Genomic DNA, 56385 nt, shown 5'->3' with positions numbered 1-56385 from the left:
TACCATCTCCACTCTCCCCATGGGGTAAGAAGACTGTTGGTAAGAAGACTCGTTCACACAAGGCTCGTTCCAACAAGTTCATTGTTCGTGGGCGTAAGCGTGGTCCACACACGCGTTAATCACTCATAAATCGTCAAATACCCGAGAGGAGGTACAAAAATGGGTCGTAGTTTAAAGAAGGGACCTTTTGCAGATGCTTCTTTATTAAAGAAGGTTGAAGCTCAAGCAGATAGCGACAAGAAGACCGTCATTAAGACCTGGTCACGTCGGTCCACGATCTTCCCGAGCTTTATCGGATACACGTTCGCAGTATATGATGGTCGGAAGCACGTGCCAGTTTACGTACAAGAAGACATGGTAGGTCACAAGCTTGGTGAATTCGTACCAACGCGGACTTTCCGTGGTCACGCTGCCGATGACAAGAAGACTGGTCGTAAGTAAAGGAGGGAATTGATTAATGGCTGAAAACGTTACTTCAGCTAAGGCAACTGCTAAGATGGTCCGTGTATCATCTCGCAAGGTACGCCTGGTGCTTGACACCATCCGTAACAAGTCCGTTGCCGAAGCATTTGCTATTCTGAAGTTCACTCCAAACGGGGCTGCTTCAGACGTCGAAAAAGTTTTGAAATCTGCTGTTGCAAACGCTGAAAACAACTTTGACCTGGACCAAGCATCCTTGGTTGTAAGCGAAGCCTTTGCTAACGAAGGACCAACCTTAAAGCGGTTCCGTCCACGCGCCAAGGGTTCTGCTTCTCCAATTAACAAGCGGACCAGTCACATCACAGTGGTTGTTGCAGAAAAGTAGGAGGAATGAATAGTGGGTCAAAAGATTAATCCTAATGGTTTCCGTGTTGGGGTCATTCGCGACTGGACTGCTAAGTGGTACGCAGATAAGAACTACGCCGCTTACCTGAACGAAGACCTTCGGATCCGTAAATACATCGAAAAGCGACTTGCTGACGCCTCTGTATCAACCGTGGAAATTGAACGTGCTGCTAACCGCGTAAACGTATCAATTCACACTGCCAAGCCAGGGATGGTTATTGGTAAGGGTGGTTCAGAAGTTGAAGCACTTCGCAAGGAACTTAACAACCTGACCAACAAGCGGGTTCACATCAACGTGGTTGAAATTAAGAAGCCAGACCTTGATGCACACCTGGTTGGTGAAAGTGTTGCTGAACAACTTGAAAACCGGATTGCATTCCGTCGTGCGATGCGTGGTGCTATGCAACGTACTATGCGTGCCGGTGCCAAGGGGATCAAGATTCAAGTTGCCGGCCGTTTGAACGGTGCCGACATGTCTCGGATCGAATCCTACTCTGATGGGACTGTTCCTTTGCACACGCTTCGCGCAGATATCGACTACTCCTGGGACGAAGCTCACACTACCTACGGGGTTCTGGGGATCAAGACCTGGATCTACCGTGGTGAAGTTCTCCCAGCTAAGAAGAACAACGAAGCTAAGGGAGGGAACTAAAACATGCTAGTACCAAAGCGAGTAAAGCACCGTAAGGTTCAACGCGGTAAGATGCGTGGGGAAGCCAAGGGTGGTAAGACCGTTACTTTTGGTGAATTCGGTCTGCAAGCTCTCGATTCTCACTGGATTTCTAACCGGCAGATCGAAGCCGCTCGTATTGCCATGACGCGTTACATGAAGCGTGGTGGTAAGGTTTGGATCAAGATCTTCCCACACCTTTCTTACACTAGTAAGGGTGTTGGTACCCGGATGGGTAACGGTAAGGGTGCTCCTGAAGGTTGGGTAGCCCCTGTTAAGCGTATGAAGGTGATGTTCGAAGTTGCTGGGGTTCCTGAAGAAGTTGCCCGTGAAGCCCTTCGTCTTGCCGGAAACAAGTTGCCAGTTCGCACTAAGATCGTTAAGCGTGAGGAAGTAGGTGGACAATCTAATGAAGACTAAAGATTACGTACAAGAACTGAATGGATTAACCACTGAGCAATTGCTGAACCGTGAGAAGGAATTGAAGGAACAATTGTTTAACTTACGTTTCCAATTAGCAACCGGCCAGTTGGAAAACACTGCAAGCCTTAAGACTGTTCGCAAGAACATCGCACGGGTTAAGACGGTTCTTCGCCAACAAGAATTAAACAACTAGAATACGAAAAGGAGGATTACGCATGAGTGACGAACGTAATGCACGTAAGGTGTACCAAGGTCGCGTTGTTTCTGACAAGATGGACAAGACGATCACGGTCGTAATTGACACCTACAAGAGCGCGCCGATCTACGGCAAGCGGGTTAAGTACTCCAAGAAGTACTACGCTCACGACGCTAACAACGAAGCCCACGTTGGTGATACTGTTCAAATCATGGAAACGCGGCCGCTGTCTGCTAAGAAGCGTTTCCGGCTTGTTAAGGTCGTAGAAAAGGCCGTTATCTTATAATCAACAAACCTTAAATTCGTATTCTAATTCTTACTTATAGACGGAAGGAGGACACTAACCGTGATTCAACAAGAAAGTCGGTTGAAGGTCGCAGATAACTCCGGTGCCCGCGAAATCCTGGTCATCAAGATTTTGGGTGGTTCCCGTGTTAAGACCGGTAATATTGGTGACATTATTGTTGCTACTGTAAAACAAGCAACACCAGGTGGCGTTGTCAAAAAGGGTGACGTTGTGAAGGCCGTTGTCGTACGGACTAAGCATGGTCTGCACCGTAAGGATGGTTCCTACATCAAGTTTGATGAAAACGCAGCCGTTCTGATCAACAACGACAAGAGCCCAAAGGGTACCCGTATTTTTGGCCCAATCGCTCGTGAGTTACGTGACGATGACTACATGAAGATCATCTCACTGGCCCCAGAAGTTCTGTAAAGATTACCCAAAAATAAGGAGGTGCACTACCACATGTTTTTAAAGACAGGTGACAAAGTTCGCGTCATCACCGGTAAGGACAAGGGTCAAGAAGGTACGATCAAGAAGACCTTCGCCAAGGAAAACCGGGTGATCGTTGAAGGTGTTAACAAGATCAAGAAACACCAAAAGCCAAGTAACATGAACCCTAACGGCGGGATCATCGACACTGAAGCACCGATTAACGCTTCAAACGTGATGCTGCTTGACCCATCAACGAACGAACCAACTCGGGTTGGCTTTGAAGTCGTTGACGGCAAGAAGGTTCGGGTTGCCAAGAAGTCTGGCAAGCAAATCGACTAATCATTAGCGAAAGGAGGAACAATCTTCTTATGGAAAACCGTTTAAAAGCTAAGTACGAAAACGAAGTTCGCCCATCTTTGATTGAAAAGTTTGATTACTCTTCAGTTATGGCTGCTCCCAAGCTCGAAAAGATCGTCTTGAACATGGGGGTTGGGGACGCAACGCAAAACTCCAAGAACCTTGACGAAGCCGTTGAAGAACTTGGGCTTATCTCCGGTCAAAAGCCACTGATCACTAAGGCCAAGAAGTCCATCGCCGGCTTCCGTCTTCGTGAAGGGATGGCTATCGGTGCCAAGGTTACTCTGCGGGGCACGCGGATGTACGACTTCTTGGACAAGTTAGTTAACGTTTCCTTGCCACGGGTTCGTGACTTCCGTGGGGTTTCCAACAAGGCCTTTGATGGTCGTGGTAACTACACGTTGGGTGTTCGGGAACAACTGATCTTCCCAGAAATCGATTACGATAACGTTAACCGTGTTCGTGGTTTGGACATCGTCATCGTTACGACTGCTAACAGCGACGAAGAAGCTCACGAATTACTGGCCCAATTAGGGATGCCATTTGCTAAGTAATTAGGAGGTTACAAAATTGGCTAAAAAATCAATGATCGCTAAGAGCGAACGTCCGGCCAAGTTCTCAACGCAAGAATACACGCGTTGCGAACGTTGTGGCCGCCCACACTCCGTTTACCGTAAGTTCCACCTCTGCCGGATTTGCTTACGTGACCTTGCCCACAAGGGACAGATTCCTGGTATGAAGAAGGCTAGTTGGTAAACAAATCACCGACAAAAGGAGGAAAAACATCGATGTCTATGAGTGATCCAATCGCAGATTTCTTAACTCGGATCCGCAATGCCAACATGGCACACCACGATTCAGTTGAAGTACCTGCATCCAAGATGAAGAAGGACATCGCCGAAATCTTGAAGCAAGAAGGTTTCATCCGCGATGTTGAATACGTTGAAGACAACAAGCAAGGCATCATCCGCGTATTCTTGAAGTACGGCCAAGACGGCGAACGCGTTATTTCCGGTTTAAAGCGGATTTCCAAGCCGGGTCTTCGCTCCTACGTTAAGGCAGACGCTGTGCCGAAGGTCTTAAACGGCTTAGGGATTGCCATCATTTCTACGTCCAACGGCGTGGTTACTGATAAGGTTGCCCGTGCTAAGAAGGTCGGCGGCGAAGTCGTTGCCTACATTTGGTAATAAATAAACTAACAAAGGAGGTGTACGCATGAGTCGTATTGGTTACAAGGAAATTGATTTGCCAGCAGGCGTTGAAGTTTCTCAAGAAGGTAACGTGGTTACTGTTAAGGGACCAAAGGGGACCCTTTCTCGTGAAATTTCTCCGCTGATCACGATGTCCGTTGAAGGCAACGTGGTTAAGTTCGAACGTTCTGGCGAAGATAACAAGGTCCGTGCCCTGCACGGGACTACCCGCGCCAACGTTAACAACATGGTTGAAGGGGTCGTTAATGGATTCAAGAAGACCTTGAAGCTCGTCGGGGTTGGGTACCGTGCCCAATTCAAGGGTGACAAGTTGATCTTGACTGTTGGTTACTCTAACCCAGTTGAAATGACGAAGCCTGCTGAAGTGGAAGTTGCTGTTCCAGACAACACCACGATTGAAATCAGTGGGATTGACAAGCAAGAAGTTGGTGACTTCGCTGCTGAAGTTCGTGCCGTTCGTTCACCTGAACCATACAAGGGTAAGGGTATTCGTTACGAAAACGAACACATCGTCCGCAAGGAAGGTAAGACTGGTAAGTAATCATAGGTTACAACCAGCAAGTTAAACTAATCTAAAAATAAGAGGTGACAGTTGTGATTTCTAAACCAGACAAGAACAAGATCCGTCAACGCCGTCACATGCGCGTTCGCGGTAAGATCTCTGGTACTGCAGAGCGCCCACGTTTAAGTGTTTACCGTTCTAACAAAAACATTTACGCTCAATTAATTGATGACGTAAAGGGTGTGACGCTCGCAAGTGCCTCAACCCAAGATACTGAAGTAAGTGGTAAGACTAAGACCGAACAAGCTGCCGGTGTTGGTGCCCTGATCGCTAAGCGTGGGGTTGAAAAGAACGTTACCACTGTTGTGTTTGACCGTGGGGGTTACCTTTACCATGGTCGGGTACAAGCTTTAGCAGAAGCCGCTCGTGAAAACGGGCTTCAATTCTAAGGAAAGGGAGGAATTACCCGTAATGGCATCATCATCATACATTGATCCAGCTAAGTTGGATCTTGACGATCAAGTTGTTTCCATCAACCGGATTACCAAGGTTGTTAAGGGTGGTCGTCGTCTCCGCTTTGCAGCCCTCGTGGTTGTCGGTGACCACAATGGCCACGTCGGCTTCGGTACTGGGAAGGCCCAAGAAGTTCCGGAAGCAATCCGCAAGGCTTCTGCAGCCGCTCAAAAGAATCTGATCAAGGTTCCAACCGTTGGAACGACCATTCCGCACGAAGTTATCGGTACTTACGGCGGTGGGAAGATCATGTTAAAGCCAGCCGTTGAAGGTTCCGGGGTTACCGCCGGTGGGGCCGTTCGTAACGTGATGGAACTTGCAGGGGTTAACGACGTTACCTCAAAGCGGTTAGGTTCCAACACGCCGATCAACGTTGTTCGTGCTACTTTTGAAGGTCTCAAGGCCTTGAAGAGTGCCGAAGAAGTTTCCAAGCTGCGCGGCACATCCGTTGACCACCTGGCAGAATAGGAGGACACCAAACATGGCTAAAGTTAAAGTTACTTTAATCCGCAGTGTTGCCCACCGTCAGCCGACTCAACGCCGGACCGTTAAGGCTCTGGGGCTGGGCAAGCTTCACAGCTCCGTTATCCTCCCAGATAACGCGGCTACTCGTGGTGCAATCTTTAAGGTTGCGCACTTAGTTTCCATCGAGGAAGTTAAGTAAAAAACAAAATCAAATAAGGAGGTGCCAACTAATGCAATTAAACGAATTAAAGCCTGTTGCTGGCTCACGTTTCAAGCGGCTTCGTAAGGGTCGTGGCCTTTCTTCCGGTCACGGTTTCACTTCTGGTCGTGGGACGAAGGGTCAAAAGGCGCACGGTAAGACCCGTCTTGGGTTTGAAGGGGGCCAAATGCCTCTCTACCGGCAAAAGCCAAAGCGTGGTTTCACCAGCATGAACCACAAAGACTTCGCCCTTGTTTCCCTGACGACGCTTAACCAATTCGAAGACGGCGCTGAAGTTACGCCAGAAGTTCTGGTTGCAAACGGCGTGATCAAGAACGTTAAGAGTGGCGTTAAGGTTTTGGCAACTGGGAAGCTTGAAAAGAAGCTGACCGTTAAGGCTAACAAGTTCTCTGCTTCAGCCGTTAAGGCAATTGAAGCTGCCGGTGGTACGACTGAGGTGATCTAAATGTTCACAACCGTCAAAAACGCGTTCCGGGTCAAAGAAATTCGACACCGGATCTTCTTTACCCTGTTCGTGTTGATTGTTTACCGGTTGGGAGCTTCGATCACCGTTCCGGGAGTTAACGCTGCGGCCTTGCAGCAACTCTCGTCATCGGGATTAGCATCTATTCTTAATACCTTTAGTGGTGGGGGTTTGGAAAACTACTCCCTCTTTGCGATGGGGGTTTCGCCGTATATTACGGCCCAAATTGTCGTTCAACTGCTACAAATGGACATCGTGCCGAAGTTCGTTGAATGGTCAAAACAGGGTGAAGTTGGACGGCGGAAATTAAACCAGGCGACTAGGTGGTTAACGATTGTGTTGGGCTTTGTCCAGTCGATCGGGATCACCGCCGGGTTCAACGCCCTCTCCACCATTAAACTGGTGAATAATCCGGGGATGAAGGCCTACCTCACGATTGGTCTCATCCTGACGGCTGGAACAATGTTTGCGACCTGGATGGGGGACATGATTACCGAGCGGGGACTTGGGAACGGGGTTTCCATGTTGATCTTTGCCGGGATCATCGCCCAGATGCCAAGCGCAATCCAGCAGTTGTGGACGGATCAAATCACTGGCGAATCCGGGAGTGCCCTTTGGATGGGCATCGGGTTCATTGCGCTGGTTGTGGTGGCTTTGCTGATCATCGTTGCCTTTGTAACGTGGGTTCAGCAAGCTGAACGGCGTTTGCCGATTCAGTACACCCGGCGGACGACCGTCTCGCCGGCCAATAGCTACCTGCCATTAAAGATTAACGTTTCCGGGGTGATCCCGGTTATCTTTGCCGGTTCGGTTATTTCGACGCCGCAAACGATCTTAATGGCCTTTCAGCAAAATCATTCCGGGGATACTTGGTACCAAGTTATGACCAGTATCTTTAACCTTCAATCGGGTCCCGGGATAACCCTGTACATCTTCTTGATCGTTGTGTTTACCTTCTTCTACGCCTTCGTTCAGGTTAACCCGGAAAAATTAGCCGAAAACTTGCAAAAGCAAGGCTCCTACATTTCGGGGGTTTGGCCGGGGAAGGGGACCCAAGACTTTGTCTCGGGGCTCCTGATGCGGCTATCGACCGTTGGGTCCCTTTTCTTGGGCCTGATTTCTCTGATTCCATTGATTGCTTCCAACGTTTGGAACTTAAGCCAATCAATCGGGCTTGGGGGAACGAGTTTACTGATCGTCGTCCAAATCGCCTTGGACGTCGTCCGGCAACTAAACGGGTTGACGATGAAGCGTGAATACATTGGGTTTATCCATGAATAGTAGCCATAAGGAGGCACAACAATGAGCACAATGAACCTTGTGTTAATGGGGCTGCCGGGTGCCGGTAAGGGAACCCAGGCCCAATTAATCGTTAAGGACTTTGATATCCCGCACATTTCAACCGGGGATATCTTCCGGGCTGCCATCAAGAACCAAACGCCGATGGGTGTTGAAGCAAAGAAGTTCATCGATAAGGGTGAACTGGTTCCTGATGAGGTTACCAACGGGATCGTTCAAGAGCGCCTAGCGCAAGACGATACCAAGGATGGATTTATGTTGGACGGGTTCCCCCGGAACCTCGCCCAAGCTGATGCACTAAACGCAATGCTTGTGGACAGTGATCGCCAACTGGACGCCGTGATCAACATTCACGTTCGTCCGGAAGTTTTAGTTGAACGACTTAGTGGTCGGTTTATCTGCCGGAACTGTGGGACAACATACCACCGTCTCTACAACCCGACGAAGGTTGAAGGCACTTGCGATGTCTGCGGGGGCCACGACTTCTACCAGCGGGACGACGATAAGCCGGAAACTGTCAAGAACCGGTTAGACGTCAACATTAAACTGAATACGCCACTGATTGACTTCTACAAGAAGCAAGGTGTGTTATACACCATCGATGGCGAACAAGATATCGATAAGGTTTACCAAGCCGTTAAGGAAGTTCTGACGAACCTGTAAGCGAGGTTTACCTTGCGCATTCACCCTTACCGTGGTAGAATACACAAGGTTTATCTAGTTTTCGTGGGAGACGGTTGTCTTCCACCCTTTTTACGTAAGTAATAGTAATATTAAATCGAGACGGCGAGGAGGAACCATTCAGTGGCAAAGGCCGATGTTATCGAAGTCGAGGGTAAGGTTACTGAAACCTTACCGAACGCAATGTTTAAAGTTGAATTGGAAAATGGGGTTGAAATTCTGGCCCACGTTTCCGGTAAGATTCGGATGCACTACATCAAGATTTTACCTGGGGACCGGGTTCGGGTGGAAATGTCTCCATATGATCTGACCAAGGGCCGGATTACTTTCCGCTTCAAATAAGACTTAGTCTAAAGATCTTTTAGGAGGATTATTTACAATGAAAGTACGACCATCAGTAAAACGGATGTGCGATAGCTGCAAGATTGTTAAGCGTCGCGGCCGGGTTATGGTTATCTGCATTAACCCAAAGCACAAGCAACGCCAAGGCAAGTAATTTAGAATAGGACGGAGGTGTCAAAATGGCTCGTATCGCAGGTGTCGATTTACCTCGTGACAAGCGAATCGTAATCGGCTTAACTTACATTTTTGGGATTGGGAACACGACTGCACAAAAGATCCTGGCTAACGCTGGGGTTTCCGAAGACATTCGGGTTCGCGACTTAACGCCGGATCAAGAAGAAAAGATCCGTGCAGAAGTTGACCAAATCAAGGTTGAAGGTGACCTTCGCCGTGAAGTATCCCTCAACATCAAGCGTCTTCAAGAAATCGGCTCTTACCGTGGCATGCGTCACCGTCATGGGTTACCAGTTCGTGGTCAACACACGAAGAACAACGCCCGGACTCGTAAGGGGAAGGCCGTTGCCATTGCCGGCAAGAAGAAGTAATCATTATTTAGAAAAGGAGGTTAGTTAATCTATGGCAACCAAAAAGGGTACGCGTAAGCGTCGGGTAAAGAAGAACATTGAAACTGGTGTTGCCCACATCCACTCAACGTTCAACAACACTCTGATTATGATTACCGATGTTCAAGGGAACGCAGTTGCTTGGTCCTCTGCCGGGGTCCTTGGCTTCAAGGGTAGTCGTAAGTCAACTCCATTTGCTGCACAAATGGCTTCTGAAGCCGCTGCTAAGCAAGCAATGGAACACGGTATGAAGACCGTCGAAGTTGAAGTTAAGGGGCCAGGTTCCGGTCGTGAATCTGCCATCCGGGCACTTCAAACAACTGGTCTTGAAGTTACTGCCATTCGGGACGTAACTCCAGTACCACACAACGGTTCTCGTCCTCCAAAGCGTCGTCGTGTTTAATGTGCATCTACGGCGATGTTTTAATCGGCCAGGTGCCTTTTACAGAATACGATTCACGTTTTGAAAGGGGTAACAGAGTAGAATGATCGAATTTGAAAAACCAAACATCCACAAAGTTGAAGAAACAGACAACTACGGTAAGTTTGTCGTAGAACCGTTGGAACGCGGTTACGGGACGACTCTGGGTAACTCTCTTCGGCGTGTTATGCTGGCATCCCTGCCAGGGGCAGCCATCACCAGCATTCAAATTGATGGTGTTCTGCATGAATTCAGCACGGTTCAAGGGGTTACGGAAGACGTTACGCAGATTATCTTGAACTTAAAGCAAGTTGCTTTAAAGATTGATTCTGAGGACGCTAAGGACCTTGAAATTGACGTTAAGGGTCCGGCCGAAGTAACGGCTGCCGACATCCAAGGTGACGGCGATGTTACTATCCTGAACTCTGACCTTCACATTGCGACGGTTTCCGACGGTGCCGAATTGCACGTTAAGATGACCGCTGATAAGGGTCGTGGTTACTCATCTGCTGATGATAACAAGACTCGTATGGAGGGCTTGGCAATTGGTGTCTTACCAATTGATTCCATCTACACCCCGATCGAACGTGTTAACTACACGGTGGAAAACACCCGGGTGGGGCAAAGCAACGACTACGATAAGCTGACCCTTGACGTTTGGACTAATGGTTCCTTAACGCCAACCGAAGCAATCAGTCTTGCTGCTAAGATCCTCACTGAACACCTGACGATGTTCGTCAACCTCACCGAAGAAGCACAAGTAACTCAAGTGATGGTTGAACGGGAAGAAACCCACCAAGAAAAGGTGCTTGACAAGACCATCGAAGAACTTGACCTGTCTGTACGTTCATACAACTGTTTGAAGCGTGCTGACATCCAAACCGTAAAGGACTTAACTGAACGGACCGAAGCCGACATGATGAAGGTTCGGAACCTTGGGACGAAGTCATTGGATGAAATCAAGCTCAAGTTGGCTGAACTTGGCGTTGGTTTTCGCCAAGAAGATTAATTAATTATTTAAATTAAAGGAGGGAACACTTCATGAGTTACCGTAAATTGGGACGGACCAGTTCACAACGGAAGGCTTTATTACGTGATTTGACGACGAGCCTCATCGTTAATGGTTCTATCACCACCACTGAACCACGCGCGAAGGAAGTTCGCAAGACCATGGATCAAATGATCACCCTGGCCAAGAAGGGCGACCTTGCTTCCCGCCGGAAGGCTGCTGCCTTTGTCCGGAACGTCGTTGCTGACGTTAAGGAAGATGGCGATGACATCAAGATCCAATCCGCTTTGCAAAACCTGTTTGAGGACATTGCACCGAAGTACGCTGACCGTAACGGTGGTTACACTCGGATCCTCAAGACCATGCCGCGGCGTGGGGACGGTGCCAAGATGGTTATCTTGGAACTTGTCTAAGCGAGATTAAGTTAAATACGTAATAAAGAATCACTACGTTTGGTGGTATAGAGCGCTACGATGGTGAAGCATTGCTTCTAGTCTAGCTTGAAGGTCGGAAACGGCGCGCCCCATTCGTAAGTGATTTTTTATTTACGCGAAAATTTGCTAGAATGGTTAAGATACTGAAAGCCAGAGGAGGAAAATACGCTTGGCGATGATTGAAGTAAAAAACGCCACCTTTACCTACCCCGGTAGTGAGGCGCCGGCGCTAGAGGGGGTTAGCTTCTCGGTTCCGGCTGGGCGGTGGTTAGCGATCGTGGGGCACAACGGCTCCGGCAAGTCCACCTTGGCCCGCTTAATTGATGGCTTGTTGCCGTTGGCGGCCGGGGAGATTACCGTCGATGGGCTACCGGTAACGGTGGATAACTTAACTGCCGTTCACCAACGGGTGGCTTTTGTCTTTCAAAACCCAGATAATCAATTTGTTGGGACCACCGTAGCCGATGACGTTGCCTTTGGACTTGAAAACCAGCGTCTTCCCCGGGCTGAAATGCAAGAACGGGTTGATCAGGCCCTAGCGCAAGTCGAGATGACAGCCTTTGCTGACCGGGAGCCCGCCCAGTTATCGGGGGGACAAAAGCAGCGGGTGGCCCTGGCCGGCGCCTTGGCCCTGCACCCGAAGGTCTTAATCGTTGATGAAGTAACAGCAATGCTTGATCCGGAAGGAAAAGAGCAGATCATGACCCTGCTAAAACGACTGCACCAAACCGGAAACCTAACCATTCTTTCAATTACTCACGACACCGAAGAGGCCCGCTTGGCTGACCAGATGATTATGATCGACGGGGGACGGTTAGTGGTCGATGGCGACCCCAAAGAATTGATGCAGGATCGTCAGTTGATGGAAACCCATCAACTGGCCCCCACCTTTTTAGTGACCCTCAAGGAGGCGTTGGCGACCCGGGGGATCGCCATTCCAAGGGAGATTAGTACGGAAGACGAAATGGTGAAGTGGATATGGCAGAAGTTAAGTTCAATCAAGTAGGCTACCGGTACCAGGGGGCTGATGAGCAGGGAACTCAGGCGGTGGTTGATCTGAGTGCCACCATCCCCAGCGGGACAACGGCCGCCATTATTGGTCACACCGGGAGCGGTAAGTCGACGCTGATGCAGATGGTGGACGCCCTGATCTTACCCACCAGCGGGTCGATCCAGGTTGGTGACTTGACCATTGATTCCCAGACCGCTAAAAAGGATCTGATTAACGTCCACCGCCGGGTAGGGTATGTTTTTCAATTTCCGGAAAAACAGCTCTTCGCCCCGACCGTAATCGAAGACGTCGCCTTTGGCCCCCAGAACCTGGGGAAGGATGCCGAGGAGGCCAAGCAAGCGGCTAACCGTGCCTTAACCGCCCTTAACTTCCCCGCAGACCGTTTGCAACACAGCCCCTTGGAGCTTTCGGGGGGGCAGATGCGGCGGGTCGCCTTAGCGGGGGTCTTAGCGATGGAACCCGACGTCTTGATCCTCGATGAGCCGACCGCGGGGCTTGATCCGGCTGGTCAAGAGGAGCTCTTAACCCTAGTGGAAAAGCTGCACCAACAGGGGGTGACGGTTCTGATGATCACCCACCAAATGGACCAGGTAGCTCGTTTGGCTCAACAGGTGTTGGTGTTAAACCAAGGGAGTCTAGTCTTTGATGGACGCCCGGCTGACCTGTTTGCCGACCCTGACTTGCTTCAAAAAAACCACCTTCAGGCTCCCCAGTCGGTTCGGTTTGCCCATCGGCTGAAGCAAGCGGGGGTTGAAGTAGGGGCGCCGCTCTCGTTAAACCAACTAGCCGATCGACTGGCCACGCAGTTAGGGGGTGCTGACAACGATGAATAGCCGCGTCTTGTTTGGGAGCTTTGTCCCCGTCGACTCCGTCTTGCACCGCTTGGATCCGCGCTTAAAGTTAGTGACCTGTTTTTGGTACGTGGTCATTATTTTCTTTGCGAAGGGCCCGTTAACCTACCTACTCTTGGTGGCGATGCTAGGCGCCATGATTGGGCTTTCAAAGGTTCCACTGAAAATGTATTGGGCGGGGCTTAAACCGCTGCTGTGGGTAATCGGGCTGACAATTGCTATCCAGGTCCTCTTTTCATCGGGGGGCCACGTTTACTGGCACTGGGGCTTGATGGCGATCACTAGTGGGGGGATCAACCAGGCCCTCGTGATTCTCGCCCGGTTTATTTTGATTGTCTTAGCCTCAACGGTTCTAACCGCGACCACGCCACCGTTACGGCTAGCCGATGCCATTGAGTCGTTAATGAAGCCGCTTAAGAAAATCAAAGTGCCGGTCAATCAGATTGCAATGATGATTTCAATTGCCCTGCGCTTTATTCCGACGATCATGGATGAAGTTAACACGATTGTTAAGGCCCAGCAGGCCCGGGGGGTGGATTTCACCTCCGGGAGTGTCTACACCCGGGTCAAGCGCATGGTGCCAATCATGGTGCCCCTGTTTGTCGGGGCCTTCCGGCGAGCCGAGGATCTGGCGGTGGCCATGGAGGCCCGTGGCTACGATCCAGATCAGGAGCGGACCCGCTACCGTCAATTAACCTGGCGGCGCCCCGACAGCATTGCGCTGGCGGTGGTGGTGATAGTGTCAGTGCTCTTCTTTGTTGCCCGGATTTTGCTTTAAGAAAGGACGTTTCTTGTGCACCGTTATAAGATAACCTTTGCCTACGACGGCAGTAACTTTGCTGGCTTTCAGGTCCAGCCCGGCGAACGAACCGTTCAGCAGGTCCTCGAACGGGCCGTTAATAAGATCGCTAAAAAACCACAACCGCCGCTAATGGTCTTCGGTTCCGGACGTACCGACGCTGGCGTTCACGCCCTCGGTCAGGTCGCCCACTTTGACTTACCATACCAAATTCCGGGGCCGTCCTTGGTGCGGGCCCTGAATTCAAGCCTCCCCCTCGACGTCTTGGTGAAGGAGGCAACAGAAGTGGCGCCGGACTTTCACGCCCGCTTTGATGCCCACCATAAGCGCTACCGCTACCGGGTGGTGGGGGGGGAGTTCACCAACCCCTTTAAGCGCAATTACACCGGCCATTACAAGTACCCGGTCGACGTTGAACGGATGCAAACAGCGGCCCAGGACTTCGTTGGTGAACACGACTTCACCTCCTTTGTTGCCTCTGGGTCGCAAGCGACCAGCAACGTTCGCCGCATCGATGAGGTAACCGTGGTTCGGGATGAAGAAAACGACGAGGTGGTCTTTGACTTCGTTGGTAATGGTTTTTTGTATAACCAGGTCCGGATTATGGTGGCCTTCTTACTGGAGATTGGTAACGGCCGCCGCCCCGTCGATGACGTTATGCGGGTAATGAAGGCCAAGAACCGCGATCTCGCCCGGGGAACGGCGCCGGCCAGTGGCTTATACCTGGTGGAAGTGACCTATGATTCCCCGGCGAATTCACAAAATGATTGACGCCAACGGGTTTAACGAGTAAACTACTAAATGGTATTTCTTTTCCATAAATTACTCGGTACACAATTTATTGTAAAAGAAAGACAAATATTGGAGGAACTTAATCGTGAGAACGACATACATGGCAAAACCTGGTCAAGTTGACCGTAAGTGGTACGTTGTTGATGCTAAGGGCATTTCCCTTGGTCGTTTGGCTTCTACTGTCGCATCTATTTTACGCGGTAAGAACAAGCCAACCTTCACTCCGCACGTTGACACCGGTGACTACGTGATCGTTATCAACGCCGCAGAAGTTAAGTTAACTGGTAAGAAGGCAACTGGGAAGATCTACTACCGTCACTCCAACCACCCGGGTGGTTTGAAGCAACGCACGGCCGGTGACTTCTTAGCTAAGGATCCTGAAAAGATGGTTGAACAAACTATCAAGGGGATGCTTCCTCACACCTCGCTTGGTCGGAAGATGGGGATGAAGCTGCACGTTTACGCTGGTGAAAGCCACAACCAAGCAGCTCAAAAGCCTGAAGTACTCGACATTACTAACTTAATCTAAGGAGGGAACGGAATTGGCTCAACAAGTACAATACAGTGGTACTGGACGTCGTAAGGATGCAACCGCACGCGTTCGCTTGGTACCTGGTTCTGGTAACATTACTATGAACGGCAAGGCAATCGAAGACTACATTCCGTTTGCCAACTTACGCGCCATCGTGAACCAACCATTTGCCGCTACTAAGACGGAAGGTCAATACGACGTCTTGGTAAACGTAAACGGTGGGGGCTTCTCTGGTCAAGCCGGTGCAACCCGTCACGGGATCGCCCGCGCTCTTTTGACCGTTGACCCTGACTTCCGCGATGCCCTGAAGAAGGCTGGTCTCTTAACCCGGGACCCACGGATGAAGGAACGTCGCAAGCCAGGTCTCAAGAAGGCCCGTAAGGCTTCTCAATTCAGCAAGCGTTAATCTACGGGTTACGCTTATCAAAACACCGGCTTGCCGGTGTTTTTTCATGCTTACTTGAGGATAAAAGTTAACTTGACCGGGTTGTGGTCGGCGTAGTCAAAGTCGGTGTTGATGTTAGTGGCGGTTGCCGTGACGTTGTTAGAAACCAAGAAGCCGTCACAAACGGTCAGGTAGTTGACGCCGGAGCGATAGGCAAGGTCGGTGGAACGAACGGTCGGCACCGTTTCGCGGTTTTGGGCCTTGACCATGGTGAAGCCCTTGGCGACCATGCTTTGGTCCAAGACGGAGACCCAGTCGGGCACTTTTTCTTGGCTGGCGAAGTGGGTTAGCATGTCCTTGCCCAGGGCGTGATTGTAGTTACCGCCGACGATCACGTAGTTGCTGGCTAAGTATGCCCGTTCAATGACGGCGTTTAAAAGTTTCATCTGGGCCTTACGCATCTTACCGCCCTTGTCGTAGGCGGACATGTGGCTGTTGATTAAAAGTAGTTGCTTGCCGTTAGTGACCGGGATGGTGGTGACGGCAAAACAGCGATCCAGGTCGGTAAACTTGGAGATAAAGCTGTTGGTGACTGGGTACTGGCGCCGGGTAGCACTGCCAATGTGGTAACGACTCAGCGTTAAAAGGCCCGATTGAACGCTACCGTGTGGGTCGGTGAGTGGCCACATTAAAAAGGCCGAGTGGAAGTTATTGGCAAAGACGTGACCGTAACCGTGGAACTTATTTTCAACCATCCTGACCTGGTTGACGTGCTTGGAGCGGGTCGAATTGGTGTCAATCTCTTGAAAGAGCATGAAGTCGGCTTGTTGGGCTTGCATGACCCTTTCAACGCCCTTAGTATCGGTTAAAACTACCGCCTTGGAGCGGGCGGTCCCGTACTTGCCCCGTGTCTTGGTGCCGCTTTTAAGCTCGCCGGCGTCCATGAAGAAACTAAACTGGTGGTTGTAGGCCCCAAAACCGACGTTGTAAGTAGTGGCGGTGTAGACCTTACCGGTCGTTAGGGTGGCTGCTTGATTGTTGCCGATCGTTAGTTTCTGGTGGTCGGGAATCCGGTAGTATTGGTGTTGCATGTATAAAACGTAGCCCCCGACCACTAGTGCTAGGGTGGTGATTACCGCCAGCAAGGTCAGGGCGCTCCTCTTTAAAATCCGCATTGATCTTTCCTCTCTCATTGATTTTATTAGCATACCACAGGTGAAAAGGGTTGCTAAATAAGCAACGCCCTTCTTGGGATCACGTGATTATTACTAATAAAATAGGGGCACCGCTCTGTTAATTAAACAACGTACGGGAACGAGGGGGAAGTTGATTGATTTAACGTTAAATCGAAGCTTAGGGTTGGAAAAGTCAAAAGGGGGATAGCTATTCTTTGTGAAGTCTGTTACAATTAAAGCCGTGATCAAGTTTTCACAAACTAAACAGATTGAGAGAAAGCGGGGAACCCCACATGTCAAAGAAAGTTGCTTTAGTTACTGGTGCCGGCCAAGGGATCGGGGAAGCCATTGCCAAGCGTTTAGCCAAGGACGGTTTTGCCGTTGCCTTAGTGGCTCGCCACGCCGACGCCTTAGAAAAGGTGAAGCAAGAAATTGAAGCCGAGGGTGGTCAAGCCCTGGTGGTAACTGCCGACGTTGCCAAGCGTGACGAAGTCTTTGCAGCCGTTGAGAAGACTGTGGCAGAATTAGGTGACTTCAACGTGATCGTTAACAATGCCGGGGTAGCCCCGACCACGCCGATCGACACGGTGACGCCAGAAGACCTTGATTACGTCTACTCAATTAACGTTGGGGGCGTGATTTGGGGGACCCAAGCGGCCCACGCCGCCTTCAAGAAGTTGGGGCACCCGGGTAAGATCATCAACGCCACTTCCCAAGCCGGGGTGGTGGGGAACCCGAACCTGACCGTTTACTCCAGTTCTAAGTTTGCCATCCGCGGGATTACCCAAGTAACCGCCCGTGAACTAGCCGAAGAAGGCACGACCGTCAACGCCTTTGCCCCGGGGATCGTGAAGACCCCAATGATGTACGACATCGCTCACAAGGTTGGCCAAAACGCCGGTAAGGACGATGAATGGGGGATGCAAACCTTCGCTAAGGATATCGCCTTAAAGCGCCTGTCTGAAGCGTCTGACGTTGCTAACGCCGTCGCCTTCTTGGCTGGTCCAGATTCTGATTACATCACCGGTCAAACCCTAGAAGTCGACGGTGGGATGCAATTCCACTAACATTTAGGTGAGTGGTTACCAACCTCCTCGACAGGTTAAGGGCCACGTTAACTAATCGTAAAATTAAAATATTAAACGGGCTGGGGAAACACGATTTTTCCCGGCCTTTTTCTATTCCTTGAAGTTTAACGATAACCGCGGGCTTAGTGGCTAAGTCTGCTAGATTGAGTCGCACTTCCAGATAGCGTGCTCCCCAATCACAGGCCTAGTGGCTAAGTACGGACGGAGAACGATGCGTACCGCATTAACCCCGTCCTAGCTTAGCCCACGACCTGTTTGATAGATTGGGTCGCACTTCCAGTTTAAATCTTCCACAAAAATTAGTAATCTTCCCCGCCTAAATGCGGTAAGATGAAAGTACAATTATCTGAAAAATCTGAGGAGGATATTTTTTGTGGCTAAGCGAAGGAGACGGACAAAGAAGGGGGCTAAAAAGTCCCTCTGGCTGGTCGCCGTCCTGATTATTTTAATTGGGTTAATGGGGAGTTACGTGGGCTATCACTTGTACCAGCGCCACGTCCAGGAACAAATCATTGAAAAGCAGCAAAACGCCAAGAAGTTGTTCATTAAAGAAATTGCCCCCGAGGCCCAGGCGATGCAAAAGCAGTACCACGTGATGGCCTCGATTACGATGGCCCAAGCAATCTTGGAGTCGGACTGGGGGACGTCGGAACTCTCCGCTAAGTACCATAACCTATTTGGGATTAAGGGAACCGGGGCAAACTCCAAGTTGCTCTCAACCAAGGAATACGTTAATGGACAGTGGGTAGTGATCAAGGGACGCTTTAAGGTCTACAGTTCCTGGAACGATTCAATTGCCGACCACACTAAATTGATGCTTAACGGGACCGACACCAATCAGCAAAACTACCAAAACGTGATTAACGCCACCACCTATCAACAGGCCGCCGTGGCCCTTCAGGATGCGGGGTACGCAACTGATCCCGATTACGCTTCCAAGTTAATCAACGTCATTAAGTCTTATAACCTCCACAAGTATGATGAGTAAGGAGCCTCACCACTAATGAAAGAGCTAGAAGAAAAAATTCGTCAATTTGGAACTGTGTTACCCGGCAACGTCTTAAAGGTGGACGCCTTTTTGAACCACCAAGTCGACCCGGTTTTGATGCAACACATTGGCCAGGAATTCGCAGCCCGCTTTAAGGACGCTAAGATCACCAAGGTTTGGACGGTTGAATCCTCCGGGATTGCCCCCGCCGTGATGACCGGGTTAGCCCTGGGGGTACCAGTGATCTTTGCTAGAAAGCACAAGAGCTTAACCCTAAATTCCGGCATGTACACGGCCGATGTCTACTCGTACACCAAGAAGACGACCAACCAGATCTCGATTTCCAAGCGCTACGTGGATAAAACGGATCGGGTCTTGTTGATTGATGACTTCCTCGCCAACGGGCAAGCGGTAGAAGGGATGTTGCAAATCGCTGACCAAGCCGGGGTGGAAGTTGTTGGTGCCGGCATCGTGATCGAAAAGTGTTTCCAACCGGGGTCCGCTGAACTCGCTGCTAAGGGCGTTCGGGTTGAATCGCTAGCGAAGGTTTCGTCACTTGCGGATGGTCAGGTAAGCTTCAAACAAACGGAAGGGGAAGATTAAGATGGCGGGACAAAACCTTTTGTCCCAGGGGAAGACCCTGGGCATCATCGGCCTAACCCAAAAGGACTGGCCGCTGTTGGTGGCGGCCAAAAAACTGGGGTTAAACGTGGGCGCTTACGTTGATCACTCCCAACCCCAACTAACCAAGCTGGCCGATTTTACGATTGTTGGCAACTACCGTGACCGTGACAAGCTGACCGAATTTGGCCAAAACAGCGACCTGGTCATTTACGCCAGCTCCCTAATTGCCCCGGTTGCCATCAACTACCTGACCAACTTTACCCAGGTTCCCCAAGGGGTTGCGGCCTTGGAAATCGTCCAGGATCGCTTGATGGAGCGGGCCTTTTTGGATGAAATTAACGTCAACGTGTCCCCTTACGTCACGGTGATTTCACTTGATGACGTTTACCAATCGATTGACTCGATTGGCTACCCGGCGGTACTCAAACCCATCCAACGGGGGTTGGGCGAACAGAGCCTGCGGATCAATCACCAATCAGACATTGCCTATGGTGACGACTACATTCAAGGTGGGGCTTACCTACTGGAATCCTGGATTGACCACAATACCGAGTACAGTCTGACGGTGGCCACGGACGGGGAAACGGTGGTTGCTTACCCGCTGGTTGAAGAGTTTTTCAACGAGGACCGGGAGCTAATTGAGGCCACCACCCCAACCGAAGTTCCGGATGCTATGCGCGACGAAATGGTCCGGATCGCCACCGAAATTGCCAAGAAGCTGGGCTACCGTGGTGTGATCACCGTCCGTTTTTACGCAACGGCTGCCGGAGCGTTGTACGTGAATTCCTTTGACCTGGAGCCAACCATCTCCGGGAACATCTTTGACGAGGTGGCCGGGGTAAACCAATACGAACAAATGCTGCGGGTGATCGGGGGAATGGCGATCCACGAACTCCACCAGCTGCAGCCGGCCGTGTTAGTGCCACTCTACGATAACCAATTAGCCTCCGCTACTAGGCAGCAGGTCCTAAAGGAAAACTGGAAGTTCCGCTTCTTCCCGGCCGACACGACTAGGACGAAGGGCGTGAAGGGGTTAGTTTGGGTGACTGGTGGCCCAGACGCCTTGCTCAGCGACCTGTTAAATCAGGTTGACACAACCGAAATCTTGCGGCCGAAAACGTCGCCAACGCAACCAGCACCGGAAGAAGAATAGTTAAGGGGCGGGTGGTTTACGCTTACCCGCTGAACTTAAAATGGGGCTCCAGTAACCTTCGGCATGGCCGATCGCCTGGGGCCTTCTTAGTGTAGTTAGGGAAGGGCATCAGCCAGGTATTTCCCGGGAAATTTGGTATAATGAAGGTTACGATTTAAAGAGAGGATGGTATTAGGCGTGCAGAACCAATCGATGTTAGAGGGAATGAACGATAAGCAAAGCGAGGCCGTGTTGACGACGGAAGGCCCCCTACTAGTAATGGCGGGGGCTGGTTCCGGTAAAACCCGGGTCCTGACCCACCGGATCGCTTACTTGATTGAGGAGCGTCACGTCTTGCCGTGGCACATCCTAGCAATCACCTTCACTAACAAGGCCGCCCGGGAAATGAAGGAGCGGGTCGCTAAGCTCCTAGGTGAGGCCGGCAACGACGTCTGGGTGTCGACCTTCCACGCCCTGTGCGTACGGATTTTACGTCGTGACATTGAACAGCTAGGCTACAACCGGGCCTTTACGATTGCCGACACCAGCGAACAACGGACGCTGATTAAGCGGATCTGCGAGGAACAAAACATCGACACCAAGAAGTTTGAACCCCGGCAACTGCTGTCGGCGATTTCAAACGCCAAGAATGCGATGGAGGATCCGGCCACCTTTGCTAAGAACCATCAACGCCCCTTTGACCGGATGGTGGCGCGCGTTTACGAAGCCTACCAAAAGGAACTGGAACGCAACCAGACCCTGGATTTTGACGACTTGATCATGAAGACGATCGAGCTCTTCAAAAAGGCGCCGGAAACTTTGACCTACTACCAAGATAAGTTCCACTACATCCACGTTGACGAGTACCAGGACACCAACGACGCCCAGTACGAATTGGTGCACATGCTGGCCGAAAAGTACGAAAACATCTGCGTGGTGGGGGATGCCGACCAGTCAATTTACGGCTGGCGGGGGGCCAACATGAACAACATCTTAAACTTTGAGCATGACTACCCTAACGCCCATTCCGTGATGTTGGAACAAAACTACCGCTCAACCCAAACGATCTTAAAGGCGGCCAACGAAGTGATCGCCAACAACTTGGAACGTAAGGACAAGAACCTCTGGACCGAAAACGGCGCCGGGGAAAAAATCTCCTATTACCGGGCCCAAAACGAGCACGATGAAGCGCAGTTCATTGTCAAAAAGATCCAAGAAGAACGGGCCAAGCACAACTACCAATACCAAGACTTCGCCATCCTTTACCGGACCAACGCCCAGTCGCGGGTGATTGAAGAAACTTTCCTAAAGTCGACGGTTCCTTACACGATGGTTGGTGGCCACCGCTTCTACGACCGGATGGAAATCCGCGACCTCTTGGCCTACCTGACCTTGATTGTCAACCCGTTGGACTCAATGTCCTTTGAACGGGTGGTCAACACCCCCAAGCGCGGGATTGGGATGACCTCCGTCGAACGGTTACGGGAGTTTGCTCAGGAGTCCAACTTGCCACTGCTGGCGGCGGCCCAAAACGTTCAAAACGCCAACGCCATCTCGGCACGGACCCGCAATAAGATCGAAGAATTTGGCCAGTTAATCGCCGCCTTACAAGACGAGGCCAAGGTGCTTTCGATCACCGATTTGACCGACCAGGTGCTGGAACGGACCGGCTACCTAGCCGAATTGCAGAAGGATAAAACCCTCCAGGGGCAAACCCGGCGGGAAAACCTGGAGGAATTTAAGTCGGTGACCGCCGAATACGACCGCCAACACGAAGACGATGAGGGAATGGACCACCTACAAAAGCTAACCGACTTCCTGGCCGGTTTAGCCCTGGTGTCCGACCAAGACGACGTCGATGAAGCGGAACCCGCCGTTACTTTGATGACCCTCCACGCCGCTAAGGGGTTGGAATTCCCGGTCATCTTCTTGATCGGGATGGAAGAAGGGGTCTTCCCGTTGTCCCGGGCCATGACCGACAACAAGGAATTAGAAGAAGAACGGCGCTTGGCTTACGTGGGGATCACCCGGGCTAAGAAGAAGCTTTACATCACCAACGCCTTTTCGCGGATGCTGTATGGTCACATCCAACGCAACCGGCCGTCGGAGTTTGTCGAGGAAATTACCCCCGAACTGATGCAATCAGAGAACCAAAATCAGGGTGAACGCTCGTTAAGCGGTCGGATCGCCGGGGGCAACTCCTACGCCTTTAAGGCCGCCACGGCCACCACTTACCGGCGCCCTTCTGATGCGGGGAAGCGGGTCGCCCCGAAGACCAACACCGGGACCGGGGCCGAAAAGAAGTCTTGGAACACCGGCGACAAGGTTAACCATAAGAAGTGGGGGCAAGGGACCGTGGTCTCCGTTAACGGAACCGGAGAAAACATGGAACTAGACATTGCCTTTCCACAGCAGGGGGTTAAGCGCCTCTTAGCAAGCTTTGCCCCAATCACCAAGGTGGAGGATTAAGATGAGTAAGCAAGAAGCCGTAAGTGAGCTAACCAAGCAACAGGCTCAAGCGGAGTTAACGCCTTTAAGAGAGCAGCTCAAGAAGTGGGGAGCGGAGTATTACGAACAGGACAACCCGAGCGTGGAGGATTACGTTTACGACCGGGCTTACCAACGCCTAGTGGAAATCGAGCAACGCTTCCCGGACTTGGTGGTACCTGATTCACCAACGCAACGGGTAGGGGGGGCCGCGGAAAGCCAACTCAACAAGGTGATCCACGAGATCCCGATGCTTTCGATGGGGGACGTCTTCTCGCCCGCAGAATTGGCGGACTTTAACCGCCGCCAACAAGACAACAGTGACGTCAAAGTTGATTTTGACTACAACCTGGAACTTAAGATCGACGGGTTATCGTTATCGTTAGTCTACGAAAATGGCCGTTTGGTGCAGGGTTCGACCCGGGGGAACGGGACGATCGGTGAAGACGTGACCGAAAACGTTAAGACGATTAAGTCCATCCCGCAGGTACTGCCCGAACCCCTCTCGCTAGAATTTCGTGGCGAGTGCTATATGCCCAAGGAGGCCTTCGTTAAGCTCAATGAACGCCGTGAAGCGGAGGGACAGCCGGTCTTTGCCAACCCGCGTAATGCCGCCGCCGGTTCCCTGCGCCAGCTAGATCCGAAGGTGACGGCCGCCCGCCAGTTGGATACCTTTATGTACTACGTGCCCGACTACCAAGCACTAGGGGTGACCACCCAGGCGCAAGCGCTCGAAAAGATGCGGGCACTGGGCTTTGCCGTCAACCCCAACTACCGGGTTGTTCACAGCCAAGCAGAACTGACCGCCTACATTGAGGAGTACACTGAAAAACGGGATCAGCTCCCCTACGGAATTGACGGGATCGTCGAAAAGGTTAACGACCTAGCAACGCAGGTGGCGCTGGGGAATACGGTTAAGGTGCCACGCTGGGAAATTGCCTACAAGTTCCCACCGGAGGAACAGGCGACCGTCGTTAGAGACATTGAGTGGACTGTGGGGCGGACCGGTAACGTCACCCCTACCGCCGTAATGGATCCGGTACAGCTGGCGGGGACGACCGTTTCCCGGGCCTCCTTACACAATCCCGATTACCTTGCCGAAAAAGACATTCGCCTGGGCGATACCGTCTTGTTACACAAGGCCGGTGATATCATCCCGGAAATTTCCCGGGTAATAATTGAGAAGCGCCCGGCTGATAGTAAGCCCTACGAAGTGCCGACTACCTGTCCGGAGTGCGGGGCCGACCTAGTGCACCTCGATGACGAAGTGGCGCTGCGCTGCGTTAACCCAATGTGTCCGGCCCAAATTAAGGAGGGCCTGGCCCACTTTGCCTCTCGCAACGCCATGAACATCGACGGTTTGGGGCCTAAGATCATTGAACAACTCTGGGATAAGGGGATGGTTAAAGACGTTGCCGACCTTTACCGCCTGGAAGCCGCGCAATTGTTAACTTTGCCTAAATTTGGCGAGAAATCGATCAGCAACCTATTGACAGCCATTGCTAATAGTCGTCATAATTCATGCGAACGCCTTTTGTTTGGCTTAGGGATTCGGCACGTGGGCGCCAAGGTCGCCCAGCTATTAGCCGCCGAATTTAAGTCGGTGGACGCCCTGATGGCAGCTGACGCCGCAACCATTTCGGCGGTTGATTCGATCGGCCCGATCATCGGTGACGCGGTGGCGACCTACTTTCAAAACGAACAGGTCCACCAGTTGATTGCCGAACTAAAAGAGGTTGGCGTCAACATGGACTACCTGGCCCCCACCACCAGCGCAACGGAAAGTGCCGAGTGGGCCGGAAAACGGGTGGTCCTAACCGGAAAACTAACCAAGATGACCCGCGGCCAAGCCCAGGAGTGGCTGAGTGCCCGGGGCGCTTCGGTAACCGGGAGCGTTTCTAAGAAAACGGATCTCTTAATTGCCGGTGAAAAGGCCGGTAGCAAACTGGAAAAGGCGCAAACGCTGGGCATCGAGGTCTGGGATGAAGACCGCTTTGACCAAGCGATGAAGGAGGAAAACTAGACGTGCGAGTAAAGAAAATCGTCTTGGCCGCCGCCATCACCATGGTGGCCGCTGTGACGCTTGCCGGTTGTGGCAAGAAGAGCTCCAGTAGCTCGAGTGTGACAACCACCGGGTCGACCAGTGGTAATTACCAAGGGGTGATCGAAAACGGTCGCTACAAGACCAGCAAGGCCCGTGGGGTGAACACGGCGCAAAACGCTAACGTGTACAACTTGAAGGCCTTTGAATCTGGGTTGACCAACGTTTCTAAGCTGGTTTTCTCCACCAAGAGCTACATCTTCCAGGAAGGACAGTACCTGTCTTCTAGCACCCTGGATAACTGGTTAGGGCGCAAGACGTCCAGCAACCCAACCGGTTTAAACCCAGCTAAGGGTAAGAGCAGCGACCCGAACCCAGAATACATTCAACAAATTGAAGAACAAGATTACATGCAGCAAAGCGGTAACTCTTTGAAGCTTAAGGGGATCGTAATCGGGATCGGGGTCAACAGCGAATACACCTACCAAAAGACCACCGATGGGCCGGATTACACGAAAAACATCTCCGACGCCGAGGTACAAAAACAGGGTAAGTTAGCCGCCGCCAAGATTTTAAAGCGGCTCCGGGCCCGTAAGGACTTAAAGAACGTGCCGATCGTGATCGCCCTCTTTAAGCAGGCCTCCGATGATTCACTGGTGGGGGGGACCTTCTTTGCCTACAGCAAGAATAACGGCTCCACGATCTCATCTTGGAAGACCTTGAACTACAAGGCGGTCGTCTTACCAAAGGCGAGCGATTCGACCTCTAGTAATTCCAGTGATCAGTCCGATAACTCTAACTTCACGAACTTCAAGACCCAGATTCAATCCTTCTTCCCGAACTTAAGCGGGGTAACGGCCCAGGCCCAGTACTACAACAACTCCCTGTCCGGGATGAACATTACGGTCACGACCCAGTTCTATAGTGAAACCGAAATCCAATCCTTCACGGAATATATCGTTCAGGCCGCCAAGAAGTACTTACCAAACGGGATCCCAATTGAAATCAAGATCCAATCTTCGAACTCAATTCAAGCGGTCGTCTACCGCAACTCTGGGTCCAGCAGTTACCAATCGCACATCTTTAGCTCCTATTAAAACCAAACTTTGAACAGAGCCCGTGGGCCCGCGCAATCGGCATGCCGAAACTGCGCGGGTCCCTTGTTGTTAGCGGCGCGAATTTTAGCCGCTTGAGTTAATAAGTCGCCCTAACTGTGATAAAATAAGGAATTGTATAAATCATCAATGCACAAAGGAAAAGAGGTTGAGAGAATGGCTGAGCAATTAGACCGGCAACAGGTCGAACACGTTGCGGACCTGGCCAAGCTGGCGTTTACCGATGCGGAGTTGGACAAGTTCACCCCCAAAATCGAAGAAATCATTGACCTGTTCAAGGAACTGGAAGAGGTCGATACGACCGGCGTGGAACCAATGAGTACGCCAACGACGGAAGTCAACGTGATGCGAGAAGACGTGGCGGTTAAGAGCAGCGACCAAGAACGCCAAGCCCTGTTGGATAACGCTCCGGAAACGGCTAACGGCTTAATCAAGGTGCCAGCGATCATCGACGAAAGCGAGGACGGAGAAGAGTAATGACTTTTTACGGTAAAGACATTTCGGGTCTGCACGCCGACCTAGTTGCTAAGAAGGTGAGTGCCACCGAACTGACCAAGGCCGCCTTTGACCGGATCAAGGCCACCGATGACCAAGTCGGCGCCTTTTTGGCCCTAAACGAGGAAGCGGCCCTCAAGCAAGCCGCTGAATTAGACCAAGCGGGAATCGCAGAAGACCAACTGCTGGCCGGAATCCCGCTGGCCGTTAAGGATAACATTGTTACCAAGGGCTTGACGACGACGGCGGCTTCCAAGATCTTGGAAAACTTCAAGCCCGTTTACGATGCTACGGTCGTTGAAAAACTCAACGCCGCCGGGGCAATCAACGTCGGGAAGGTCAACCTAGATGAATTCGCCATGGGGTCGTCAACGGAAAACTCCGCCTTTAAGACGACCAAGAACCCGTGGGACCTAACCCGGGTACCAGGGGGCTCTTCTGGTGGTTCCGCGGCCGCTGTGGCTGCCGGGGATGTTTTAGGGGCCTTGGGGTCCGATACCGGTGGTTCGATTCGGATACCCGCTTCCTTTACCGGGACGGTGGGGATGAAGCCAACTTACGGGCGGGTTTCTCGTTGGGGGCTGATCGCCTTTGGTTCTTCCTTTGACCAAATTGGTTGGCTGACCCAATCCGTTAAGGACAACGCCATCTTGATGAGCGCCATCGCCGGTAAGGATGACCGCGACATGACTAGCGCTAACCAACCGGTACCGGATTTTGCCGCCGGCTTAAACGACCAGGCCGACATCAAGGGAATGAAGATCGCCGTTCCGCGCGAATACATGGAATGCCTCGATGACGACGTTCAAGAAGTGATCGAAGCGAGCCTGAAGCACCTCGAATCCTTGGGTGCCACGATCGATGAGGTTTCCTTACCACACACCAAGTACGGGGTACCGGCTTACTACATCCTGGCCTCTTCGGAAGCTTCTTCTAATTTGCAACGCTTCGACGGGATCCGTTACGGTTTCCGCGCTGATGACGTTAAGAACCTGGAAGACGTCTACGTTAAGACCCGTTCGCAAGGCTTTGGGGACGAAGTGAAGCTCCGGATCATGCTGGGAACCTTCTCCTTGTCCGCCGGGTTCTACGACGCCTACTTCAACAAGGCCGCTAAGGTACGCCGCCTGATCGCCCAGGACTTCGATGACGTCTTAAAGGACCACGATTTGATCGTTGGGCCAACCGGAACCAGCACCGCCTTTAAGATCGGCGCCGAAATTGCCGATCCAAAGCAAATGTACTTCAATGACGTCTTGACCGTGACCTTGAACATGGCCGGGCTACCGGGGATGTCGATCCCTGCCGGCTTCTCCAAGGACAATGGGATGCCAATTGGCCTGCAGATGATCGGTAAGCGCTTTGATGAAGCCACGATTTACAAGGCCGGTTACGTCTTTGAACAGACGACCGACTTCCACAAGCAAACGCCAGAATTAGGATAGGGGGGAACCATTTATGAACTTTGAAACTACGATTGGGCTAGAAGTCCACGTTGAATTAAAGACCAACTCAAAGATCTTCTCCCCGTCCCCGGTTAACTTTGGGGCGGCGCCAAACGCCAACACCAACGTGATCGACTGGGGGTACCCAGGGGTCTTACCGTCGATTAACAAGGGTGTGGTCCGCGACGGGATCATGGCCGCATTAGCCTTGCACGCCGAAGTGACCAAGAAGATGCACTTTGACCGTAAGAACTACTTCTACCCGGATAACCCAAAGGCCTACCAGATCACCCAATCTGAAACGCCGATCGCCCACGATGGTTGGGTGGAAATAGAAGTTGACGGTAAGAAGAAAAAGATCGGGATCAAGGAAATGCACATCGAAGAAGACGCCGGGAAGAACACCCACACCGGCAGTCACTCCTACGTGGACTTGAACCGGCAGGGGACGCCGTTGATCGAAATTGTTTCCAAGGCCGACATCGCTTCGCCAGAAGAAGCCGTTGCCTACCTGGAAGCCCTGCGCCAACGGATCCAATTTACCGGGATCTCCGACGTGAAGATGGAAGAGGGGTCGATGCGGGTCGACACCAACATTTCCGTGCGCCCATACGGCTCCGACCAGTACGGGACCAAGACGGAAATGAAGAACATCAACTCCTTTAACTTCGTCAAGAACGCCCTGAACTTTGAAGCCGACCGCCACCAAAAGGTCTTGATGGCCGGTGGTGAAATCGTTCAAGAAACCCGCCGTTACGACGAAGCGACGAAGGGGACGGTGGCGATGCGGACCAAGGAAGGTTCTGACGACTACCGTTACTTCCCGGAACCGGACCTACCGCCGCTGGAAGTTGATGACGCCTGGATTGAAGAAATTCGGTCCCAAATGCCAGAAATGCCGGGCGAACGCCGGCGCCGTTACGTTAACGACCTCGGCCTGACCGATTACGACGCCATGGTTTTGACCCAGACCAAGGAAATGGCCGACTTCTTTGAAGAGGCCGTCAAGGATGGTGGCGACGCCAAGAAGGTGGCCAACTACCTGATGAACGACGTTAACTCCTACTTGAACAACCAACACGTTGACCTGGACGACACTAAGCTGACGCCGGCTAACCTGGCGGGGATGATCAAGTTGATCGACGACGGGACGATCTCCTCGAAGATGGCCAAGAAGGTCTTCCAAGGGATCTTGGATGGTCAAGAACCGGCCGCCTTCGCTAAGGCTAACGGTTTGGTACAACTGTCTGACCCGGCCGAACTGCAACCGATTATCGATGCCATCTTGGACGACAACGAACAATCGATTGAAGACTTTAAGAACGGGAAGGACCGCGCCTTTGGCTTCTTGATTGGGCAAATCATGAAGAAGACCCAGGGGAAGGCCAACCCGAAGGTGGTTAACCAATTACTGGGTAAGTCACTCAACGAACGTTAAGGAGGAATGGTCATGGCCAAACGAGCTCGGATAATTTACAACCCGACGTCGGGACGGGAAGCTCTGCGCAACGACTTGGTCGACATCCTCGATGTTTACGAACAAGCCGGTTATGAAACCAGTGCCTTTGCCACCACGCCGGAACCAGATTCCGCTAAGAATGAGGCGGCCCGGGCAGTCAAGGAAGGCTTTGACCTGATTGTGGCCGCCGGGGGCGATGGGACCTTAAGCGAAGTGGTCGATGGTTTAGCGGGCCTAAAGAAGCGGCCGCTGTTAGCGATCATCCCCGCCGGGACCACCAACGATTACGCCCGGGCCTTACGGGTACCGCGCGATAACCCGGTGGCCGCCGCTAAGTTGATCCTGGAGCCGGCCAACCGGTTCAAGATCGACATCGGTCAGGCCGGTGATAAGTACTTCATGAACATCGCGGCCGGGGGAACCTTGACGGAGTTGACCTACGACGTGCCGTCACAAATGAAGTCGATGTTTGGCTACCTGGCTTACTTCGCCAAGGGCGCCGAAATCCTGCCCCGGGTTAAGCCGGTCGCCATGGAGATCACTTACGATGGTCAAACCTTTAAGGGTAAGGCCTCCACGATCTTCTTAGCCCTAACTAACTCGGTGGGGGGCTTTGAACAAATCGTCCCGGATGCTTCCTTAGATGACGGGAACTTCTCCTTGTTAATCATCAAGGATTCGAGCCTCCTGGGCCTGATGCAGCTGATGGCCAAGGCCTTAAACGGGACCCACATTGATGATCCGCGGGTAATCTACGTGAAGGCCAAGGACGTAACGGTGAAGCCCCTTGATCCAAACGATCGGTTAATGATCAACTTGGACGGGGAATACGGTGGGGACGCCCCGATGGAATTCCATAACCTGCACCAGCACATGACGGTCGTCGCCAACATGGAGGCGATCCCGGATGACGCGATTACCAGCGACATTACGCCGGACATGCAAAAGGCCGAAGACTACTTCGTGCGTGGCTTGGGCGAAATGGAAAAGGATACGCAAGAGTAATAATTAGCTAAGTAGGGACCCAACCGTTAAGCAAACGCACGGGCCCCTCTTTCTTGTAATGGGCGCAATTACGGCGCCCGTTGTACATACAATATACGGAGGAAAGCAATGAGTAAGGTGCAACTACCAGTTCATAAAAACGAAACGGTCACGGGGACGGTCCTCGACCTAACTTACCAAGGGAACGGGGTCGTCAAGGTTGATCACTACCCCATTTTTGTACCCAACACCTTGCCGGGCGAAGAGGTAACGGTCAAGGTAACTAAGGTGACCAAGAACTTCGCCTGGGGCAAGCTGATCAGCATTGAAAAGAAGAGCCCGGACCGGATCGATGACCCCAACTGGGCCTACCTACAGACGGGGATTGCGCCGTTAGGGAACCTGACTTACCCGGCCCAACTCAAGTTTAAGCAGCGTCAAATTCAAGAACTCTTGGAAAAGGCCCACCTAAACTTAGAAGTGGCCGAAACGCTGGGGATGGACCAGCCCTTTGGTTACCGCAATAAGGCCCAAGTCCCGGTGCGGATGGTCAAGGGCCAACCGACGACCGGTTTTTACAAACGTGGTAGCCATGACCTGGTGCCAATTGAAGACTTTTACATCCAGGACCCGGCAATTGACCAAACCGTTTTGGTGGTCCGCGACCTCTTGCGTAAGTACCAAGTGCCGGCTTACGATGAAGAAACTCACCGCGGCGTAATCCGGACGGTGATGGTCCGCCGGGGCTACTACAGCCACCAGGTGATGGTGGTCCTGGTCACTAACGGGGAGCATTTCCCGCACGTCGCAGAAATTACCCGGGAAATAAGTGAACGGGTGCCGGGAATTAAGAGCATCGTGCAAAACGTCAATGATAAGCGGACCAACGTCATTTTGGGAACGAAGAACCACCTGTTGTGGGGGGAACCAACCATCCACGACACCCTCTTGGGGATCGACTTCACGATTTCGCCGCTCTCCTTTTACCAGGTCAACCCGCAACAAACCGAGCGCCTCTACCAGACCGCCATTGAAAACGCCGGACTAGACGGAAGCAAGACCGTTATCGATGCTTACTGTGGGATTGGGACGATCTCTTTAGCCGTGGCTAAGCACGCCAAGCACGTTTACGGGGTCGAAATCGTGCCGGCCGCCATTGCAGACGCCAAGCAAAACGCCGCCAATAATGGGATCGAAAATGCGACCTTTGTTGTTGGCAAGGCCGAAGAGCAGTTTGCCAAGTGGCAAGCCGAGGGTCTCAAACCTGATGTGGTGATTGTTGACCCACCGCGCAAGGGCTTGGATGCCCAATTGATTGAGGCCACCGGTAAGATGGCGCCCCAAAAGGTGATTTACGTCTCCTGCAACCCGGCGACTTTGGTCCGCGACTTACAACGCTTCGCCGAACAGGGCTACCACGTGACCAAGCCGATCCAACCGGTCGACCAGTTCCCGCAGACGACGCACGTTGAGTCTGTTACGGTCCTTGAACGTACAGATAAATAGCCGATAAGCCGCGCTCTGACGGCATTTATAGGTGATTGAAAGTGTACTTTTTCCTTCCCGGAATGTCAACTCAAGTGCAACAACCATGGAGCCAGACCGTGAGCTAGCTTGCTAGCGCGGCCTCAATAAGCTCGGCGGCGTTAGCGTAGCCGAGTGTCCTGCGATGCTTTTGATTCAGCGCATCTTGAACCTTTGCGATATCATCTTCAGAGAAGCCATGTAGTGATAGGCCTTTAGGGATGTACTCTCGGATCAGGCCATTCTGGTTTTCATTACTGCCACGTTCCCAAGGCGAGTACGGGTGCGCAAAGTAGATCTGAGCTCCTTGAACCTGGTCCAACAGTTTGAACTCAGAGCCGTTATCGAAAGTGATGGTCTTAAAGTAGCCAGGATGCTGGTCAATGGTGGCTTGAAGCTCTTTTAAGCAGGTGTCTGCGTGGTAGTTGGGAATCTTGACGATGATCTCATAGCGGACTCACCGTTCGGTCAGGGTCATCAGTGCTGGTTCACTGGCTTGACGCTTGCCTTTAACCAGGTCACCTTCCCAATCACCAAAGCGTTCACGGTTATTAATAGTGTCTGGTCGTTCATCAATCGAAGTACCAGCCAGACGCTTATTTTTACGCGAGTGGTTGTGACGATTGGACTTTACATGGCGCCGCAGCTTGGCTGGCAGGTCGATATTCTTAATGTCTAAGCGGCCTTGATCAATATACCGATAAACGGTCGGCGTTGAAGGGCACGGCTGGTCAGGATGAGTCTGCTTAAAGGCGTGCACGAAACCATCAACACTATCAATCCGTGGTCGCCGTTTAAGCGCTGTTTTAAGCATCTTAAAGGACAGCCAGCAGACCTTTTCTAGTCCGCCAAAACGGCAGTTCTGACGCGCTTTATCATGAATAAGCTGGCTCGTGTCCGCAAAGTATTTGGTGAAAAAGAGATAGTCAGAATTACGTTGTCGAATGGTGCCACGCTTAATTTCACGCGAGATCGTGCTGCGACTGCGATTGGTCAGGCGCGCAATATCAGCCTGAGATTTCCCAGCATTCAAGTACGCTTCAATTTCACCTCTTTCTTCCGGGGTAAGTTGTTGATAATGCTTGGTAGTGCTATGCTTGGATTGGGTCATGGAGATATCCTTTCTTTAGAGTTTCAGCACTTTAATTTTAGGTCTCCATGGCCTATTTGTATAATTTGAACTTGTTGCACTTAGATTTTAAATCCGGGAAGAAGAAAAAACTACAACAAGACAAGAAAGATCAGCAAGATGCCTTAAAAGCGACCATCAATACTGAATTGGCAGAGGTACAGCACTCTTTGAACACTGAAATGGCTAGCTTAAACGAGCAGGTCTGCGGATCAAGTTCATTTCAACCGCCACGAATTGAATTAAAACCAACAGGATACAATTTTGAGACGATTAATGACCAAGGTACAGGGACATCATTCAAAGGATTAATTATTTTTGATCAAGCTTGTCTTGACTTAACACGTTTACCATTCTTTGTTCATGATTCACTACTATTTTCAAATATTGAGATTGATCGTAGAAATCGAATTATTGAAATGTATGCTCAAGAAACTAAGCAGATATTTATTTCAATTGATAGTATTGAAGTATTATCAGAAAAGGCGCAAGAGATCATTAGAGAAAATACGGTTTTGACACTCGAACGTGGTGGTAAAGAACTGTTTGGGAGATCATGGAATGAGCAAGCAACTAAATAACTTAAAAATTAAATACAAGGTTAGTTACAAGAAATTGTGGAAACTGTTGATTGACAGGGGATTACAGAAAAAAGATTTACAAGCTGAATGCGATATTAGTGCTGCTTCCGTTGCTAAGTTAGGAAAAGATGCTAACGTAACTACGGATCTTTTGATGAAGATATGCACTGGCTTAGATTGCGATCTTAATGACATTTGTGAAACTGTGCCAATTAACGAAGAATAGGAGAAATTTGATGCAAACGGATAATGAAAAATACAATGAAACTGTGCAGCCAAACAGCGCCTTTCTTAATGAATTGAAAGCAAAGCTTCCAGAATTTTTTACGAAGGATGGTTCGTTTGACCTGGATAAGTTTAGGAACCAACTAAAAGATAAGAATGTTAATGAGCTGAGTGAGGGTTATCAGCTGGGTTTCATTGGTAAAGATTACGCTCGTCGTCAGGCTGGTGAAATGCCAAGTACTGTTATTGTGCCCGATGAAAAGCAGAATCAAGGTGAAGGTAAGAATAGCAAAAATTTATTCTTTACTGGGGATAATTTAGAGGTTCTTCGTCACTTGGAGGTAGGTTATTTAAATAAAATAAATACTATATTTATTGATCCACCATACAATACTGGAAGTAATGATTTTGAGTATCCCGATTCTTTTGAATATTCAGATAATAAGATAAAAGAAATGTTTGGATTAGAGGATGAGCAAGTTGAAAGACTTAAATCAATACAAGGAAGTTCAAGTCATTCGGCTTGGTTGACATTTATGTATCCGAGATTAGTTCTTGCAAAGAGAATGCTATCCTCTAAGGGTACAATCTTTATTTCCATAGATGATAATGAGTTTTCTAATCTAAAAAATATTTGTGATGAGATTTTTGGTGAAGCAAATTATGTTGATACATTTATATGGGAGTCTAGGACATCGATATCTAATGATTCACCAATATCCTTAAATCATAATTACATTTTGGTCTACGCAAAAGATATTCAACAACTTCAGTGGTATGGAGATCCATTAAGTTCAAGAGAATATAAAAATCCTGACAATGATCCAAGAGGCCCTTGGAAATTAACCCCTCTGGATGCAAACAAAGCTGGTGGTGATACTGTTTTTGGAATTACCAATCCAAATACTGGTAAAGAATATTTTCCTCCTCACAATAGGATTTGGGCTTTTAACAGAGATGGTATTAAAAAATTAATGGATGATGGGAGAATAAAGTTTGGTATGAATAATGACTCGTCCCCTAAACGAAAGTTGTTTCTTAAAGAACGTATTTTAAAAGGGGATTCTAAAACTCCAAGTTCAATATTAAGGAATGTTGGGACTACCAAAGATGGGACTAATGAGATAATAAAGCTTTTTAACGAAAAATGCTTTAGTTACCCTAAGCCAACTTCTTTGGTAAAAAAGTTAATTAAGTACACTTCCAAAGATTCGGAAATAGTAATGGACTTTTTTGCTGGATCAGCAACGACTGCCGATGCTGTAATGCAATTAAATGCCGAAGATACAGCAAATAGGCGTTTCATCATGGTACAACTCCCGGAAAAAACATACCATCGGAATAAAGATGGTAAAACAGTTCCTGTTAAAGGGGCAAAAGTTGCATATGATGCTGGCTTTAAGTCTATTGATGAAATTTCTCGTGAACGAATTCGGCGCGCTGCCAAAAAGATCCGTGATGACAATGAACTAACTTTGCCCCAAAATTTTGATGGCAGCTTTAAGCATTATCGTGTAGTTAAACCTGTTAAACAAACTCTTGAAGAAATTGAGGACTTCAATCCTAACAACACTAACCTGTTTACCGATATGGTTGATGGCTTTTCAAGTAAAAGCTTGGGTATTGATGGGGATGCTACTGGGGAAGAAACAATTCTTACCACTTGGCTTGCCAAGGATGGTTACCCGTTTGATACTGATGTTGAAGAAGTTAAATTTGATAACTACACCGCACATAAAGTTGAAGATAATCGACTTTACTTGATTAATGAAGGTTGGGGAGCAAGCCAAACTAAAGAATTACTCAACCAACTTGGTACTCACCAATTAGAAGTACAAAGTGTAGTTATCTTTGGCTATTCATTTAATGTAGCAGAACTGCGTGAACTTGAAAATGGTTTAAAGCAGTTGGATAGTAAAGTAACTTTAATCAAGAGGTACTAACCCATGAAGATTAAACTAGAAACTTTACAACACCAAACTGATGCCCTAGCCGCCATTGATAAAGCTTTCCCAGGCATGGATACCATGAGTAATAATCCAGATGCTAATTACATTTATGCTAATCCACTAATTAGGTGTCGTTATAGGGATAAAGCCAATATTGACATCAAGATGGAGACGGGGACTGGGAAGACCTATGTCTACACCCGGATGATGTATGAAATGCACCAAAAGTATGGGCTCTTTAAGTTTGTCATTGCAGTGCCTAGCCCAAGTATTAAAGAAGGTACTCGTAGCTTTATTAGTAGCGATTATGCTAAGCAGCACTTTAGCGAATTTTATGAAAATACCCGGATCCAATTAAATGTCATCAACGCGGGTGATTTTAGTGCGCGTTCAGGACGGCGCAACTTTCCAGCGCAACTGTCTGAATTTGTTGAAGCAACTCGGCAGAATGCAAACCAAATTGAAGTATTGTTAGTTAATCAGGGGATGCTGCACTCTAAATCCATGCACCATGATGACTACGATCAAACTTTGCTGGGTGGTGAAACTTCCCCAATCAAAGCGATTGCTGCCACTCGGCCAGTAATAATTATCGACGAACCACAACGCTTTCCACGAGGAAAAAAGTTCTACGAAGATATCGAAGAAATGAAGCCCCAATTAATTGTGCGTTTTGGTGCTACCTTCCCGGAAACAACTACTGGTCGGGGGAAGAATAAAGTCACTAAGGTTGATTACTATCGTGGTGAACCTCAGTTTAACTTGGACGCCGTGGACAGTTTCAACCAGGGCCTGGTTAAGGGTATCGATATTGATTATCCTGATATGCCAGAAGAACAGGCAAATAACTTGTATAAAGTTAAGCAAGTCAAAGCTAAAGAATTAGTTTTGACCAAGGGTGGCAAAGACTATTCATTAAACGTAGGCGAAAATCTGGCTGATGTGGATGCTGGCTTTGAAGGTAATATTACTTATGCTGGTGGGACTGACCGGGAACTTTCTAATGGTTTAGCTTTATCTAAAGACATGAAATTGATTCCTGGTACCTTTGCGGAAAACTATCAGGATGAAATTATCTCACAGGCATTAGATTGTCACTTTAAGGCTGAAGAAGAAAACTTCCTACGTTTAAATTCAGGGGAGAATGCTCCAAAGATTAAGACTCTATCCTTATTCTTTATTGATAGTATTTCCAGCTTCCGTGGCGAAAACAGTGGTAAGGGTTGGCTTGCTCATCACTTTGAGGCTATTTTAACCAAGAAACTCAAGAAATTAATTGATCGTTTTGAATTGGCGATTGATGATCGGGAAAAAGAGTACCGCTCTTTCTTACAGGCTACCTTGAAGAGCTTGCAGTCAGAACATCAGGACGTTTATGCTGGTTATTTCAGTGAAGATCGGGGCAGTTCTGATGCCGACATTCAGGCTGAAGTTGAAGATATCCTCAGCAATAAGGAAAAACTGCTCAGCTTTAAGGATAAAGATGGTAACTGGCTAACTCGTCGCTTCCTCTTTTCAAAGTGGACGCTGCGTGAAGGTTGGGATAATCCAAATGTTTTCACAATTGCCAAGTTACGTACTTCCGGTTCCGAGATTAGTAAGATTCAGGAAGTTGGTCGTGGTTTACGGCTTCCGGTTGATGAAACTGGTCACCGTTTGAATCAGGATGAGTGGCAGAGTCGTCTATCTTTCTTAATTGGTTATGATGAACGAGATTTCGCTCAAAAGTTAGTAGGTGAAATTAATGATGATTCACCGATAAAACTGAACCAAGAAGAATTAACTGATGACATGATCAAGCTGATTGTTAAAGCTAAACAAAAAATTGATCCTAAGTTTGATGAGAATCAGCTACTTGATGATTTAGATGCCCATAATGTGATTACTCGTTCTAACAAATTTAAAGAAAACGTTGAATTAGATGGTCAATCGATGGCTGGCTATGATGCTTTGTGTCATCTTTATCCAGAATTAGTTCAAGAAACTAAAGTTGCTAATGATAAGGTTCGAGATAAAAATTCAAAAGACAGCACAACTGTTAAGTTACGCAAGCAAAATTGGCAGCAATTGAAGAATTTGTGGCTGCAATTGGCTAAGCGGCAAATGATCAAGTTTGATCCATCGGTTAATCAGGATGCCGAAACGGTGGCTCGGAACGTATTTAACGATAGCGATAATAAGATCTTTGTTTTGCAACGGCCGCAGGTGGTTCACCAAGAAGTGGTAACTGATGAGAATGTGGCTTCCGTTCGGGAAACGCAGTCGGATTATAGTACTGAATTCTTAACCATGAATTATGGTAAATTTCTTAAACTCTTGGCTAAGGGTACTGATTTACCGGTTAATTTGCTTAACAATTTGATGATCAAAGCGATTAAGCGTTTGAAAAATAATACTAACTACATCAATGAGAAGACACTTGGCAATTTAATTCGCACTTTTAACAATCAATTTAATGAACGAATTAAGACTTCTTATAGCTATGAACCACTGAACTTTTCATCTTCAACATCGATTTACAATGCTAAAAAGCAAGAGTTTGTGGATTCGGTTCCGGCTAGCGTACTTGGTGTATACCAGTCAGATTCGACTTCTGATGAAAAGTACTTGTATGATCGGCCACCGCTGCGTTATGACAGTGCTGATCCAGAATTAAAAATTTTACAACGGTCGTATGGCCCGAAGATTAGTGTCTTTGGGAAATTACCAAAAAAGGCTATTAAGATTCCGCGCTTTGATAACGGAACGACTACACCTGACTTTATCTTTAAGATTGAACATGGTAATAAGCCAATTTATTTAGTGATTGAAACTAAAGCTGAAAACATGCGGTTGGGTGATGAAGAAATTCGAATTATTCAGCAAAAGTACTTTGATCATTTGCAGGAATCAGGGGTTTATTATCGAATGGCTACTAGTGAACAAGAGGTGCATGCCTTGATTAATAAGTTGGAAAACGGGGAGTTGAATTAGGATGCTGTCGCTAATTGAATTAGCTAAAGAAGGAAATTTAGAGAAAACAGGAGCTAAGCCTAAGCTACCAATTAAGGTGGATGGTGTTAGTTCCGAGACGTTGGATGTCTATAAAATTCCGTTGGAATACCTTTATTACAATGATAAGAATGGTCGGATCGCAACAGGCATTTCTCAGTATCATGATGAGCTGCACCCAGCAAATGACCATGAGGACCCACAATATAACAATTTTGTTGCTAAGTTAATTGAGAAGGATAATTCATCAGCACTGAAACGAACAGAAAAATCAATTCAGGAATCTGGACAGCAGGTATATGGTTATGTTCTTGATGATGGAAGAATTGTCGATGGTAATCGGCGCTTCACTGCTTTACGGAATATTCACCAGTCAACTGGTAGGACAGTTTATTTTGAAGCCGTGGTATTACCATTCTCATATGACAATTCAACTGAACGAGCTAAGATCAAAAACCTGGAATTGGCTATTCAGATGGGTGTTGAAGAACGGCAAAATTATGATCCGGTTGACTTAGCTGTTGACATTTATCAAACTACTGGCGGCGATGATCCGATCATGACTCAGGCGGACTATGCTGCGGATTCTCATATGCGGCCAACTGAGGTTAAGAAATACTATGATGGTGCCGTTTACATGAAGAAGTTTCTGGAGTTTATTGGAGCTCCGGAAAATAGCTTCAACATCATCAAGGAAAGTAAGGTCTGGTCGCTGTTTCTTGAAATGGGAAAGTCACTTTCAAAGAACTTTGGTGATGATTCAGAATCGCAGGTTCGTAAGAATGAAACCATGAACTCATACTTCGGTGTGATTCTTTACCAGATTCATGTTGGTGTTAGCGGGAATACCGCCAGAACTCATATTCGTGAATATGGGAAAAATGTTGTCAACAGCGTCGATAACGAAGATTTTAATGATGATGTCGCGGACATTGTTGATGATCTGTCTGAATCACTACAGGATGATGAAATTCATACCACTTCTGATTTAATGCAAAGTTTAACTGATGAAAATGATACGGTTGAAGCCCTAGGAGATACTTTTGATACTTATATGCGGAACGCACGGAACAGTGAGTCCGTCGATAAATTCATTCGTAACATTAAGCAAAATGTGAAATATTATCATGACTTAAACGAAGATGGTGGCCTCATTGGGAGCCTTCGTTATAACGAAGTGAGTGAAGACCAGTTAAAAGAGTTGCAAAAATACATGCGTGACTTGAATCAACTAAGTGAGGAGTTGTTCAGTAAGTATGGAGACGAAATCAGATAGTCCAATCATTATTAAGAATAATGACGGTTTCTTCCAACTACTAGATGATAGTAACCATACACTGGAGTCAAAGACAGCTCAGCGTGGCTTAGCTATTTTTAGGCCGTACTTTGAAGATCCGAGACAGCGAACCTTTAAGGAAGATTTAACTTACGTTCAACTGCTTGAATTAGTTAAGAAACTTAATAGGCGTCTGCAACGTAAAGGGTTACCTGAGGTTCAGACTAGCAACAAGTTTAATCATTTTGTTCAACAGCGTCAGTATTATATTAAGGAACAAAGTCAGGCTGGTTTAACTATCAAAGATGGTGATCCTCGCTGGCAACATGAGTTTGATAACTTCAAAGCGGTCGTTAGTCAAGAAATTACGCGTCCGCTTAAGCCAGAGCAAGAAAAAGCTAGTTTCTTCATGACTATCATGAAACGAGCGGCCAACTTTTCAGTACCTGGTGCTGGTAAAACGGCAATGATGTATGGCACGTTTGCCTATCTATCTAGCCCAAGGGTAAATGAAGTAGATAAACTGTTAGTTGTTTCACCACTGAACGCCTTTGCTGCTTGGCGGACAGAATTTGAAGCTGTGTTTGGTCCTAAGCGTAAGTTGCATTACCTCAATATGCGGGATAAGAAATACAACAATAATGTCGGTGCTATTAAGCACGACTGGGTCCAGGCTGACGTGATCACCATCAACTACGAATCTTTACAAAGTAAGCTGAACATCATTAATGACTTGTTGGATTCCAAAACTATGTTAGTCTTTGACGAAGTTCACCGGGTAAAAGGAGTCGGTGGCCAGCGTGCCAAGGCAGCATTGAGTTTAAGCCAGACACCACACTACCGCTATGTTCTAACGGGGACACCAATTCCGAATGGCTTTAGGGACATCTATAACTTCCTACATCTGATGTACCCTGATGAATACTCATCCTTCTTTGCTTGGGATTTAACAACTTTGAATAATATTGATCCAGAAGATGTAAATAAGAAATTATCGCCGTTCTTTTGGCGGACCAACAAGAAAGATCTACATGTCCCTAAACCAGATCCAGATATTATTAAAGAAGTTGAACCATCAAAGAATCAGCAGATGCTGTCACAGGCTATTTATGAAACCGAAAATGGGACTTTGGCAACTTTCATTAGACTGTTGCAAGCTTCAACTAATCCAGAATTACTAGCAACCAACATTAACTATAAAGAGTTAGGCCTTGTAGATGCCGACTCTGGTGTTTGGGATAAGCAAGCTTCAACTGTGGAAAAAGAAAATGCCAGCAGTGGGGATGCTTATAAGAAGTATGATTTAGCTAAAGTTGAATCTCCTAAGTTTGAAATGGGTATTGATTTGATTGACAAATTGGTTAGCCAAGGTAAAAAAGTCCTGGTTTGGGGGATGTTTGTTGGCACCATGCAGAAGATCACTGATACTCTCAACGATATGGGAATTAAAACAACCTTGGTTTATGGGGCCACTCCAAAGCAAGACCGTGAAGGAATGATTAACAATTTCCGTACTGGTGATGCCCAGGTATTGGTTTCTAATCCTAATACGTTAGGTGAATCTATTTCGCTCCATCAGACGGTGCACGATGCGGTTTACTTCGAATACAACTTCAATCTTACTTTTATGTTGCAATCGCGTGATCGGATTAACCGTTTGGGACTTCCAGCTAATCAGTATACTCGGTATTACTATCTGATGACTAAGGGTGATGTTGCCCACATGGGCTTTATTGACAGTACGGTGTACAAGAAGCTGAAGGACAAAGAAAAGGTTATGATCGATGCCATTGATGGCCAATTGCTTGTGCCAGAATATACTGATGATTATCTGCAAGAAGTTAAGGATATTGTCATGGGGAGATATAAATAAAGGAGATTCTGAATATGGAAACTATTGTTCCATCAGTTAATACAACTAAAGAAGAATTACAAGAACGAGTGGATTACATGGTTAATAAGGCTTCACAGCTTGAGCAACTAGCTGAAACGGATGAGCATGAAGCAATGAGGAAATTCATCATTTTAAAAAATTTTGCAAATAAAGAGTATCACGTGTTGACTTTGCAAAAGAATGAAGCAGCAGTTAATAGCAATGTACATTTATCTAATTATCGGGGATTCTTTACTCATTTGCATTTTACAGCTGGCAAAATGCCTCTTAGATTGCTGCACTGGAATCTTGATGAATTCCATCAGGCAAACATTGGATTTAGACTTTGATTTTCCACAAACGCTTTAATGCCTATTTATAAACGTATTTGTTCCCGCAAACAAGCAAAACTGGAGGGCTATTACCTATCCGCGGGATCCATAAAAAACAAACATTTTAGGCCCGTGTAAACAGATATGCTGCATTTAGCTAGACAATAAAAATCGCCATAGTTAGCGGTTAATCGAGAATGTGTAATTGACCAACTCAGCTCGTGGCATGTTGAATGCGTGACCGTGCTGACGAAAGAATAACTTAGTCGGTCAACCGACCAAGATAAGCGACTAAGTTACCGACTAAGATAAAGAAGAGTCACTTCATGTTTAAGCGTGAAGGGACTTTTTTGTCCAATTATTTGCTCTTTCGTTCAAAATCGGGCAAAATTGGACGAAAAACGCATCTCTAGCAAGAAAGTTATCCTGCCAGGGATGCTTGTTTTGGTTGATGAACTAATATTCTACGTCTGAATCGGGCAAAAGTTCCTTGAAAGTTTTGCCTTCAAACAGGGGAACGTCTTCTACCAACTTACGAAAATTCTTGTTTTGAATTATGAATTTTCCGCTGAGTTCTTCGGCAATCATGTAGCCACCGTCACCGTAGGCAGCGGTAATGATATATCTAATACCGTGATACCAGAAAATAAAATCCATTGTTAAAGGTGGCTATAATCCCCTTAAAGGTAACAAGTATGAAACCCAAGACTTATTATCGCTAGGGGGATTTTTATTTGCCAAGCTATTCGACACTAGATCGGCTATATTTTCTAAGTTGTTATCAGGATTCGGATCTTTCGATCAAGGTTTTCGCTGATTACAACGGGATCCACGATGGTTCATTACGTCGTTGGATTAAAGGATTCCTTCAGGAAGGAGTACTGGGGGTTAGGCGGAGCGCGACCAACCGCCGGTATTCAATTGACCTAAAAGTGGCAGCGGTTGTCGACTATCAAGATAACGGCTTATCACGCCAGGAAGTGCTTCATAAGTACAATATTCGCAGTAATTCTCAACTAACCGACTGGGTTATTCGGTACAATAGTGGCAAACTACTAGCACCGAAAGGCGCAGGAAAGCGGGTTAGGAAAATGGGACGGAAAGTCAGTTACGACGAAAAGATTAAGATTGTCCAGTGGGCACTTGATCATGACAGTGATTACCAAGTAACAGCTAAGGAGTTCGACGTTTCGTATAACCGAGTGTATGACTGGGTTCGAAAATATCAGGCCACCGATAACTGGGAAGTCTTAAAGGACCGGCGAGGTAAAAAGCCGCGTCCCAAAGGTGACGCTTTAACGCGCGAAGAACAGTTAGAAGAAGAGAACCGACAACTCAAGGCAAAAGTTCGGCGCTTAGAAGTGGAGCGAGCTTTCGCAAAAAAATTGAGAGAAATACGCAATCGGGAGGTGGACGATCCGCAAAATACGAAGCGATTCAGGAACTAGTTAAGGAAGGTTACACAGTGACCGAGTTGGCGGCGGTAGCAAACACGTCGCGTAAGTCATATTACATTTGGCTCAAGAAAAGGCAGATCAAGACCCAGCAAGAAATCGAGAATGCGAAGATTTTAGCGGCGATTCGTCAAATCGAGAAACGCCATTTGAACTGTGCGGGTTACCGGAAGGTCACGGCCATTCTTAATAGCGATACCAGCAAGATTAAAGAGTACACTTTTAGCTTCGACTTCCCGATTAACATTAAACGGGTCCGGCGGATTATGCGTGAGCACGGGATCAAAGCTGACATTCGCCAACCGCGTCGTAACCGGGTTAAAGAACAACAACAGTACCTTGAAGACAATGTATTACATCGCCAATTTGCCCCTGACCAGCCTAATAAGGTCTGGGTGACTGATACTACGGAACTTACTTACGGTCGTGGAAACAAGGTACGACTGCACGCAATCATAGATTTGTATGGGAACTATGCGCTTAGTTACTTCATATCTCCAACCGAAACCGCCAAGGACGTAATTAAAGCTTTTGAATTGGCTAAACAGAAGACCAGTAGGTTGGCTCCGTTAATTCATACAGATCGTGGATCTGCCTACACTTCAAGGGAATTCAGTAATTACCTTATCCAAAACCAATGCGTCCACAGTATGTCAGCGCCGGGGACCCCGGCTGATAATGCGGTAATTGAGCGCTGGTGGTGTGACTTCAAACATCTGTGGCTGGCACACCAGCCAGCGCCTCAAACGTATGACCAACTCTTAAAGTTAGTGGCAGAAGGCGTTAAGTACTTCAACACCGTTGAAATATCCGGTAAAAGAAAGAATCTCACCGCTGTAGATTACTACAGAAGTGAGATTGCATAACTTAATAATTTTAGATTTCTAAAGTGTTACCTTGACAGGGGGCAGTGCCAGAGGATCAAATTCCCCTGGATGGCTTTTTTCGTAAAAAAATTTTTGTAAAAATCCCGATCTTGATAGAAATCAATTTGGGAATCCTGCTTTCCCGGTATATTAAAAGCATCAAAGCAAGGAGGTCAAAAGATCAATGCAAAAATGGTTAATGAAAAATCGCAACCGGCTGACGGCAATTACGGGCATCTTAATCGTCCTGGCCTTTGCCGCAAAATGGTTATTTAAAAGTGAAACAGCAGAGTCCGGCCTGCTCCTGGCCGCCTCCCTCATCGGCGGCTTCCCGATCGCCGCATCCGCTTGGCAGGCCCTGAAAGTCAAAGTCATCAGTATCGACTTGCTGGTGACCCTGGCCATCTTAGGTGCCTTCGTCATCCAGGAATTCGAAGAATCCGCCATCGTGGCCTTCCTTTTCTTGTTTGGGGCTTACCTTGAACAAAGGACCCTGGCCAAGACCCGGTCAGCCATCAAGAAACTGGTGGAGATGGTGCCAGAAACCGCCCTCCGGCAGACGGCAGACGGCGACTTTGAAGAAGTTGACTTAGACGACCTGGACGAAGGGGACATCCTTTTGGTCAAAACCGGCGGCAAGATCCCGGTTGACGGGGAAGTCGTCTCCGGTTCCGGGACGGCCAACGAAGCCAGCATTACCGGTGAATCCATGCCTTTAGGCAAAAAGCCCGGCGACCCGGTCTATGCCGGTACTATTTTGGAAAACGGGACCATCCGGATCAAGGCGGAAAAAGTCGGGGATGAAACGACTTTTGGCAAGATCATCGAACTGGTCGAAGAAGCCCAGGACTCCAAGTCCCAGGCTGAGCGTCTAATTGACCGCTTCTCCAAGTACTACACCCCAGTCGTCCTGCTCCTGGCCATTATTGTTGGCCTCATCAGCCAAGACCTGGAACTGGCTGTAACCATCCTGGTTCTCGGCTGCCCGGGTGCCTTGGTTATCGGGGTTCCGGTCTCCAACGTGGCCGGAATCGGCAATGGGGCCAAGCAGGGGATCCTTTTTAAAGGTAGTGAAGTCATCACCAAGTTCAGCAAGGTCGACACGATCATGTTCGACAAGACCGGGACCTTGACTTACGGCGACCCCCGGGTCAGCCAGGTGAAAAAGTACGGCCAGGGCCAGCTGGCTGAACAGCTTTTGGTCAGCGTGGAAAAAGAATCTGCCCACCCTTTGGCGAAAGCCATCACTGGCTACTATGAAGACCTGGAAGCTAAAGAAGTTGAAGCTTCCCAGGTCCTCCAGGGCGGCGGGATCGTTGCTCAAGTAGCTGGCCAGCAGGTCCTGGTCGGCAACCGCTACTTGCTTGACCAGTACCATGTCCCAGTTACAAAAGAAATGGAAAAGGACATGGAAGAGCTGGCAAGTGCTGGCAATTCCCTGGTTCTGGTGGCTGTAAACGGGCAGCTGGAACTTGCTTTAGGCTTAAAGGACGAGATCCGGGCCGGGGTTAAGGAAGACCTGGCTGCTTTAAAGAAGCTGGGTGTCAAGAACCTGCTCCTCTTGTCCGGTGACAACCAGAAGACGGTTGACCTGGTAGCGGAAGAACTGGGCCTCACTGAGGCATATGGCCAGCTTTTGCCAGAAGACAAGGCCGAATTTGTCAAAAAGCGGCAGGCAGCCGGTGAAATCGTGGCCTTTGTCGGCGACGGGATCAACGACAGTCCGTCACTGGCCCGGGCAGACATCGGGATTGCCATGGGCAGCGGGACTGACGTGGCAATTGAGACTTCAAACGTGGTCCTCATGAACGGCAGCTTTGACCGGATTCCGCGGGCCCTGGCCCTGGCTAAGGCCACCCGGCGGAACATGATTGAGAACATCACCATCGCCCTGGCTGTCGTAGCCGTCCTGCTGGTCAGCGTGTTAGCCAGCTCATGGATGAACATGGCCATCGGGATGTTTGTCCACGAAGGCAGTATCCTGGTTGTAATCTTGAACGCCATGCGCCTTCTGGCCTACCGGTCAAAATTACAAAAATCGCGAAAATTGATAGAAAACAATTTTTCTCAAGCAACAGGCCCGTATACTAAGGGCAGCGAAAGTATCCAATAGAAAAAAGAAAGGAAAAGAAATCATGCAAAAAGCAATTTTACAACTTGAAACATTAGCCTGCCCGACCTGCATGCAGAAGATCGCGGGGGCCATCGCCAATGTCGACGGGGTTGAAAAGACCAGCGTCAAGGTCCTCTTCAACGCAAGCAAGGCCAAGGTCAACTTCGACCCGGAAAAAACCAATTTGGACACGATCACTCAAGCCGTGAAGAATATCGGCTATGACGTCTTGAAGGCCAGCGCTAAATAAGAGAAAAAAGCAAAAATAAGAAAAACGACTAATCAAGAAAAAAGGAGAAAAATGATGATCAAGGAATTTTTTACCAAGAACGATGAAATGTTAGACTTATATACGCAGGCAATTACCAAGGCCCACGGCGCCCACCACCCGGAAGTCTTTGAAGTCCGCAAGGTTTATGAAGACATCCAAAAGAAGGTGAGAGCCGGCCAGGAAGACTTGACTGCCGACTTCAGCAAGCTGCGGTCCTTGACCGCGGATTACGCCATTCCGGCTGACGCCTGCGGGGCGATGACTAAGACCTACCAGACCCTGGAAGAATTCGACCACTTGGTCCAGGGCTAATTTTTACCAGCAGAGGAGAGCAAAATGCAGCATATATGTGTCAGCCTGGTTCCCTTATTCGTGGACCTGCCAGAAAAAGACCAGCTTAAGATCAATTCCCTGGCCAGCCACCGGCGCTATCAAAAAGGTGAGACGATTTTTCAGCCAGGGGATGAAAAGCTGCAGATCGTGGCCCGGGGAAACATGAAGGTTTACCAGCTGTCCGCCAGCGGCCGCGAGCAGCTGCTCCGGGTTGCCCAGCCGGGTGACTATGAAGGGGAAGCGCAGCTTTTTGGCCTGGAAAACGACAGCTTCTTCGGCCAGGCCATGGAGAATACGGAAATCTGCAGCTTGAGCAAGGCCGACTTCAACCGGGTCCTCCTAGAAAATCCCCAGCTCTCCCTCAAACTGCTGGAACTCAGCACCCAGAAGCTGCTGGCCACGGAAAGACAGACCCAGTTCCTGGCCATGGAGCGGGTCGAAGAAAGGCTGGCCAGCTACCTGCTCGACTTGGCTAAGGTGGCTGGAAGCGACCAGGTCCAGCTGTCCATGAAGATGAAAGATATCGCCCTCTACTTGGGAACTACTCCCGAAACCCTCTCCCGCAAATTCAAACTCCTCGAAAAAATGGGCTATCTGAAAAGGACAGGCAAGCAGGTGAAAATCCTTGATGAAGATGGCCTGCTGGACTTGTAATAGACAAGAAAAATCTCCCTCTAGATTAGGCACTGCCCCCTGTCAAGGTAACACTTTAGAAATCTAAAATTATTAAGTTATGCAATCTCACTTCTGTAGTAATCTACAGCGGTGAGATTCTTTCTTTTACCGGATATTTCAACGGTGTTGAAGTACTTAACGCCTTCTGCCACTAACTTTAAGAGTTGGTCATACGTTTGAGGCGCTGGCTGGTGTGCCAGCCACAGATGTTTGAAGTCACACCACCAGCGCTCAATTACCGCATTATCAGCCGGGGTCCCCGGCGCTGACATACTGTGGACGCATTGGTTTTGGATAAGGTAATTACTGAATTCCCTTGAAGTGTAGGCAGATCCACGATCTGTATGAATTAACGGAGCCAACCTACTGGTCTTCTGTTTAGCCAATTCAAAAGCTTTAATTACGTCCTTGGCGGTTTCGGTTGGAGATATGAAGTAACTAAGCGCATAGTTCCCATACAAATCTATGATTGCGTGCAGTCGTACCTTGTTTCCACGACCGTAAGTAAGTTCCGTAGTATCAGTCACCCAGACCTTATTAGGCTGGTCAGGGGCAAATTGGCGATGTAATACATTGTCTTCAAGGTACTGTTGTTGTTCTTTAACCCGGTTACGACGCGGTTGGCGAATGTCAGCTTTGATCCCGTGCTCACGCATAATCCGCCGGACCCGTTTAATGTTAATCGGGAAGTCGAAGCTAAAAGTGTACTCTTTAATCTTGCTGGTATCGCTATTAAGAATGGCCGTGACCTTCCGGTAACCCGCACAGTTCAAATGGCGTTTCTCGATTTGACGAATCGCCGCCAAAATCTTCGCATTCTCGATTTCTTGCTGGGTCTTGATCTGCCTTTTCTTGAGCCAAATGTAATATGACTTACGCGACGTGTTTGCTACCGCCGCCAACTCGGTCACTGTGTAACCTTCCTTAACTAGTTCCTGAATCGCTTCGTATTTTGCGGATCGTCCACCTCCCGATTGCGTATTTCTCTCAATTTTTTTGCGAAAGCTCGCTCCACTTCTAAGCGCCGAACTTTTGCCTTGAGTTGTCGGTTCTCTTCTTCTAACTGTTCTTCGCGCGTTAAAGCGTCACCTTTGGGACGCGGCTTTTTACCTCGCCGGTCCTTTAAGACTTCCCAGTTACCGGTGGCCTGATATTTTCGAACCCAGTCATACACTCGGTTATACGAAACGTCGAACTCCTTAGCTGTTACTTGGTAATCACTGTCATGATCAAGTGCCCACTGGACAATCTTAATCTTTTCGTCGTAACTGACTTTCCGTCCCATTTTCCTAACCCGCTTTCCTGCGCCTTTCGGTGCTAGTAGTTTGCCACTATTGTACCGAATAACCCAGTCGGTTAGTTGAGAATTACTGCGAATATTGTACTTATGAAGCACTTCCTGGCGTGATAAGCCGTTATCTTGATAGTCGACAACCGCAGAAAGAGAGAGATAGACTAAAATGGCGGTTGGTCGCGCTCCGCCTAACCCCCAGTACTCCTTCCTGAAGGAATCCTTTAATCCAACGACGTAATGAACCATCGTGGATCCCGTTGTAATCAGCGAAAACCTTGATCGAAAGATCCGAATCCTGATAACAACTTAGAAAATATAGCCGATCTAGTGTCGAATAGCTTGGCAAATAAAAATCCCCCTAGCGATAATAAGTCTTGGGTTTCATACTTGTTACCTTTAAGGGGATTATAGCCTTATTACTAGGAGGAGATTTTTTACTATCGAAAAAGAAAGATGAAGACGGCTTAGTGCAAGGCAGTTACAAAAGTGATCAGGCCGAAGATAATGCCAGGGACATTGGCAATAAAGACCGGCCAGTCCTTGTACTTCTGCAAAAGGGCGTAGCTGCACCAAAAGGAGCTGTTGATGGAGGCAACCAGCGGCTGCATGGGATTGCCATATTGGCCGTGCAAGTGAGAGTGTCAAGAATGTTGTGTAAAAAAGGAAACTTCGCCCGCATGAATTGGCGATTCTAAAACATCGAATCAAGCGTGTCGTGACAGTCCTTGAATCCCCGATGTGCTCGATTCTCAAATTTATCGTTGTACTCCATTACTTGCGTCATGATAAAGCGATCGAGGGCCCCTTCGTTTGGGAACTGCTCTTTACGTCGGACCATCTTCTTCAGGCTCTTATTGAACGACTCAATTAGGTTCGTCGAGTAGATGGTCTGACGGATCGCAGTTGGAAAACTGAAGAACGTGAATAGCTCCTCCATTTGGACTAGATTCTTGATTCGACGCTTATAACTGGACTCCCACTTAGCACTGAAAGCCGCCAATCGTTCTTTGGCGGCTTGTAGGTTCTCTGCTTGCCGAATAGCCTTAAAGTCGGTGATAATCTCCCTGCGATCGTTTTTGCGAACGTACCCTAAAAGGTTGCGCTCTGCGTGGACCCAGCACCGTTGAAACTTCGCCTGCGGGTAGTTAGCCTCAATCGCAGATTGAAGTCCAACTAAACCGTCGGCGATGAACAACTGAATATCTTTAATCCCCCGTGCGCGTATGGTCCCCTGTCAATAAAATAGACAATTTAAATAGAGACTTTTTTGTCCTATGCCACGACTAAATTTTGAATTTGAGTTTGATACTCATCTTCAAGTTGCTTTGGTGATTTGAATCCACAGTGACTGTGAATTCTAACTGTGTTGTAAAACGTTTCAATGTACTGAAAAACTAGTCGTTTAGCTTCGGAGTATGAATGGATTTTAAACCGATTTATCCATTCACGCTTAATCAAGGCATGAAACGACTCAATGCAGGCATTATCCCAAGGATAAGCTTTCTTTGAATAGCTTAATGTCATGTTAGCTGTAACTTGATTGTAAGCTTCAGACGTAAACTGACTACCACGATCACTGTGCATGATTAATGGCTTGCTAATATGGCGACTGTGCTTAGTCTTTTCAATAAGTGGGATGACATTCGATACCTCCAAGGTTTCAGATAAGTCCCAACCAATGATCCGTCGGGAGTACAAGTCCATAATACTGGTTAAATAAACGAATCCGTCATGAACTGGAATATAAGTGGTGTCAATGCACCAAACGGCGTTTGGTCGCAATGGATTGAACTGCTCGTCTAAAATATTTATTAGCTGTTTATCAAACTTAGAATTGCGAGTGGTAGTCGTCCAAGAGGTTAGGTAAACGGCGTGAATGCCAAGTTCACGCATATACTTACCAACAGTTCGTTCAGCGATCTTATATCCTTTTGAGCGAAGTTCTTGGGTGATTTTGCCGGCACCGTAAATACAAAGGCTTTTGAGCCAAATTGCTTTAATTTCACCTTGAATAAACTTCTTCCGAAGCTTTCGCGGTGATTGGTGATTATGACGCTTTTCTCGTTGATAGTAACCACTTCTTGAGATTCCAACATAATCACACATACCATTGATGGAAGGGTGGGATTCCAAAGCGTGCTGAACGTCCATTTCTTGGTACACCTTTTCGGTAGTTACTTGCTCAGAATCCCGATTGATTTTTTTAATACTTCGATCGCTCCTTGTCCTTATCGCTGGCAAAATTACCAGAGCCACGGCCAAACTCCCCAGTCTCAGTAAACAGCTTAATCCATTTATGTAATGTACTAGCCCCAATACCTAGATTCTTACTTATTTCATTCATGGTCATGTGATCCTTGTTATCTAAGTAATACTGAACGGCCTGTTCCTTAAATTCCTTGTCATAACTGTGCTTCGTCATTATTTGATCCTCCAATTTACTTCCTTAATTATACTAAATCAGAGTCTCTATTTAACTTGTACACTTTTTATTCTAGGCCCAAACTTCGATGGAACGTCCATAACTAAAACTACCACGGCTTTCTTTAGATCGTTTGCGACGAATACCATGGTCAGGTAAATCAGTCACATTAATATCCAGTAGTCCCTGATCAATCCAGTTATAGATGGTTTTGTAGGCAATTCTAACTACATGAGCCACTTGTTCAATTGACCATTTTTGGATCTTGATTTTTTCTTCAATCAATAGCTTTAGGTTAGTCGTTAAGATGGTTTTACGACCACGATGACTAAGTTTAACTTCATGGTCAGTTTGAGCCTTAACTGCGTGATACTAACCAGCTAAGCGATGAACCTCATTAAAGATAGTGGTTTTACTAAAGCCTAAATAATCGGCAATATATTGAAGTGAGTGCTTTTCATGATGAAGTGTTTCGATGACAACGCGGTCTTCAAATGATAAAATAGTGGTGCCCATAAAGGTCCTTCTTTCTAATGGAATGTTGTGGTGACACCATTAAAGACCTTTATGGGTTTTTCTGTCCACTAATTATGTTCAACTTAAATTTTACAATCTACCTTAAACAAATACATTTAATGCAATAAAGTATAGCTTTTATAAAATTACTGTCGTTTTGTTTGTAAGCGGTTTACAAAAAGAGTTACACTATAGCTGTAATATTATGAATAGGGGGATATTATAGATGGATAAAGCAAAAGTTATTATTGTTGGGGCATCACATGGCGGTCATGAATCGGCAATTGAGCTGTTGGATAAATACGATAACGTCGATGTTACGATTTATGAAATGGGTGATTTCGTATCGTTCATGTCCTGTGGGATGCAACTTTACTTAGAAGACCAAGTTACAGATGTTAATGACGTAAGGAATTTCCGACCAGAAGACATCACTTCCAAAGGCGGAAATATTTTTAATAACCATCAAGTTACAGCAATTGATGTTGACCAAAAACAGGTAACCGTTAAAGATTTAAAAGAAGGTACAGAAGAACAAGTTGCTTATGATAAATTGATTCTTAGTTCAGGAGTGACGCCTAAGAATTTGCCTGTCCCAGGTACAGACCTTGAAAATGTATATTTAATGCGAGGTTACGACTGGGCTACAAAGATTAAGGCAGCATTAACTGATGATAGTATTAAAAATGTTGCGGTGGTTGGTTCAGGATACATCGGGATTGAAGCAGCTGAAGTATTTGCTAAGAAAGGTAAACACGTCACTTTATTTGACTTCATCGATCGTCCCCTCGGCAATTATCTCAACCATGAAATGACTGAAATTATCGATAAAACGCTGACTGACAACGGCGTCCAAGTAGAAATGAGCCAGAGCATTACCGCATTTAAGGGCGACGGAAAAGTTGCCAGTGTGGAAACTAAGAAGGGTAGTTACCCTGCGGACCTTGTAATTCAAGCTGCCGGGGTACAACCTAATACAGAATGGCTCAAGGGCGTAGTGGACCTGACAGATCGCGGATTCATCAATGTGGATGGCTACTTGAGAACCAACGTGCCCGACATATTTGCAGTCGGAGATGCCATCTTACCACTATCTATCCCGGCTGGAAAACCATCTCCAATTGCTTTAGCTACAACTGCACGGCGTGAAGCTCAATACGTTGTAAACCATATTTTCGAGAAGAAACCAACCCAAATCTTTAAAGGCGTAGTTGGCTCATCAGCATTGCATGTATTTGACGAACACTTTGCTTCTACGGGTGTAAATGAATTTACTGCAGAACGTTCTAACGTTGAAATTGTTAATTCACACTATGTCGATCACATCCGTCCAGCATACGTTCCTGAGTCAGAGGGCAATGTTCGCGTGGATGTTGATATCACGTTTGACCCTCATACCCACATTGTTTTAGGCGGCGCAGTCCTTTCAACATGTGATTTAACTGCTCAAGGAAATGTTTTGGCATTAGCGGTAGAGCATCGTTTGACGCTTGAAGATTTAGCCGAAGCTGACTTCTTCTTCCAACCTGGTTACGACCGGCAATGGAGTTTAATTAATTTGGCTGCGCAACATGCTTTAGGTTATGCACGCTTCTAAAGTAAATTAATCGGTTTATACGTAGTATGAAGTGTCCGAGAAGGTTAGATTATTGATCTAGCTTTCTTGGACACTTTTTACTAAAACGTCTTTTTTATAGTAACTTTGGTGTTTTACGTTATTTTGCCATATTAAAAAAATCGTAAAAAGGTAAAGATACCGGAATTGTTGAATAAAGTAGGACCAGCAATGCAGCAAATGAAGGATCTTTGATCGGTACTGTGCCCTGTCAAGTTTACACATTAAATCTGAAACTTGAAAGCGCAGAATAGCGGGCTTAACCCGTCATTCTGCGCTTTTCCACTCTAAAAATAGAAAAACGCAAGCTCTCCTACGTTATACTTTAACTGATCAAAACCAAAGTAAAGGAGTTCTTGCGCTATGAACAGTATAAAGCAATCGCAATCGAATGACGAGGCTCAATTCTTAATCCGGACCTTCTTTAAGCAGATTGGTCTAGGTAAAATTATTCATCAAATTAACTTTAAACGACACACGCCAATCAGCCCGTTGATGATGATTAAGTGGTTAATGACGACCATCTTTGCCCGTAAATCACTTTACCGTGCGCAATCAGACGCTAATTTCACCACCCGGACGGCCCGTAATTTTCTGAATGATGGCCGAACCAATTGGCAAAAGTTAACCTGCCTCTTAACGAGCCAAGTAATCAAGGCCCTTCGCCCCTTTATCGATTCCCGCCGCCGACTAGCACTAATCATTGATGACAGTCTCTTTGCCCGTCCTTATGCCAAGAAGGCTGAGCTACTCGCTCGAGTTTACGACCACAATAAAGGGGTATACGTCCGTGGCTACCGGGCTCTCACCCTGGGCTGGAGTGACGCCAACACCTTTCTCCCGGTTAATTTCGCTTTAATGTCGAGTGGAAAAGCGGAGAATCAATTGGGACCTTGCTTGAAGAACGATCAGCGGACCTTAGCTAGTCAACGTCGAAACCAAGCACGAACTAAGATGAATGAAGCCGCCGTTGATCTGGTTTCCCAAGCCCTTCAGAATGGTGTTCCAGCTCAATATGTTCTCTTTGATAGCTGGTATAGTTCACCTAAAATGTTTGACCTGATCAACCAGCTCGGCCTTGATGGGGTTGGAATGCTAAAGCGTTCCAAGAAGGTTTACTATCGCTATCGTAAGCGCCTGTATTCCGTTAAGACGCTCTACCAGCGACTCCAGACAGAAGGGCGTAAGTCTAAAGAAGGCGCCACTTACCAGTATAGTTGTGTCGTTGAAAGTCTATCGGGCGTTGAATTAAAGTTGGTGTTCGTAAGCAATCGCCACCATGCCAACAACTATTTAGTCTTGGCAACTACGAAGACCTCTCTCCGCCCAAATGAAATCATTCAACTATATGGCCGGCGCTGGCAGATCGAGACCTACTTCAAAGCTGCCAAGCAATACTTACGTTTTGACCAAACTCAGGTCCAGAAGTATGACGGTCTTTGCGGTCACCTTGCCATGGTCATGATGACATATGACCTCCTAGCGTGGCAGGAAAGGCAAGAGCGGGACGATCGAACCATTGGCGATCTATTTTACATTATGGGAGAAGCCATGCCTGATTTGAACATTACTGAGGTATTGGTATGGTTCGTAAAAACTTTACAAGAATTCATGGAAGATGAACCAATTATCCCAAGGAACCTCCTCGAGGGGACTGTTAACCAATTTATTAAGCACCTACCACAATCCGTTGCCAAACAGTTTCAAGCCGCTTGAAACTGACTAATTTAGTGAGCCTAAATTTCAAATGGGCCACGTGATTAGGGGCACTTTGGGGTGATTATCTGCTTTCAAGTTTCAGTCCTTAACAACATTTACTGACAATACGGGGAGTTCAATTACAGCAATTCCTGAACAATCTCTAGGGTATAGTACCGCTAAAACTTCCAACTATGATTTAGAGCTGCTAGATTTGAAAATACCTGGTCTTATAAAAGGCATCGTAGAAAAGGCAAAAGAAAAATCTCAAAACAGCGATCTTTTATCGAAGGGACAATTTTATTATTATCCACAAGAAACGTGTTTTAAATTTGGTATTATAGATTCACAAGAGAATCTACGTCCCTTATTTGAATTTAGCAGTACTGATTTGTGGAAAAATATATTTTCTAATTCAACAGAAATTAAGATTATAGTTTTTTTATAAGATTTTAACAGGTTATAAATAGGGCCTATATATATTCAAATAGGCCTCTGACCATTTCTAAAGCCATTCTTCAGAACGTTGGTG

65 protein-coding genes and 3 pseudogenes (1 of these 68 only partly in view) are annotated in these 56385 nt (G+C 47.9%); 59 read left to right on the top strand and 9 right to left on the bottom strand.

Translation table 11 applies throughout. From position 1 onward, the window contains the following. The 31 genes from rplB to rpsI form a co-directional block, all read left to right on the top strand. Positions 1-119, top strand: partial view of a 50S ribosomal protein L2 gene (gene rplB, locus FG166_RS08065; RefSeq protein ID WP_004562960.1) — the 3' portion only. Its footprint begins 727 nt before the window's first position; only the last 119 of its 846 coding nucleotides appear in the window; its start codon lies beyond the left edge, outside the window; it ends in the stop codon at positions 117-119. 40 nt (positions 120-159) lie between these two features. Continuing rightward, a complete protein-coding gene (gene rpsS, locus FG166_RS08060; RefSeq protein ID WP_003681578.1) occupies positions 160-441 on the top strand; it encodes a 30S ribosomal protein S19 in 282 nt (93 codons plus the stop codon). Between the two features lie 16 nt (positions 442-457). Continuing rightward, positions 458-805: a 50S ribosomal protein L22 gene (rplV, locus tag FG166_RS08055; protein ID WP_003681579.1), complete on the top strand. Its 348-nt coding sequence runs from the start codon at positions 458-460 to the stop codon at positions 803-805. A 12-nt stretch (positions 806-817) separates the two neighbouring features. Then, positions 818-1477, top strand: a complete 660-nt coding sequence (gene rpsC / locus FG166_RS08050) for a 30S ribosomal protein S3 (RefSeq protein ID WP_003681581.1) — start codon at positions 818-820, stop codon at positions 1475-1477. 3 nt (positions 1478-1480) lie between these two features. Beyond that, positions 1481-1915 (top strand): 50S ribosomal protein L16, encoded by a 435-nt coding sequence (gene rplP, locus FG166_RS08045; RefSeq protein WP_003681584.1) that lies wholly within the window; start codon positions 1481-1483, stop codon positions 1913-1915. After that, positions 1905-2111: a 50S ribosomal protein L29 gene (rpmC, locus tag FG166_RS08040; protein ID WP_003681586.1), complete on the top strand. Its 207-nt coding sequence runs from the start codon at positions 1905-1907 to the stop codon at positions 2109-2111. Before rplP ends, rpmC begins: the two co-directional genes overlap by 11 nt. Before the next feature lie 22 nt (positions 2112-2133). After that, the gene (rpsQ, locus tag FG166_RS08035; RefSeq protein ID WP_003681588.1) at positions 2134-2400 is read left to right on the top strand and encodes a 30S ribosomal protein S17; all 267 of its coding nucleotides are present in this window, start codon (positions 2134-2136) and stop codon (positions 2398-2400) included. A gap of 60 nt (positions 2401-2460) precedes the next feature. Then, positions 2461-2829 (top strand): 50S ribosomal protein L14, encoded by a 369-nt coding sequence (gene rplN, locus FG166_RS08030; protein ID WP_003681590.1) that lies wholly within the window; start codon positions 2461-2463, stop codon positions 2827-2829. 33 nt (positions 2830-2862) lie between these two features. Beyond that, positions 2863-3171: a 50S ribosomal protein L24 gene (gene rplX, locus FG166_RS08025; protein ID WP_003681592.1), complete on the top strand. Its 309-nt coding sequence runs from the start codon at positions 2863-2865 to the stop codon at positions 3169-3171. A 29-nt stretch (positions 3172-3200) separates the two neighbouring features. Further along, complete coding sequence (gene rplE, locus FG166_RS08020; protein WP_003681594.1) at positions 3201-3743, top strand: 50S ribosomal protein L5; 543 nt, start codon at positions 3201-3203, stop codon at positions 3741-3743. A gap of 16 nt (positions 3744-3759) precedes the next feature. Next, complete coding sequence (locus FG166_RS08015) at positions 3760-3945, top strand: type Z 30S ribosomal protein S14 (protein ID WP_003681596.1); 186 nt, start codon at positions 3760-3762, stop codon at positions 3943-3945. A 32-nt stretch (positions 3946-3977) separates the two neighbouring features. Then, positions 3978-4376, top strand: coding sequence for a 30S ribosomal protein S8 (rpsH, locus tag FG166_RS08010; protein ID WP_003681598.1), 399 nt, complete (start codon positions 3978-3980; stop codon positions 4374-4376). A gap of 28 nt (positions 4377-4404) precedes the next feature. Further along, the gene (gene rplF, locus FG166_RS08005; RefSeq protein ID WP_003681599.1) at positions 4405-4941 is read left to right on the top strand and encodes a 50S ribosomal protein L6; all 537 of its coding nucleotides are present in this window, start codon (positions 4405-4407) and stop codon (positions 4939-4941) included. A gap of 44 nt (positions 4942-4985) precedes the next feature. Further along, positions 4986-5351, top strand: coding sequence for a 50S ribosomal protein L18 (gene rplR / locus FG166_RS08000; RefSeq protein ID WP_012391593.1), 366 nt, complete (start codon positions 4986-4988; stop codon positions 5349-5351). Positions 5352-5373: 22 nt separating this feature from the next. Further along, complete coding sequence (gene rpsE, locus FG166_RS07995; RefSeq protein ID WP_003681601.1) at positions 5374-5883, top strand: 30S ribosomal protein S5; 510 nt, start codon at positions 5374-5376, stop codon at positions 5881-5883. Between the two features lie 13 nt (positions 5884-5896). Continuing rightward, positions 5897-6079 (top strand): 50S ribosomal protein L30, encoded by a 183-nt coding sequence (gene rpmD / locus FG166_RS07990; protein WP_003681602.1) that lies wholly within the window; start codon positions 5897-5899, stop codon positions 6077-6079. Positions 6080-6110: 31 nt separating this feature from the next. Beyond that, positions 6111-6545 carry a 50S ribosomal protein L15 gene (gene rplO / locus FG166_RS07985; RefSeq protein ID WP_003681603.1) on the top strand — a complete coding sequence of 145 codons (435 nt, stop codon included), beginning with the start codon at positions 6111-6113 and terminating at the stop codon, positions 6543-6545. Next, entirely contained in the window at positions 6546-7844 is a 1299-nt protein-coding gene (gene secY / locus FG166_RS07980; RefSeq protein WP_003681604.1) for a preprotein translocase subunit SecY, read from the top strand. A 30-nt stretch (positions 7845-7874) separates the two neighbouring features. Continuing rightward, positions 7875-8525 (top strand): adenylate kinase, encoded by a 651-nt coding sequence (locus tag FG166_RS07975; protein ID WP_012391589.1) that lies wholly within the window; start codon positions 7875-7877, stop codon positions 8523-8525. A gap of 141 nt (positions 8526-8666) precedes the next feature. Continuing rightward, positions 8667-8885: a translation initiation factor IF-1 gene (infA, locus tag FG166_RS07970; RefSeq protein ID WP_003681606.1), complete on the top strand. Its 219-nt coding sequence runs from the start codon at positions 8667-8669 to the stop codon at positions 8883-8885. 37 nt (positions 8886-8922) lie between these two features. Next, complete coding sequence (gene rpmJ, locus FG166_RS07965) at positions 8923-9039, top strand: 50S ribosomal protein L36 (RefSeq protein WP_003681609.1); 117 nt, start codon at positions 8923-8925, stop codon at positions 9037-9039. A gap of 25 nt (positions 9040-9064) precedes the next feature. Further along, positions 9065-9430, top strand: a complete 366-nt coding sequence (rpsM, locus tag FG166_RS07960) for a 30S ribosomal protein S13 (protein WP_003681611.1) — start codon at positions 9065-9067, stop codon at positions 9428-9430. Between the two features lie 31 nt (positions 9431-9461). Further along, entirely contained in the window at positions 9462-9851 is a 390-nt protein-coding gene (gene rpsK / locus FG166_RS07955; protein ID WP_003681613.1) for a 30S ribosomal protein S11, read from the top strand. Between the two features lie 82 nt (positions 9852-9933). Further along, positions 9934-10878, top strand: coding sequence for a DNA-directed RNA polymerase subunit alpha (locus tag FG166_RS07950; RefSeq protein WP_003681615.1), 945 nt, complete (start codon positions 9934-9936; stop codon positions 10876-10878). Positions 10879-10910: 32 nt separating this feature from the next. Then, positions 10911-11291 carry a 50S ribosomal protein L17 gene (rplQ, locus tag FG166_RS07945; RefSeq protein WP_003681616.1) on the top strand — a complete coding sequence of 127 codons (381 nt, stop codon included), beginning with the start codon at positions 10911-10913 and terminating at the stop codon, positions 11289-11291. A gap of 196 nt (positions 11292-11487) precedes the next feature. Then, positions 11488-12318, top strand: a complete 831-nt coding sequence (locus tag FG166_RS07940; protein WP_003681617.1) for an energy-coupling factor transporter ATPase — start codon at positions 11488-11490, stop codon at positions 12316-12318. Beyond that, complete coding sequence (locus FG166_RS07935; protein ID WP_003681618.1) at positions 12291-13157, top strand: energy-coupling factor transporter ATPase; 867 nt, start codon at positions 12291-12293, stop codon at positions 13155-13157. The genes FG166_RS07940 and FG166_RS07935 overlap by 28 nt, the downstream gene beginning before the upstream one ends. Beyond that, entirely contained in the window at positions 13150-13953 is an 804-nt protein-coding gene (locus FG166_RS07930; RefSeq protein WP_003681619.1) for an energy-coupling factor transporter transmembrane component T family protein, read from the top strand. Before FG166_RS07935 ends, FG166_RS07930 begins: the two co-directional genes overlap by 8 nt. 15 nt (positions 13954-13968) lie before the next feature. Further along, on the top strand, positions 13969-14745 hold the full coding sequence (gene truA / locus FG166_RS07925) for a tRNA pseudouridine(38-40) synthase TruA (RefSeq protein WP_003681620.1): 777 nt from the start codon (positions 13969-13971) through the stop codon (positions 14743-14745). 106 nt (positions 14746-14851) lie between these two features. Continuing rightward, on the top strand, positions 14852-15295 hold the full coding sequence (gene rplM, locus FG166_RS07920; protein ID WP_004562968.1) for a 50S ribosomal protein L13: 444 nt from the start codon (positions 14852-14854) through the stop codon (positions 15293-15295). 13 nt (positions 15296-15308) lie between these two features. After that, complete coding sequence (gene rpsI / locus FG166_RS07915; protein WP_004562969.1) at positions 15309-15704, top strand: 30S ribosomal protein S9; 396 nt, start codon at positions 15309-15311, stop codon at positions 15702-15704. A gap of 50 nt (positions 15705-15754) precedes the next feature. Here rpsI and FG166_RS07910 read toward each other — a convergent pair whose 3' ends face one another. Continuing rightward, positions 15755-16858, bottom strand: coding sequence for an endonuclease/exonuclease/phosphatase family protein (locus FG166_RS07910; RefSeq protein ID WP_035430723.1), 1104 nt, complete (start codon positions 16856-16858; stop codon positions 15755-15757). A gap of 293 nt (positions 16859-17151) precedes the next feature. Here FG166_RS07910 and FG166_RS07905 point away from each other — a divergent pair, with 293 nt between their 5' ends. From FG166_RS07905 to rlmD, 12 genes are all read left to right on the top strand, one after another. After that, a complete protein-coding gene (locus FG166_RS07905; protein WP_003681624.1) occupies positions 17152-17925 on the top strand; it encodes a (S)-acetoin forming diacetyl reductase in 774 nt (257 codons plus the stop codon). A 394-nt stretch (positions 17926-18319) separates the two neighbouring features. Next, a complete protein-coding gene (locus tag FG166_RS07900) occupies positions 18320-18934 on the top strand; it encodes a glycoside hydrolase family 73 protein (protein ID WP_003681625.1) in 615 nt (204 codons plus the stop codon). Between the two features lie 15 nt (positions 18935-18949). Next, positions 18950-19537 carry a xanthine phosphoribosyltransferase gene (locus FG166_RS07895; RefSeq protein WP_003681626.1) on the top strand — a complete coding sequence of 196 codons (588 nt, stop codon included), beginning with the start codon at positions 18950-18952 and terminating at the stop codon, positions 19535-19537. 1 nt (position 19538) lies between these two features. Beyond that, complete coding sequence (locus tag FG166_RS07890; RefSeq protein WP_003681628.1) at positions 19539-20711, top strand: ATP-grasp domain-containing protein; 1173 nt, start codon at positions 19539-19541, stop codon at positions 20709-20711. Positions 20712-20876: 165 nt separating this feature from the next. After that, entirely contained in the window at positions 20877-23159 is a 2283-nt protein-coding gene (gene pcrA / locus FG166_RS07885; RefSeq protein ID WP_003681629.1) for a DNA helicase PcrA, read from the top strand. A gap of 1 nt (position 23160) precedes the next feature. Next, positions 23161-25200 (top strand): NAD-dependent DNA ligase LigA, encoded by a 2040-nt coding sequence (gene ligA / locus FG166_RS07880; protein ID WP_003681631.1) that lies wholly within the window; start codon positions 23161-23163, stop codon positions 25198-25200. A 2-nt stretch (positions 25201-25202) separates the two neighbouring features. Next, on the top strand, positions 25203-26315 hold the full coding sequence (locus tag FG166_RS07875; protein WP_003681632.1) for a CamS family sex pheromone protein: 1113 nt from the start codon (positions 25203-25205) through the stop codon (positions 26313-26315). Between the two features lie 174 nt (positions 26316-26489). Next, positions 26490-26810 (top strand): Asp-tRNA(Asn)/Glu-tRNA(Gln) amidotransferase subunit GatC, encoded by a 321-nt coding sequence (gene gatC, locus FG166_RS07870; RefSeq protein ID WP_004562976.1) that lies wholly within the window; start codon positions 26490-26492, stop codon positions 26808-26810. Then, positions 26810-28273 (top strand): Asp-tRNA(Asn)/Glu-tRNA(Gln) amidotransferase subunit GatA, encoded by a 1464-nt coding sequence (gene gatA / locus FG166_RS07865; RefSeq protein ID WP_003681636.1) that lies wholly within the window; start codon positions 26810-26812, stop codon positions 28271-28273. Before gatC ends, gatA begins: the two co-directional genes overlap by 1 nt. Before the next feature lie 13 nt (positions 28274-28286). After that, the gene (gene gatB / locus FG166_RS07860; RefSeq protein WP_003681638.1) at positions 28287-29711 is read left to right on the top strand and encodes an Asp-tRNA(Asn)/Glu-tRNA(Gln) amidotransferase subunit GatB; all 1425 of its coding nucleotides are present in this window, start codon (positions 28287-28289) and stop codon (positions 29709-29711) included. 12 nt (positions 29712-29723) lie between these two features. Then, positions 29724-30737: a diacylglycerol kinase gene (locus tag FG166_RS07855; RefSeq protein ID WP_035430728.1), complete on the top strand. Its 1014-nt coding sequence runs from the start codon at positions 29724-29726 to the stop codon at positions 30735-30737. A 108-nt stretch (positions 30738-30845) separates the two neighbouring features. After that, on the top strand, positions 30846-32222 hold the full coding sequence (gene rlmD / locus FG166_RS07850) for a 23S rRNA (uracil(1939)-C(5))-methyltransferase RlmD (protein WP_003681642.1): 1377 nt from the start codon (positions 30846-30848) through the stop codon (positions 32220-32222). A gap of 103 nt (positions 32223-32325) precedes the next feature. Here the strand turns inward: rlmD and FG166_RS07845 are convergent. Next, positions 32326-33351, bottom strand: a pseudogene (locus FG166_RS07845) (IS30 family transposase). 71 nt (positions 33352-33422) lie between these two features. Between FG166_RS07845 and FG166_RS07840 the strand changes: the two are divergent. Genes FG166_RS07840 through FG166_RS07810 form a run of 7 tightly spaced genes read left to right on the top strand, consistent with a single transcriptional unit; the run spans position 33423 to position 42614 of the window. Beyond that, complete coding sequence (locus FG166_RS07840) at positions 33423-33950, top strand: DUF2326 domain-containing protein (RefSeq protein WP_262350944.1); 528 nt, start codon at positions 33423-33425, stop codon at positions 33948-33950. Next, complete coding sequence (locus FG166_RS07835) at positions 33931-34176, top strand: helix-turn-helix domain-containing protein (RefSeq protein WP_003681650.1); 246 nt, start codon at positions 33931-33933, stop codon at positions 34174-34176. The genes FG166_RS07840 and FG166_RS07835 overlap by 20 nt, the downstream gene beginning before the upstream one ends. 10 nt (positions 34177-34186) lie before the next feature. Then, positions 34187-36118: a site-specific DNA-methyltransferase gene (locus tag FG166_RS07830; protein WP_003681653.1), complete on the top strand. Its 1932-nt coding sequence runs from the start codon at positions 34187-34189 to the stop codon at positions 36116-36118. Positions 36119-36121: 3 nt separating this feature from the next. After that, on the top strand, positions 36122-39097 hold the full coding sequence (locus FG166_RS07825; RefSeq protein ID WP_003681655.1) for a type III restriction-modification system endonuclease: 2976 nt from the start codon (positions 36122-36124) through the stop codon (positions 39095-39097). Between the two features lies 1 nt (position 39098). After that, positions 39099-40391 (top strand): hypothetical protein, encoded by a 1293-nt coding sequence (locus FG166_RS07820; protein WP_003681658.1) that lies wholly within the window; start codon positions 39099-39101, stop codon positions 40389-40391. Next, positions 40372-42264: an SNF2-related protein gene (locus FG166_RS07815; RefSeq protein WP_003681660.1), complete on the top strand. Its 1893-nt coding sequence runs from the start codon at positions 40372-40374 to the stop codon at positions 42262-42264. The genes FG166_RS07820 and FG166_RS07815 overlap by 20 nt, the downstream gene beginning before the upstream one ends. 14 nt (positions 42265-42278) lie before the next feature. Then, positions 42279-42614, top strand: coding sequence for a hypothetical protein (locus FG166_RS07810; RefSeq protein WP_003681661.1), 336 nt, complete (start codon positions 42279-42281; stop codon positions 42612-42614). Positions 42615-43052: 438 nt separating this feature from the next. Here the strand turns inward: FG166_RS07810 and FG166_RS07805 are convergent, their stop codons facing one another. Then, the gene (locus FG166_RS07805; protein WP_003681663.1) at positions 43053-43253 is read right to left on the bottom strand and encodes a hypothetical protein; all 201 of its coding nucleotides are present in this window, start codon (positions 43251-43253) and stop codon (positions 43053-43055) included. 434 nt (positions 43254-43687) lie between these two features. On the opposite strand from FG166_RS07805, the gene FG166_RS09800 reads away from it, so the two are divergent. The 6 genes from FG166_RS09800 to FG166_RS07775 all read left to right on the top strand — a co-directional run bounded on the left by FG166_RS09800 (position 43688) and on the right by FG166_RS07775 (position 48287). After that, positions 43688-44044: a helix-turn-helix domain-containing protein gene (locus FG166_RS09800; RefSeq protein WP_421648117.1), complete on the top strand. Its 357-nt coding sequence runs from the start codon at positions 43688-43690 to the stop codon at positions 44042-44044. Further along, the gene (locus FG166_RS07795) at positions 44032-44916 is read left to right on the top strand and encodes an IS3 family transposase (RefSeq protein ID WP_107760586.1); all 885 of its coding nucleotides are present in this window, start codon (positions 44032-44034) and stop codon (positions 44914-44916) included. Before FG166_RS09800 ends, FG166_RS07795 begins: the two co-directional genes overlap by 13 nt. Before the next feature lie 184 nt (positions 44917-45100). Next, complete coding sequence (locus FG166_RS07790) at positions 45101-47029, top strand: heavy metal translocating P-type ATPase (protein ID WP_003681665.1); 1929 nt, start codon at positions 45101-45103, stop codon at positions 47027-47029. Between the two features lie 22 nt (positions 47030-47051). Continuing rightward, positions 47052-47279: a heavy-metal-associated domain-containing protein gene (locus FG166_RS07785; RefSeq protein ID WP_003681668.1), complete on the top strand. Its 228-nt coding sequence runs from the start codon at positions 47052-47054 to the stop codon at positions 47277-47279. A gap of 51 nt (positions 47280-47330) precedes the next feature. Further along, complete coding sequence (locus FG166_RS07780; RefSeq protein WP_003681670.1) at positions 47331-47612, top strand: hypothetical protein; 282 nt, start codon at positions 47331-47333, stop codon at positions 47610-47612. A 24-nt stretch (positions 47613-47636) separates the two neighbouring features. Then, positions 47637-48287, top strand: a complete 651-nt coding sequence (locus FG166_RS07775; protein WP_003681672.1) for a Crp/Fnr family transcriptional regulator — start codon at positions 47637-47639, stop codon at positions 48285-48287. A 77-nt stretch (positions 48288-48364) separates the two neighbouring features. On the opposite strand, the gene FG166_RS07770 is transcribed toward FG166_RS07775, so the two are convergent. Beyond that, on the bottom strand, positions 48365-49249 hold the full coding sequence (locus tag FG166_RS07770; protein WP_107760586.1) for an IS3 family transposase: 885 nt from the start codon (positions 49247-49249) through the stop codon (positions 48365-48367). Then, the gene (locus FG166_RS09725) at positions 49237-49593 is read right to left on the bottom strand and encodes a helix-turn-helix domain-containing protein (protein ID WP_021353571.1); all 357 of its coding nucleotides are present in this window, start codon (positions 49591-49593) and stop codon (positions 49237-49239) included. Before FG166_RS09725 ends, FG166_RS07770 begins: the two co-directional genes overlap by 13 nt. A 383-nt stretch (positions 49594-49976) precedes the next feature. On the opposite strand from FG166_RS09725, the gene FG166_RS09485 reads away from it, so the two are divergent. Further along, a complete protein-coding gene (locus tag FG166_RS09485) occupies positions 49977-50297 on the top strand; it encodes a hypothetical protein (RefSeq protein ID WP_222848645.1) in 321 nt (106 codons plus the stop codon). Here the strand turns inward: FG166_RS09485 and FG166_RS07760 are convergent. From FG166_RS07760 to FG166_RS07745, 4 genes and pseudogenes are all read right to left on the bottom strand, one after another. After that, positions 50294-50827 (bottom strand): annotated as a pseudogene (locus FG166_RS07760) (IS256 family transposase); the annotation flags it as partial. The gene FG166_RS09485 and the pseudogene FG166_RS07760 sit on opposite strands and share 4 nt — an antisense overlap. Before the next feature lie 47 nt (positions 50828-50874). Beyond that, positions 50875-51765, bottom strand: coding sequence for an IS3 family transposase (locus FG166_RS07755; protein ID WP_262337645.1), 891 nt, complete (start codon positions 51763-51765; stop codon positions 50875-50877). A gap of 40 nt (positions 51766-51805) precedes the next feature. Then, the gene (locus tag FG166_RS07750) at positions 51806-52024 is read right to left on the bottom strand and encodes a transposase (RefSeq protein ID WP_262335771.1); all 219 of its coding nucleotides are present in this window, start codon (positions 52022-52024) and stop codon (positions 51806-51808) included. An 84-nt stretch (positions 52025-52108) separates the two neighbouring features. Continuing rightward, positions 52109-52540: pseudogene (locus FG166_RS07745) on the bottom strand (transposase); the annotation flags it as partial. A 226-nt stretch (positions 52541-52766) separates the two neighbouring features. On the opposite strand from FG166_RS07745, the gene FG166_RS07740 reads away from it, so the two are divergent. After that, positions 52767-54137, top strand: coding sequence for an FAD-dependent oxidoreductase (locus tag FG166_RS07740; RefSeq protein WP_003684065.1), 1371 nt, complete (start codon positions 52767-52769; stop codon positions 54135-54137). A gap of 381 nt (positions 54138-54518) precedes the next feature. After that, positions 54519-55871, top strand: coding sequence for an IS4 family transposase (locus tag FG166_RS07735; protein ID WP_003684067.1), 1353 nt, complete (start codon positions 54519-54521; stop codon positions 55869-55871). The last annotated feature ends 514 nt before the right edge of the window (positions 55872-56385 follow it).

The organism is Limosilactobacillus fermentum, from assembly GCF_013394085.1.
GTDB classification, from domain to species: Bacteria; Bacillota; Bacilli; order Lactobacillales; family Lactobacillaceae; genus Limosilactobacillus; species Limosilactobacillus fermentum.
Note: the sequence above shows the minus strand (reverse complement) of the source record. Positions and strands in the feature narration are given on the sequence as shown.

What these genes read in the sequence shown, in the direction of transcription:
- rpsS (WP_003681578.1), top strand. Translation starts at nt 160, where the DNA reads ATGGGTCGTAGTTTAAAGAAGGGACCTTTTGCAGATGCTTCTTTATTA.
- rplV (WP_003681579.1), top strand. Translation starts at nt 458, where the DNA reads ATGGCTGAAAACGTTACTTCAGCTAAGGCAACTGCTAAGATGGTCCGT.
- rplP (WP_003681584.1), top strand. Translation starts at nt 1,481, where the DNA reads ATGCTAGTACCAAAGCGAGTAAAGCACCGTAAGGTTCAACGCGGTAAG.
- rpmC (WP_003681586.1), top strand. Translation starts at nt 1,905, where the DNA reads ATGAAGACTAAAGATTACGTACAAGAACTGAATGGATTAACCACTGAG.
- rpsQ (WP_003681588.1), top strand. Translation starts at nt 2,134, where the DNA reads ATGAGTGACGAACGTAATGCACGTAAGGTGTACCAAGGTCGCGTTGTT.
- rplX (WP_003681592.1), top strand. Translation starts at nt 2,863, where the DNA reads ATGTTTTTAAAGACAGGTGACAAAGTTCGCGTCATCACCGGTAAGGAC.
- rplE (WP_003681594.1), top strand. Translation starts at nt 3,201, where the DNA reads ATGGAAAACCGTTTAAAAGCTAAGTACGAAAACGAAGTTCGCCCATCT.
- rpsH (WP_003681598.1), top strand. Translation starts at nt 3,978, where the DNA reads ATGTCTATGAGTGATCCAATCGCAGATTTCTTAACTCGGATCCGCAAT.
- rplF (WP_003681599.1), top strand. Translation starts at nt 4,405, where the DNA reads ATGAGTCGTATTGGTTACAAGGAAATTGATTTGCCAGCAGGCGTTGAA.
- rpsE (WP_003681601.1), top strand. Translation starts at nt 5,374, where the DNA reads ATGGCATCATCATCATACATTGATCCAGCTAAGTTGGATCTTGACGAT.
- rpmD (WP_003681602.1), top strand. Translation starts at nt 5,897, where the DNA reads ATGGCTAAAGTTAAAGTTACTTTAATCCGCAGTGTTGCCCACCGTCAG.
- rplO (WP_003681603.1), top strand. Translation starts at nt 6,111, where the DNA reads ATGCAATTAAACGAATTAAAGCCTGTTGCTGGCTCACGTTTCAAGCGG.
- secY (WP_003681604.1), top strand. Translation starts at nt 6,546, where the DNA reads ATGTTCACAACCGTCAAAAACGCGTTCCGGGTCAAAGAAATTCGACAC.
- FG166_RS07975 (WP_012391589.1), top strand. Translation starts at nt 7,875, where the DNA reads ATGAACCTTGTGTTAATGGGGCTGCCGGGTGCCGGTAAGGGAACCCAG.
- rpmJ (WP_003681609.1), top strand. Translation starts at nt 8,923, where the DNA reads ATGAAAGTACGACCATCAGTAAAACGGATGTGCGATAGCTGCAAGATT.
- rpsM (WP_003681611.1), top strand. Translation starts at nt 9,065, where the DNA reads ATGGCTCGTATCGCAGGTGTCGATTTACCTCGTGACAAGCGAATCGTA.
- rpsK (WP_003681613.1), top strand. Translation starts at nt 9,462, where the DNA reads ATGGCAACCAAAAAGGGTACGCGTAAGCGTCGGGTAAAGAAGAACATT.
- FG166_RS07950 (WP_003681615.1), top strand. Translation starts at nt 9,934, where the DNA reads ATGATCGAATTTGAAAAACCAAACATCCACAAAGTTGAAGAAACAGAC.
- rplQ (WP_003681616.1), top strand. Translation starts at nt 10,911, where the DNA reads ATGAGTTACCGTAAATTGGGACGGACCAGTTCACAACGGAAGGCTTTA.
- FG166_RS07940 (WP_003681617.1), top strand. Translation starts at nt 11,488, where the DNA reads ATGATTGAAGTAAAAAACGCCACCTTTACCTACCCCGGTAGTGAGGCG.
- FG166_RS07935 (WP_003681618.1), top strand. Translation starts at nt 12,291, where the DNA reads ATGGCAGAAGTTAAGTTCAATCAAGTAGGCTACCGGTACCAGGGGGCT.
- FG166_RS07930 (WP_003681619.1), top strand. Translation starts at nt 13,150, where the DNA reads ATGAATAGCCGCGTCTTGTTTGGGAGCTTTGTCCCCGTCGACTCCGTC.
- FG166_RS07910 (WP_035430723.1), bottom strand. Translation starts at nt 16,858, where the DNA reads ATGCGGATTTTAAAGAGGAGCGCCCTGACCTTGCTGGCGGTAATCACC.
- FG166_RS07905 (WP_003681624.1), top strand. Translation starts at nt 17,152, where the DNA reads ATGTCAAAGAAAGTTGCTTTAGTTACTGGTGCCGGCCAAGGGATCGGG.
- FG166_RS07895 (WP_003681626.1), top strand. Translation starts at nt 18,950, where the DNA reads ATGAAAGAGCTAGAAGAAAAAATTCGTCAATTTGGAACTGTGTTACCC.
- FG166_RS07890 (WP_003681628.1), top strand. Translation starts at nt 19,539, where the DNA reads ATGGCGGGACAAAACCTTTTGTCCCAGGGGAAGACCCTGGGCATCATC.
- pcrA (WP_003681629.1), top strand. Translation starts at nt 20,877, where the DNA reads ATGGTATTAGGCGTGCAGAACCAATCGATGTTAGAGGGAATGAACGAT.
- ligA (WP_003681631.1), top strand. Translation starts at nt 23,161, where the DNA reads ATGAGTAAGCAAGAAGCCGTAAGTGAGCTAACCAAGCAACAGGCTCAA.
- gatC (WP_004562976.1), top strand. Translation starts at nt 26,490, where the DNA reads ATGGCTGAGCAATTAGACCGGCAACAGGTCGAACACGTTGCGGACCTG.
- gatA (WP_003681636.1), top strand. Translation starts at nt 26,810, where the DNA reads ATGACTTTTTACGGTAAAGACATTTCGGGTCTGCACGCCGACCTAGTT.
- gatB (WP_003681638.1), top strand. Translation starts at nt 28,287, where the DNA reads ATGAACTTTGAAACTACGATTGGGCTAGAAGTCCACGTTGAATTAAAG.
- FG166_RS07855 (WP_035430728.1), top strand. Translation starts at nt 29,724, where the DNA reads ATGGCCAAACGAGCTCGGATAATTTACAACCCGACGTCGGGACGGGAA.
- rlmD (WP_003681642.1), top strand. Translation starts at nt 30,846, where the DNA reads ATGAGTAAGGTGCAACTACCAGTTCATAAAAACGAAACGGTCACGGGG.
- FG166_RS07835 (WP_003681650.1), top strand. Translation starts at nt 33,931, where the DNA reads ATGAGCAAGCAACTAAATAACTTAAAAATTAAATACAAGGTTAGTTAC.
- FG166_RS07830 (WP_003681653.1), top strand. Translation starts at nt 34,187, where the DNA reads ATGCAAACGGATAATGAAAAATACAATGAAACTGTGCAGCCAAACAGC.
- FG166_RS07825 (WP_003681655.1), top strand. Translation starts at nt 36,122, where the DNA reads ATGAAGATTAAACTAGAAACTTTACAACACCAAACTGATGCCCTAGCC.
- FG166_RS07820 (WP_003681658.1), top strand. Translation starts at nt 39,099, where the DNA reads ATGCTGTCGCTAATTGAATTAGCTAAAGAAGGAAATTTAGAGAAAACA.
- FG166_RS07815 (WP_003681660.1), top strand. Translation starts at nt 40,372, where the DNA reads ATGGAGACGAAATCAGATAGTCCAATCATTATTAAGAATAATGACGGT.
- FG166_RS07810 (WP_003681661.1), top strand. Translation starts at nt 42,279, where the DNA reads ATGGAAACTATTGTTCCATCAGTTAATACAACTAAAGAAGAATTACAA.
- FG166_RS07805 (WP_003681663.1), bottom strand. Translation starts at nt 43,253, where the DNA reads ATGGATTTTATTTTCTGGTATCACGGTATTAGATATATCATTACCGCT.
- FG166_RS09800 (WP_421648117.1), top strand. Translation starts at nt 43,688, where the DNA reads ATGGGACGGAAAGTCAGTTACGACGAAAAGATTAAGATTGTCCAGTGG.
- FG166_RS07790 (WP_003681665.1), top strand. Translation starts at nt 45,101, where the DNA reads ATGCAAAAATGGTTAATGAAAAATCGCAACCGGCTGACGGCAATTACG.
- FG166_RS07785 (WP_003681668.1), top strand. Translation starts at nt 47,052, where the DNA reads ATGCAAAAAGCAATTTTACAACTTGAAACATTAGCCTGCCCGACCTGC.
- FG166_RS07780 (WP_003681670.1), top strand. Translation starts at nt 47,331, where the DNA reads ATGATGATCAAGGAATTTTTTACCAAGAACGATGAAATGTTAGACTTA.
- FG166_RS07775 (WP_003681672.1), top strand. Translation starts at nt 47,637, where the DNA reads ATGCAGCATATATGTGTCAGCCTGGTTCCCTTATTCGTGGACCTGCCA.
- FG166_RS09725 (WP_021353571.1), bottom strand. Translation starts at nt 49,593, where the DNA reads ATGGGACGGAAAGTCAGTTACGACGAAAAGATTAAGATTGTCCAGTGG.
- FG166_RS07750 (WP_262335771.1), bottom strand. Translation starts at nt 52,024, where the DNA reads ATGACGAAGCACAGTTATGACAAGGAATTTAAGGAACAGGCCGTTCAG.
- FG166_RS07740 (WP_003684065.1), top strand. Translation starts at nt 52,767, where the DNA reads ATGGATAAAGCAAAAGTTATTATTGTTGGGGCATCACATGGCGGTCAT.
- FG166_RS07735 (WP_003684067.1), top strand. Translation starts at nt 54,519, where the DNA reads ATGAACAGTATAAAGCAATCGCAATCGAATGACGAGGCTCAATTCTTA.